Source organism: Arthrobacter rhizophilus (assembly GCF_026241105.1).
Taxonomy (GTDB): domain Bacteria; phylum Actinomycetota; class Actinomycetes; order Actinomycetales; family Micrococcaceae; genus Arthrobacter.
In genome coordinates, this window is sequence record NZ_JAPFFT010000002.1 from 57,672 (window position 1) to 114,033 (window position 56,362).

The following is a 56,362-nucleotide window of genomic DNA, read 5'->3' on the forward strand; positions in this document are numbered from 1 at the left end:
TAACGGTCCCGGCGGTTACGTTAGAAGTTATAGCTATGCGCCGGCTCGACGTAGCATGTAGCTATAACCCGCACGTATTTGGGTAAGGGCAGGCAGCGCGAAGGCGCAGCCGCCAAGAGCGTCATAAGAAGGTAGGCCAATGAGCACTGCAACCAACGAAAACAGCACCGGAGCGCAGCTCGCAGGCGGCGAGCTTCCCGAGCACGAGGTCAAGTTGACCGACGTCGCCGCAGGCAAGGTTCGGAGCCTTCTTGAACAAGAAGGTCGCACGGACTTGCGGCTCCGCGTCGCTGTTCAGCCGGGCGGCTGCTCGGGCCTGATCTACCAGCTCTACTTCGACGAGCGCCTGCTCGACGGCGATGCCGTCCGCGACTACGACGGCGTTGAAGTGGTTGTTGACAAGATGAGCGTGCCGTACCTGAGCGGTGCCAGCATCGACTTCGAGGACACGATCTCGAAGCAGGGCTTCACTATCGACAACCCCAACGCCGGCGGGTCTTGCGCCTGCGGCGATTCGTTCCACTAAGCCGGGCATTCGCAGACTGTTGGCCCAGTTCAGGAACGGGTTTCAACCCGACCCGACGCACTGGGCCAGCATGTCGGCGAAATCCGCTCGGTAGCGGTAAGCTCTACATCGGGTAGTAAAACTTTAGTGTGCCCGGTGGGCCTCTGGTCTGCCGGGCTGCAGCAACAAGAGGAAGGGCCGTCTGTGAGTTCGCAGAACCGAACCGGCAGCCGACGCATAAAGATCACCTCGATCACTGGCTTGGCACTAGCCGGCGCGTTGGTTTTGACCGGATGTTCACCAGAGGTAGAGAAGGGCTGGTTGCCCACCGAGCGTGGCACCACCAACCACACCGATCGGATCATGGACCTCTGGGTCAACTCATGGATCGCGGCCCTGGTCGTCGGCATTATTACTTGGGGCCTGCTGGTCTGGTGCATCATCGCCTACCGCCGCCGCAAGGGCACCACGGGTTTTCCGAAGCAGCTTAGCTACAACCTCCCTCTGGAGGTCTTTTATTTGACCATTCCGCTGTTCATGGTCTTGGTGTTCTTCTACTTCACCGACCAGGACCAGCGTGCAATTGATGACCGCTCCCAGCCGGCCGACGTCGTCGTAGACGTCCGCGGCAAGCAGTGGGCTTGGGACTTCAACTACGTGAAGGGCTCGGTCGTCGCCGAGGATCTCCACGAGGCAGGCGTCCAGGCACACCTCACGGGCAACGATGTGGACAAGGAGAAGCTCCCCACGTTGTACCTTCCGGTCAACAAGTCGGTCGACCTGCAGCTGAACTCCCGCGACGTCATTCACTCTTTCTGGGTCCCCGCCTTCCTGCAGAAGCGCGACATGATTCCCGGCAAGACCAACTACATCAGGTTGACCCCAACCAAGGTGGGAACCTATGACGGCAAGTGCGCCGAACTTTGCGGTGAATACCACTCGGAGATGCTGTTCCGCGTGAAGGTTGTTTCCGAGGCTGAGTTCCAGGCTCACATGGACCAGCTTCGCCAGAGCGGCAATACCGGTCTCCTCGATTCGAAGTACGACCGCAACCCGAACCTGAACGAGAAGAATTAAGGGAAGCGACGTGGCTACTTACACTCAATCCGCCGGAGTCCTTGAGTCTCCGGTAGTACCCAAATCCAAGGGACGCATCGTCGTCAACTGGATCACCTCCACTGACCACAAGACCATCGGGTACATGTACCTGATCGCGTCCTTTGTGTTCTTCTGCCTGGGCGGCGTCATGGCGTTGCTCATCCGTGCAGAGCTGTTCGAACCCGGCATGCAGATCCTGCAGACCAAGGAACAGTACAACCAGCTCTTCACGATGCACGGAACCGTCATGCTCCTGATGTTCGCGACGCCGCTCTTCGCCGGCTTCGCCAACGTCATCATGCCGCTGCAGATCGGTGCTCCGGACGTCGCCTTCCCGCGACTGAACGCATTGGCCTTCTGGTTCTTCCTTTTCGGTTCCACCATCGCCGTGTCCGGCTTCATCACCCCGCAGGGTGCGGCATCCTTCGGCTGGTTCGCCTATGCACCCTTGTCGAACACGACATTCACGCCGGGCGTCGGCGGCGATCTCTGGGTCTTCGGGCTCGCCCTGTCCGGTTTCGGAACCATTTTGGGTGCTGTCAACTTCATCACCACCATCATCTGCATGCGCGCTCCAGGCATGACGATGTGGCGCATGCCGATCTTCACCTGGAACACCCTGGTGACGGCCATCCTGGTCCTCATGGCGTTCCCGCCCCTCGCCGCTGCCCTCTTCGCACTGGGTGCGGACCGCCGCTTCGGCGCCCATATCTTCGATCCTGAGAACGGCGGAGCTGTCCTCTGGCAACACCTGTTCTGGTTCTTCGGCCACCCCGAGGTGTACATCATTGCCTTGCCGTTCTTCGGCATCGTTTCTGAGATCTTCCCGGTGTTCAGCCGCAAACCGATCTTCGGCTACAAGGGCCTTGTCTACGCGACCATCGCCATTGCGGCATTGTCGGTGACCGTGTGGGCCCACCACATGTATGTCACTGGATCCGTGCTGCTTCCGTTCTTCTCCTTCATGACGATGCTGATCGCGGTACCCACCGGTGTGAAGTTCTTCAACTGGATCGGAACGCTGTGGCAGGGCTCGATTACCTTTGAAACGCCCATGCTTTGGAGCATCGGCTTCTTGGTCACCTTCCTCTTCGGTGGCCTGACCGGCATCATCCTGGCCTCTCCGCCACTTGACTTCCACGTTTCGGACTCGTATTTTGTGGTGGCACATTTCCACTACGTGGTCTTCGGTACTGTCGTATTCGCCATGTTCGCAGGCTTCTATTTCTGGTGGCCTAAGTGGACCGGCAAGATGCTCAACGAACGCCTGGGCAAGATCCACTTCTGGCTTCTGTTCCTGGGGTTCCACGGCACCTTCCTCATCCAGCACTGGCTCGGCGTCGAGGGCATGCCCCGTCGCTACGCGGACTACATGCCGCAGGACAATTTCACCTGGATGAACCAGTTCTCCACGATTTCATCCTTCGTCCTCGGTGCGTCGCTCCTGCCCTTCTTCTGGAACGTCTACATCACTTGGCGCAGCAACAAGAGGGTTGAAGTTGACGATCCCTGGGGCTTCGGAGCCTCGCTCGAGTGGGCTACGTCCTGCCCGCCGCCGCGGCACAACTTCACTTCGCTTCCCCGTATCCGTTCCGAGCGTCCGGCCCTGGACCTGCACCACCCGGAGCTCGCACAGCACCACACAGCACAGTCGCCTGAGCCGGGAGCAACACTGCTCGGCAATGCTGATCAGAAGGACGCCAAGTGAAGATCGAGTCATGGATTTTTGGAGCCGGGTCGTTTTTCTTCGTCCCCGTTGCGCTGGCCTACGGTTTCCTGACCCACTGGTCTGAGTGGGTTGGCACGCTGGGTATTCTTCTGGTCGGCGGCCTGGCTGGGATGATCGGCGGTTACCTTGGTTTCACAGGCAAGCGTGTCGGTATGCGACCGGAAGACCGTCCGGACGCCGAGATTCACGAAGGCGCCGGCGAGCAGGGACACTTCAGCCCCTGGAGCTGGTGGCCGCTGGTCCTCGGACTGGCTTGTGCCGGTGGCTTCCTTGGTCTCGCCATAGGTTTCTGGATTACGTTCGTCGCCGCTGGTTTGGCCCTCGTAGCCCTGGTCGGTTGGGTCTTCGAATACAGCCGTGGAGACCACGCGCACTAGAAGCACCTTGAACAACGACGGCGGGCCCCACCAATTGGTGGGGCCCGCCGTCGTTGTCGTACACGGATGATGTCCGCCTGCACGCCCTCCCGGCCGTACCTGTGCGTTTGCCCCGCTCAGCGCCCCTCTAGGGCCTCCAAGACGGCCGAAAGGGCGGCTAGGGCGTCAGCAACCTCTTCAAGCGTCCGACCGGCCGGTAGCGGTTCTCCAGGGACCGATAAAACCACTTCGCAACCATGGCCGAAGTCCTCGGTCATGACCTCAAGAAGGGACCTGGCATCGACCGCTTGCTGGCCGGGTTTCCGGATGGTCACCGGGAGCCCGGTGGCCGTCACCGCACGGACAAACACGGCGGCTGCCCGTGCATGGAGGCCGATTTCTGCCGCGACGATGGCTTTGTGCTCGGGCAAGCCGGCTCCTTTTGACTCGGACGGCCAGATGCCGACTGCGATTTTGATCCTTACAAGCGTAGCGCCGCCACCCGAGGGCACCGTTCACAGCGTTCAGCTGGTCTAGACCTGTAAGGAGAATGGCCTACGCTTGTTTCATGGAAGATTTCGGGGCCGGAAACTGTCATGCCTGCTGAAGCAGCAAGTATCACGGGGGAGATCGACCGCAAGAGCGGCACTCCTATCTACGTTCAACTGCGCGAGATCCTGCGAACCTACATCTCGGAGTCGTGCAAGCCCGGCGCTGCCTTGCCATCGGAGCGGGACCTCTCTGAACGTTTCGGACTAGCCAGGATGACGGTGCGGCAGGCCATTGATGCCCTCGTTGGCGAAGAGGTCATTGAACGAGTGGTTGGCCTGGGAACGTTCGTCCGCAAACCGAAGCTGGACCTCCAAGTAAAGCTCACGTCCTACAGCGAGGAAATGCAACGTCGCGGCATGGTTCCGGCGGCGAAGGTTTTGAGCTTCGAGCAGATCGCCGCGAGTGCGTTCCTGGCGCGGGAACTCCAACTGGAGGAGGGGACTGCCTTGGTTCGCTTCCGACGGCTCCTGCTCGCGGACAACGAGCCTATGAGCGTGGACGAGAACTTCATCCCCGCCCATCGCGTGCCGGGCCTTTTGGACGGAGCGCCTCCCACTTCGCTGTACAACGTGTTGAGCGAAAAGTACGGACTCGTCATGGAATGGGGCGAGGATATGATCGAGGCAACAGCAGCTTCGCCGTCGACTGCGCGGCTCTTGAACGTGGATGTCGGCACTCCGCTGCTCAAGATTCAACGTCACGCGTTCGTCGCACGCGCCATGGTGGACTATTCCGTCTCCTACTACAGGGCTGACCGGTATAAGTTGTGGGTCCCGTTGCAGCGCCCGGGCGTTCGGTCCACCCGAAGCCAGTCGACGGGGTATCGTACCCACTAGCTTCAAAGCTTCAAGGAGAGGCCCAGCAGCCGGTACACACAGACAATGACAGAGGGCCCCGTCCAATCCGGACGGGGCCCTCTCTCATTTGTTATCGCCGAGAACTAATGACTCAGGCTCTTGTGCTCTTCGCCGGACTCGATGGCCTCGTGGTGGCCATGCCCGTGCGCGGCTTCAAGCTCGGCTGGCGTTGCCGGAGCAACACGGTCTTCGAAGAACCATTTCGAAAGTGCCGCGCGGCGCTTTTCCTTCGGAGTGACCACACCGTGCTCGTTCGGCTCGGCCGCCAGCGGGACGGGCGACTCGAAGCCGACGAGCTTGTAGTGCTTATAGTCGTCCAGCGGTGCGTGTACCTCGATGAACTCACCATGCGGCAAGCGCACGATGCGACCGGTCTCGCGGCCGTGCAAGGCGATCTCGCGGTCCTTGCGCTGGAGCGCAAGGGCCACGCGCTTGGTCACCATGAATGCGAAGATCGGGCCGAGGAAGAAGAGCGTCCGCAGCCAGTACGTGACGTCGTTCAGGGCAACGTGGAAGTGCGTTGCAATGAGGTCCGAACCTGCAGCGGCCCACATGACGCAGTACCAAGTGAACCCTGCGACGCCGATGGCGGTGCGGGTTGGAGCGTTGCGAGGACGGTCGAGGACGTGGTGCTCGCGGTTGTCCTTGGTGATCCACCGCTCGATCCACGGGTACATGAAAAGCACGGTGAAAATGATGCCCGCGGGAACCAGGGCCGGGAGGAGAACATTCAGCGTCAGCACGTGGCCGAAAATGACGTACTCAAGGTGGAAGTCATTGACGACACCCGGCATAAGACGCAGTGCACCATCGACGAATCCGATGTACCAGTCAGGCTGGGTACCGGCAGACACAGGGGAGGGGTCGTACGGACCGTAGTTCCAGATCGGGTTGATAGTGAACATCGCGGCCATTAGCGCGACGACACCGAACACGATGAAGAAGAAGCCTCCGGCCTTTGCGGCGTAGACCGGGCCCAGCGGGTAGCCAACGACGTTACCGTCGTTGCGGCCGGGGCCAGGGTACTGCGTGTGCTTGTGGACAACAACCATGAAGAGGTGGATGACGATCATCAGAAGGATCATGGCCGGCACCAGCAAAATGTGCAGCACGTACAGGCGGCCGATGATGGCCGTTCCCGGGAACTCGCCCCCGAAGAGGAAGAACGAGATGTATGTTCCGATCACCGGGATGGACTTGATGACGCCGTCGATGATGCGCAGGCCGTTACCGGAGAGCAGGTCGTCGGGGAGGGAGTATCCCGTGAAGCCTTCAGCCATGGCCAGGATCAATAGGACACCACCAACGACCCAGTTCATTTCACGTGGCTTGCGGAAGGCGCCCGTGAAGAACACGCGCAGCATATGCACACCAAGCGAGGCCACGAACAGCAGGGCCGCCCAGTGGTGCACCTGGCGGAAGAACAGGCCACCGCGAATGTCGAAGGAAATGTTCAGCGACGAGCTATACGCCACGGACATTTCGACATTGGTCAGCGGAGTGTATGAACCCGAGTAGTGGGTCTCCGCCATGGACGGGTCAAAGAAGAACGTCAGGAACGTACCCGACATGAGCAGGATGACGAAGGAGTACAGCGCCACTTCACCGAACATGAAGGACCAGTGGTCGGGGAAGACCTTCCGGCCGAACTCACGCAGGATTCCGGATCCGCCGACGCGCTCGTCAACGAAGTCGGTGATACGGCCGACTTTGCTCGTGGGTACGAAGGGGACTTCAGCTGTTGATGAGGCGCTCATGCTCGTCACGCTCCCAGTAACTCGGTCCTACAGGTTCTTTGAAATCGCTCGTGGCTACGAGGTAGCCCTCAGCGTCGACCGCGATGGGCAGCTGGGGGAGCGGACGGCTGGCGGGTCCGAAGACAACCTTGCATTCCTTGGTGAGGTCGAAGGTTGACTGGTGGCACGGGCACAGCAGGTGGTGCGTCTGCTGCTCGTAAAGAGCAACCGGGCAACCAACGTGGGTGCAGATCTTGGAGTAGGCAACAATTCCGTTGTAGCTCCAGGTTTCCCGGCCCTTGGAAATCGTCAAGTCGTCCGGGTTCAGGCGCATGAGCAGGACGACGGCTTTGGCCTTCGCGTTCAGCTTGCCTTCCTGGAGCTCATTAAGTCCTTCGGGGATCACGTGGAACGCAGAACCGATGGTCACATCCGATGCCTTGATCGGAGTTCCGTCGGGGTCGCGGGTGAGGCGCTTGAGCTTGCCACCCTGGGGTGCCCACATGGTGTGTGCGAGCTTGTCGTCCGGGCGGGGTCCAAGGTCACCGAAAACGGCCAGGGCCGGGAGGGGTGCCAGTGCCACAGCACCCAGAAGGGTGTTGCGGATCAGGGGGCGACGCTTGATGCCGGTTTCCTCGACGATGTCCTCGACGATCCGTACGGCGGCCTGGCGGTCTTCCTCGGTGCGGATGGCGTGGCGCTCTTCCGATACCTCGTGGTCCGGCATGAGGGCCTTGGCCCAGTGCACGATGCCGGTGCCGATCCCGAGCATCGCGAATGCGGTGCCAAGGCCGAGCAACAGGTTTTGTGTGCGGATCGTTGCGATCGTGGAGTCTTGCCCAAGATCGATGGCAAAGTACGACACCAGGAAGATCACCGTGCCGATGACGGAGATGCCAAACAGAATGGCTACCTGTCGCTCGGCTCGCTTAGCGGCTCTCGGGTCCGTGTCAGCCAGGCGCAAACGGTGCGGAGGAAGTCCAGGATCCTGGAACTTCTCCACAACATTCTGACCAGCCGTAGCTACGGTGCCCGAGTGGTTCGGACTGCCGTCACTATGGTTGCCCATAATTCGCCTCATCCTTCTCTCGTTGTCCCGGCCGGAACCGGGTTAATGTTCAATTCAAAACTGCTGTGGGGACAGCAGAAGCTTTTAGTGCGCCTGGACTAAGACGTACGCGATGTCAGCCAGATGGTGAAGGCAATGATGACGCCGAGGCCTGCAACCCAGACGAAGAGGCCTTCGGAAACCGGACCCAGCGCACCGAGGTCGGCGCCACCCGGCGAACCGTTGGCTTCGATCTTCTTCAAGAAGGTGATGATGTCGCGCTTGCCCTCAGGAGAAATGTTGGCGTCGTTGAAGACGGGCATGTTCTGCGGACCGGTTGCCATGGCTTCATAGATGTGTTGGCCCGAGACACCAGCCAATGCCGGAGCGAACTTCCCGCGGGTCAATGCACCGCCGGCAGCTGCTGCGTTATGGCACATAGCGCAGTTCACTCGGAAGAGTTCGCCACCCTTGGCGGCATCTCCGTTTTCGTCAAGCAGTGCTGCATCGGGAATGGCCGGGCCGGCGCCGAGAGAAGCGACGTAAGCCGCCAGCTGCTGCGTCTGCTGGTCATTGAACTGCCTCGGCTTTTCTTGTGCCTGGGGTCCGTTCATCTGCATGGGCATACGGCCGGTGCCAACCTGGAAGTCAACCGCAGCCGCACCCACACCGACCAGCGAGGGGCCGTCCTTGGATCCGCTGGCGCCCATGCCGTGGCAGGTGGCGCAGTTGGCGGCAAACAGCTTGCCACCTTCCTGGGCGTCGCTTGCGCTGAAGGCAGTGGTGTCTGCCTTCGCCTGGTTGACCGTTGTGGCAACGGCGTAAAGCCCACCAGTGACGAGGAGTCCCATCAGCAGCAGCGCAATGGCTGCCAGTGGATGACGTCGCTTCTGCGAGAGTGCCTTCACGTGGTGGTTCCTTTATTCGATCCTGCGTCGGCTCCGTGAGCCGCTTTTTGAAAATTCATCCTCTTGCGGAACAAGAGTCAGTGCTTGGCTACTTCAGGACGTAGATGACCAGGAAGAGCCCGATCCACACAACATCCACGAAGTGCCAGTAGTACGAGGTGACGATTGCCGAGGTCGCTTCAAAGTGCCCGAACTTCTTGGCCGCGTAAGCGCGACCGATGATGAACAGGAAGGCGATGAGGCCGCCGATGACGTGGAGACCATGGAAGCCGGTGGTGATGTAGAACGAGGAACCGTAGGCGTTGGCCGAAAGGGTGACGTGCTCCGAAACGAGCATGGCGTATTCGGTGGTCTGCCCGGCAACGAAGAAGGAGCCCATGATAAACGTCAGGATGAACCACTCGGTCATGCCCCAGCGGGTGAACTGCAGCAAACCGCCTCGACGGCGTGGCTCAAGTCGCTCGGCAGCGAAGACGCCCATCTGGCAAGTAAAGGAACTGGCCACAAGGACGATCGTGTTGACAAGCGCAAACGGGAAGTTGAGCTTGCCGGTTTCTTCAGCCCACAACGCACCTGACGTCGATCGCAGCGTGAAGTACATGGCAAAGAGACCGGCGAAGAACATCAACTCACTGGAAAGCCACACAACGGTTCCTACGGAAACCAGATTGGGGCGATTCAGCGTCGGGTGCGCCGGGGTACTGGGGGCATGGGTCGCAGATGTCACAAAGACATTATGTCTGTAAAAGTCCGGACTTCCCAATGCGAACCGCCTTTTGGGGGGACTTTTTCTACAAACACGCGAATTCGCGCGGAAAAGTTCCCTGAGTGGTTCGCATTGGTCATGGAGCCGGGTGGATCGCTAGCATCAAGTGGTGACTTCACAGGCATCTGCACAGCAGGCAAGCAACTCGTGGCCCGGACTCATCTCCGCCCTGATCAAGGGGCATGACCTCACGGTCGAGAACACCGCATGGGCCATGAACACGATCATGTCCGGGGAAGCCGCTCCTTCCCAGATTGCCGGCTTCCTGGTTGCGTTGCGCGCAAAGGGGGAGACTGTGGAGGAAGTCACGGGACTGGTGGATGCGATGCTCTCCAACGCCAATCCCGTGAGTATCCCGGGCGAAAAGCTGGACATCGTGGGCACCGGTGGCGATCAACTCAACACCGTCAACATCTCCACGATGGCTGCACTCGTGGCCGCGGGCGCAGGCGCGCGCGTCGTGAAGCATGGAAACAGGGCGGCGTCGTCGTCGTCAGGCTCCGCGGACGTCCTGGAAGCCCTTGGCGTGAGGCTCGACTTGCCGATCGAGCGCGTTGCCCGCAACGCCGAAGAGGCTGGAATCACTTTTTGTTTCGCCCAGGTATTCCACCCGTCATTCCGGCATACAGGAGTTGTCCGGTCAGAACTCGGCATCCCCACGGCCTTCAACTTCCTGGGACCGATGACCAACCCGGCCCATGTCCAGGCTTCAGCCGTTGGGGTGGCCAATGCCACCATGGCGCCGCTGATCGCAGGGGTCCTGGCACGCCGGGGGAGTCGCGGACTGGTATTCCGCGGAGGAGACGGCCTCGACGAACTGACCACCACGGGTCCATCCACGGTATGGGAAATCAGGAGCGGGGAAGTCACAGAACTGCTGTTCTCGCCGGCCGACCTGGGGATCGCCTTGGCAACCGTCGCGGATCTCCGAGGCGGCAACGCCGAGGCGAACGCCGCCGTCGTGCGCGAAGTACTGGGCGGGAAGCCGGGCCCGGTCCGAGATGCCGTGTTACTCAACGCCGCTGCCGGCTTGGTTGCCTTCGACACTTCTGCCGACGGACCGTTCCTGGACCGCATGAAATCGGCCTGGCTGCGGGCCACCGAGTCCATTGACTCCGGAGCAGCTGCCCGGGTGCTGGACACTTGGGTCGGACTCACTCAAAACTGAGCCGGCCAGGCGCCAGGGGTATTGGCGTTTACTGCTCGAAGCCCAAGGAAAAAGCGGCGTCCAAATCGTGCTGGGAGTATGCACGGAATGCGATGTGCGTGGTGGTGTGAACCACTGCAGGAACCTTGGAGAGCTTGTCCGCGATGACGTCCGCCAGCTCCTCATGCTTGGCGACACGTGCCACGGCAATAAGGTCCCATTCTCCTGTGACGGAGTAGACCTCGCTGATGCCCTGGATGGCGGAAATCTCCTCGGCCGTCTCCGGGATACGTGAAGCGTCGGTCTTGATCAGGACAAAAGCGGTGATCACTGGGGGCGGCCTTTCCGAAGTGCAGCAGTGGACGATGCAAGCCTAGTGCATGGGTTGGCGCTCAGGGCTGACTTCTCCGTCGACGAACCCGGGTCACGAGGGCGATCACTGCACGGTAGCCAAGCAGCAGGATCGCCAAGCTGATCAAAGCAACGATGATGAAGGCAAGTACTACGGTCTGGCCAGTAACCGCACGCAACAGCATGCCGCCGGCCACGGTTCCGATCCATACAGCGACGCCGGACGACCAGATCGCGAAGGGTGCCCGCCAAGTCCTCGTGAAGAGCCACGCTATTGCGGCACCCGCAAGAAACGGCCAGGCCGTCGAGAAGACCCCCGTCAAGACATCGGCTCGCTGGTGTGCGTCCCGGCCAATGGCCGCGAAAACCAGGATGAAAACGGCATCAAAGAGTGCGGCGATGAAGGCAGTCCGGACCGGGGTGGCTTTTGCAGCAGGCATGGAAACGACCCTATCCCGCACGGATGCCGAACTCTAACCGATTGGTTCGAGTCCTGGAACGAACGCCAGCGAACAACGCCTTGAACCAAAGCCCTGTTGCGCGGAAGATGTGGCTACCAAACCTGGAGAGAAGCCAGTCCCTGGAGGTAAACAATGAGGTTGATCCAAGTTGCCCAGAGGGCCGTTGACCTCGACCGGGCAGCTGCTTTCTACTCTCGACTCCTGGGCAGCGAGCCGACAGGAAGGTTCGATCCACCTGGGCTCGTGTTCTTCGATTTGAACGGGGTTCGGCTCCTTCTGGATAAGGGTGCTCCGACGTCGCTTATTTATCTTGATGTGGCCAATGTCAGGTCCTCGATTGAAGAGATCCGCGCCTCAGGAGCCAAGGTCATTCAGGAACCACGGCTCATCTACAGCCACGTTGACGGGAGCCTTGGACCTGCCGGAACCGACGAATGGATGGCGTTCATCGAGGACAGCGAAGGCAACACGGTGGGACTCGTTGGCCGCGAGCCAACCGGAAACTAGGGGGCGGGTCAACCGCGGTCTGTTGCGATTTTGGCCGCGAACCCGACGAGCACGACGCCGGCGATGCGGTCCGTGACTTTGCCCACCACAGGTGATTGGAGCCATCTGCGGGCAAAGTGGGTTGCTGCGATGATGCCCGCGAACCACAAGATGCCTTCAATGCTGTGGACGGTCGGCAGAAGTATGCCCATCAGCAACGGCGACGCGTCCGGCGGCAAAAACTGCGGGATCATCGCCATGTAGAACACTCCTACTTTGGGATTCAGCAGACTGCACGTGATGCCGGTGAGCCATGACGAACGTCTGCTTGCCGGCCGGGGTTGCGCCATGGATTCGGCCGTGGCCGGGGCAAGGTCCGGAGCTGAGGCGAGAGGCACTCGCCCGAAACTCTTGATCAGCATGGACAAGCCCAGCCACGCCATATAGGCGGCACCAGCCAACTTGAGGACCAGAAATGCGGCTTCCGAAGCAGCGAGCAAAGCAGACGCCCCGACGGCGGCAGCAACACCCCACACCATCGTGCCTGTGCAGATCCCTCCGGCTGCGGCGAACGCCGGAACCCGGCCCCGGCTGATGGCAGTGCGCAGCACGAGGACCGTATCCATTCCTGGAATGATCGTGAGCAGCGCGGCAACGAAGGCGAAGGAAGCCAAAGCGGCAGGGATGGTCATGCTCTATGGTAGCCAGCCGCAAGCCCTTGCTCAGCGGTCGGGCAGGTACGGGCCCGGCAACCCTCCAGAGCGCCTACGACTGCGCCTGGGAGCGGCGTCCGGCGCGGGCCAAATCCCTGTAGATGCTTCAGGCCGGCGCTGTTAGCATGACGAAAAGGCAGCTGAATCCGCTGCCACAACAACTGAGGAGCCATGTAATGACCACGAACCTCAATCCTTACATCAGCTTTCGGGACAGTGCCAAGGAGGCCATGGCCTTCTACAAGTCGGTCTTCGGCGGAGAGCTGACCCAGAGCACTTTCGCGGAATTCCACGCCAGCGAAGACCCGGCCGAAAGCGACAAAATCATGCACTCGGCGCTTAAGACCGACAACGGACTGCTATTGATGGCTGCAGACACTCCCAACAGCATGGAGTACAACCCGGGCAACAACATTTCGGTGTCCCTCAGCGGAGACGATGAAGCCGAGCTTCGCGGCTATTGGGATGGACTGGCCGACGGCGGGACGGTTACCGTACCGATGGAGAAGGCGCCGTGGGGCGATATTTTCGGAATGCTGACCGATAAATTCGGAATTGCGTGGCTGGTCAACGTCACCGGGGAGCAGCCCCAGTGAAGGGAACCTCAAGGTAGTAACCGCTTTTGCACGGCGCCGCCGTCCCAACCCCCGGCGGCAAAAACAGGTCCAGCATCTGGTCGCTTTGCCACCAGAGGCTGGACCTGTGCCCGGTGGGTGATGCGCCGCAGGACCCATGGTGCCAGGTACTCCCTCGCCAAAACGATGTCGTCTGTTCTGGTTGACATTGAGGGAGATCGCAAGGTGGCCAGTTCGGCCGCTGGTGCTCGCAGTGGCGTTGTGCTCCGGCTATCCCGCGGGGTTGGTTGCCTGACACGTCTGGTCTTGGGCGGTTTGGGCAACCACATCGTTCGGCTTGGGCGCCGGAAGCGTCGGTTTACTCCCTGTGGCGAAGTCTTGCCCCGCGTAAAGCTGGACTCCCTGGACACTGGGAACCTGCTGCACGCTCGCCGCTGGCAACCCGAACATGGCGGCAACGTCCGCGGCGACATCGGCAAACCCGGCACCGTAGTAGACCATGGTTTGCGGCCTCGCATCGCCCTGAATCCGAGCCACCTTCGTGAAGCCACCGGAGGAGAGCAGCGCTGCGATTTCCTGGCTCCTGCCGCTCACGCCTGTTCCATTGGCGATAGTGATCGGCTGTAGCGCCTTGTTGTAGGCCGCTTTCGGAGTTTCGGTGGTCGGAGCAGGGGAGGGAGCAGCACTAGCGGCAGGCTGACTAAGATCAGCGCTTTGTTTCAAGGCCGCAAAAAAGTTGCCGGCAGCAGGTTGATCGAGGTCGAGCCTGTTTGGATCTGACGCCGCTGGGACGTTCGGTAACGTGATGAAGTTGACCTTTGCCGGGTCTATATTCTTCAGTCTGTCGGCGATGGTCAGCAAAGCAGGAACGGAAGAAAGGCCGTCGTCGACGGTCAGGTTTTTGGTGACTGTGTCCGCGATGCCCAGCATCTTCTGCGGGTTGCCGAGTGTTCCGTCGGCTTTGAGTTTGCGGGTCAGCGAGCCAAGAAACGCCTGTTGGGCCTTGATTCGGCCGAGGTCGCCGCCATCGGCAAATGCGTGGCGAGTGCGTAGGAAGGCGAGGGCCTGATCCCCTTGGACCTGCGAGGTGCCTTTGGGCAGATGAAGTCCAGAGTCCGGGTCGTTCACGGCCGAGCTCACGCAGACGTCCACCCCACCGACCGCATTGGAGAGTTCTTTGACGGCGTTGAAGTCGGCCATCATGAAGTGGTCCATCTCCAGGCCCGTCAGCTTGTTCACGGTATCCACGGCGCAGCCAATGCCGGCTTCGGCCATCGCACTGTTGATCATGGCGTTCTGGCGTTCTGCGTAATGCTGTCCAGTCTTGCTGTCAGTGCAGGCAGGGACGTCGACCAGCAGGTCCCGAGGAAGGCTGATGACGTTGACGTGATTGTTGTCTGCAGAAATATCCAGCAACATCATCACATCGGATTGCCCATAGCCGGATGACTGGTCCGTCGTCCCGAATTGTCCGTTTTTGCCGGTTCTGGTGTCGGTACCGAGAATGAGGATCTGCAAGCGGTCCTTCCGGTCATCTGCCGGGCCTTCCGATCTGTGGCCACCGGCACCCAGGGCCGACGTCGAAATGTTGGATTGAAGCCTCCACACCCAATATCCGCCGAAGGCGACGACGGCGAGCAGCAGGACGGCCACCACGGCGCTCGTGATCTTAAACCAGCGCGGCGCCCGACGATAGCTGAAACGCCGGCTGCGGGTAGCCAATTTGCCCTGCCCCGGATAGGCGACAGGTGCGGACTGACCCGATTCCGGGTTGGGTGCATCGTGGCGAGTTACCAAAAGGGGGACTACCTCTCCGGGGGAATGACGGACGGCCCCCATTGTAGCTGGGACGTCTGGGAAGGTTCCGTGCGCCCCGCTACGCGCAGCACAAATCACTAGCGGCGTTTGCCGGGTTGTGCGCTTTTTGGCCCTTACGCCTGGCCCAGACTCCTTCCACGTGCTCAGGTGCAGCCTGCCAAACGTCAAAGCCGGCCTCTCAGGAGGTGCGGGGGATCGCAGAAGGGGTAAGGAGAGAACTACTTTACATAATGTAGATTATCGGCGTTGTTGAGCATCTCAGCAGCATCTCGGCGACGCCGCAGAACCAAACCCTCAAAACATCCACATTTCCCCCCTTCTGCCATTGTCAACGGCATGTTCGTCGCCAACAATGAAGCATGCCGGTCTACGTGAGGTCTCTGGAAACTGCCGTACCGCCCACAGTGCTTGTACAGCCACAAGCACGCGACGTCTTTGCATCCCAACCCGGCCTGACGCGACTCGGATCCCGACTCGTGCGAACGTGCTTCGATTCAGCTGCCATCGACACCCGGTTCACTGCCGTTGCTGAACTAAGTCTTGATAACCAGGCCGAGAACCCGTCATTCTTCGACCCTGACTCGGGCCGGGTTCTGAGCCCCAGCACCAAGGTCCGCAACGAGATTTTTGCTGTCGAGGCTACCAAGCTGTTCATAGAGGCCGCCAAAGCCGCCGTCGGGAAATGTCCTGATATTGATTTACTTGACATAACTCATGTCATCACTGTCTCCTGTACCGGATTCTTCAACCCCGGGCCCGACTATAAGGTGGTCCGGGCCCTGGGTCTCAGCCCGGCCGTGCAGCGTTACCACCTCGGCTTCATGGGTTGCTACGCCGCGTTTCCGGCCCTCCGGGCGGCCCGGCAATTCTGTCAGGCCGATCCCTCTGCCGTCGTTCTGGTTATCTGCGTGGAGCTGTGCTCTCTCCACGTCCGGACCTCGAATGACCCGGACACCATCATGGGATCGGCGATCTTTGCCGACGGTGCGGCCGCCGCCGTCGTGACTTCCCGTGAACCTGAGGGGCCGGACCCGGTGATTCGGCTGGACCATTTCGAGACTGTCCTGACGCCGGTGGGCGAAGAAGCCATGGCCTGGAACATTGGCGACGAAGGTTTCGAAATGGTTCTCGGAACGTACGTGCCGCACATCATCGAGGAGCACATCACCGGGGCGCTCGAACCGCTGCTTGCTCGCGATCCCTCCTTGGCCGGACTCCCCTATCGGGACATCACGCATTGGGCCATCCATCCCGGCGGCCGCAGTATTCTCGACAAGGTCGAGTCGAAGCTCGAGCTCACCGAGGAACAGATGATTCCGGCACGCGAAGTCCTTCGCAACTACGGCAACATGAGCAGCGCCACCGTGCTCTTCGTCTTGAAACACATCCTGGGACAAACTCCGGCACAGCGGGAGGAGCGTATCTGTTCCATGGCATTCGGGCCCGGCCTAACTGTGGAAACGGGGCTGTTCACCCGGGTTTCCCCAGCATTGTGATGCCTGCCCTCCCCCGCCCAGGCGGTTTTCTCGGCGAACGTGATGTGACCGCTATTGAGGACATGGACCGCCCCGATTGCGAGCTCGACCGGCTCAACCGCAGTTACGCGCGGTTTCCGCTCGTCAACGCCGTGGTGTCTGGCTGGCGGGATACGTACAAGTCCCTGATCAGACCATTACTCACGACGGCGGCGCCCACCACGGTCCTCGACATCGGCTGCGGCGGTGGCGACGTCGCCCGAAGCCTCGCGCGCCGGGCCGCTGCGGAGGGATACCAGCTCAAGGTCACCGGAATCGATCCGGACGAGCGTGCCTTCCATTTCGCGAACTCCGCGCCGCCAGTCGAGGGCGTGACATATCGGAAGGCCTTCAGCTCGGAGCTTGTGTCAGAGGGGCTCGAATTCGACGTCGTTATCTCCAACCACGTCCTGCACCACTTGACGCCCCCCGAATTCGCCTCGTTCCTTCGCGACTCTGAACAGCTGTGCCGCCGCATTGCCCTCCACAACGACCTCAGGCGCAGCCGCCTCGCCTACTCGCTCTTCTGGGCCGGCGCCTGGCCACTCGGGCTCGGCTCCTATATCCACGGCGATGGACTCACGTCCATCAGGCGCAGTTACACAATGGCGGAACTGCGTGCCGCCACTCCCCCTACTTGGACGGTGGAAGGCAACGGCCTGTGGCACAACCTCCTGGTTTTCCGACCCGGTGAAGCTCCACATGTTTGACGTGGTTGTGGTTGGAGCTGGGCCGGTCGGGCTGTACATGGCCGCTCTCCTGTTGCAACACGGGCACCGCGTTGCCATTCTGGAGCGACGGGCGACGTCGAGCCGCCAAACCCGGGCCGTTGGAATCCATCCGCCGGCGTTGGCGGCACTCGACACTGTGGGTGCCGCTCATTCCCTGGTCGATTCAGGCGTCCGGATCACCCACGGGGCCGCGTACAGCGGCGGCCGCAAAGTTGCCGACATGGACTTTGCCCGGCCTTCTGCTGAATACCCCTTTATCCTTTCCGTTCCGCAATATCTCACCACCCAAGCCCTCGAGTCCAAGGTTATCGAACTCGATCCAAGCGCCCTTCTCCGCGGCGTGCACATCGAGGAAGTGGTCGACGACGGCGGGTACTTACGTTTGCGCGGACAGGAGGGCGGGTCGGCGGTGGAGTTCCTGGGCCGCTTCGTGGTGGCGGCCGACGGCGTCCATTCCGCCGTCCGTGGGGGCCTCGGTTTGGAGCCGCGCTTGCGTACTTACCCCGACTACTACGTCATGGGCGATTTCCAGGATGAGTCGATGTTCGGCAACAAGGCAGTCCTCTTCCTTGAGCCGGGAGGAATCGTCGAGTCTTTTCCACTGCCCGGCGGTATCCGAAGGTGGGTAGTCCGGCTTGGCGCCCCTTGCCAAGAGCCAACTCCCCGTGCGCTCGCTGCCCTGATCCGAAAGCGGACCGGAACGGCGGTGGACTCAACGAGCAATACGATGGTCAGTGCTTTCGGCGTGACCTCACGGCAAGTCTCCCGGATGGTTCATGGACGGGTTGCCTTGCTCGGCGACGCCGCACACGAAATCAGCCCGATCGGCGGTCAAGGGATGAACTTGGGCTGGCTGGATGCTGTTGCCCTGGCACCGATTATCAGCGAAGCGTTGCGAACGTCGGGAAGAATGCCTGCCAGCAAGGAACTCGCGGCATTCGAGCGCAGCCGTCAGCGTGCAGCGAAGAAGGCCATATGGCAGGCCAGTGTGAACATGGCCCTGGGCCGCCCGTTGCCTCCGAAAGTCCTGAGCGCACGGAACGCCTTGATTGGCCGGGCGATAACCTTGCCGATGTTCTCGGAGTTCGTGGCCCGCCGATTCACGATGCACTAGGCGCCGTTTCGGTGCTTCCTGCGAGGCCGGCAGCACCGTGACCGGTGCGTGATTGCGTTTTAGACTGCAACCATGACCGCCAGGGACGAAAAGTGAGTGTTCGACGACGGTGGGCAGCCGCCGTCGTACTCATCGGCCTGTTGGGCATCACGGTAGCTTCTACGGCGGGATGTTCGGCTACGCCTGAACCGAGGGCGACGACGCCGGCCAGCGCACTCACCGTCCAACTGAACCAGTTCCGGGATAACTACAGCACGCACATCATCGAGATCCAATTCAGCAACCTCGGCCCGGACACCATCACTGTGGTAGGCGCCGCCCTGCGCACGGCGGGCTTTGATGGAACGATCGGATGGACTTCGGGCGCCGATGGCACAGCCATTCCGCCGGGCCAGACCAAGAGCCTGCCCGTGCAGCTTCCGTCTGCGACCTGTCCCCCAGGCTCCTCGGAATCCACGGTTGACTATGTGCTGGCGGGCTCGGACCACGTGTACAGCGAAACCGTGACGGACCCCTTCGGCGTGCTGGCTCGGAACAACAGCGAACTATGCCTGGAACGCGGCGCCTCGGAAATAGCGAGCCTGGAGCTCCTGCCGGCGTTGGACCCAGGACCCGGGAAAGGCTCGGCAACAATGACCATCACGGTCAAACCCCATGGCGGAACAGGGTCCATGACCATTGAATCAATCGGCGAAACCACCCTCCTTGCAGCAGACCCGGGTAGCCCGTGGCCCCATAGTGTCGTGATTCATGGCACCGACAAGGACTCGACCCTGAGCCTGCGCATCCGCCCCGCGCGTTGCGACCCGCACGCCGTCGCGGAGGACAAAGTGGGCACGCTCATGCCACTCCAGGTGACGGTCAATGGAGTTGCCGGGACTATCAAGGTTGCTGCCGGTAATGCGCTGCGTGGAAGCATCTACGATTTCGTCACAAAGAGCTGCGGGGACGGTTGAGGTGCCATCCCACTAAGCTCAATCCATGGACTTTGAGACTCGGCCCCTGTCGGCCGGCCCGGACACGACGTTCACGGCCTCCCGGATCCGAGCCGCGGTTCAGGATCTACTCGGGCTCGAGGGGCTTCCACCCATCGTCCAGGTCGGCCACCCCGTGCTCCGGCAACTCGCCGCACCTTATGATGGCCAGCTCGAGGACACCGAGTTGGCGCAACTGATCGAGCGGATGCGGGATGTCATGCACGGCGCCCCCGGCGTTGGCCTCGCAGCACCCCAGCTCGGCATCCCCTTGCAGTTGGCCGTGCTTGAGGACCATTTCGATGTTGACCCCATCGCTTCAGAAATCCGCGAGAGGACACCGCTGGGCTTCTTCGCGATCCTGAATCCCAGGTACGAGCCCGAAGGGACTTCCACCGCGTCGTACTATGAAGGCTGCCTGTCGATGCGTGGATTCCAGGCCGTGGTGACAAGGCACCGGGATGTCCGCCTGCACTACCAACGTCCTGATGGAGGTGCAGCCTCGGAAGGATTCTCAGGATGGCAGGCACGGATAGTCCAACACGAGACCGACCATCTGCACGGCGGACTCTATTTGGACAGGGCCGAGCTACGGTCTCTTGCCGACGATCAGCAATACGGCGCCCACTGGGCGTACCCCGGAATCGACGAGGCACGCCGCGGGCTGGGCTTCCTTAACTCCTGACCGGGCCGGATTCGCGCGACGGGTTTGCCGCGGAAGGCAGGTATTTCGCCCACCAGGCGAGGATCTGTTCGAACCGCTGACGGCGGTGATGCGGCGTACCGGAGCGCGAAAGTTCGTGGTCCTCACCCGGGAAGAGAAGCAACGCAGTCTCCACGCCCTGTGCCTTCAAGGCGGCGAAGTAGCGCTGTCCCTGCTCAACAGGGCAACGGAGATCGTTTTCGCTGTGGATCACGAGCGTGGGCGTCCGGACCTCAGTCACGACGGCCATGGGGCTTTGGGCCGCCATCTGGTCCGGGGATCCGCCCGTATATTGGCCACCGAAGAACCACCCGATATCTGAAGAGCCGGCAAAACTGACGGGGTCAAGGAAACCTCGCTCCACAATGGCCGCCTTGAAACGGTGTTCATGTCCGATAACCCAGGCCGTCAGATATCCACCATAAGACCCGCCCATGATGCCGGTCGATTCCCTGTCCATCGCCGGGAAGGCCTGCAGGGCGCCATCCAGGAACGCAAGCACATCCGCCATGTCCACGGTGCCCATTTTCTCCTTGATGGCGCCACCATGTGCCTGACCATATCCGGCAGAACCACGGGGATTGCACATCAGGACGGCGTATCCGGCCTCTGCATACACCTGGGCCTCATCGAAGAAGGCAGCCGTGTATTGAGCGAACGGGCCACCGTGGATGGTCAGCAGCACCGGATGGGGACCTTGGCCCTCCGGCAGGACCGCCCAGCCATGGACCGGGTAGCCATCATTGCCAGTGGCGGTGAATTCCTGCGGACTAAGGATCTTTGCTTCCGCCCGGAGCGCCCCGGAGAAGTCAGTAAGCAAGCGCAGCTCGCCCTGCTCCAGGACGCCGAGCTCGCCGTTGCTGGAAGCGTCGCTGACACTGACGGCCACCACGTCACGTACCGCGGAAGCACCCCCTGCAACCCGCGGCCCTTTGAGGAGGACCGCGCTCCCGCCGTCGGCCGCCCATTTGATCAGCTCCACACTCCCACGGTTTGTGTTGAGACCAAGCACGCCATCCGCCCCAAAAGGTTCGAGGGGGCCGGAAATGTCCTGGCCTTCGACATCGCTCAGCATTGCGGCCTTGCCCCCGCGAGCTGGAATCACATATAGGGCCGTGTTCCTGGCAACGAAGTCCAAACCGTCTTCGCCGAGGTCCTGCGCCGTAAAGAACAGCCATTCGCCGTCGATGGATTCGCGGACCTCGTGTACTGCTTGCGGCGCGGTATCCGGCCGCACAGCTTCTGGCTCGCCACCCGCGGCCGGGACGCGATAAATCCCAGAGGCGATATCGGCGTCGTGCCCTTGATGGAGCGATGCGACAAAGTAGACGCTCCCGCCGCTGCGGCTGAAAGACGGTGACGTGTGATCGGCGTCCCCGAACGTCAACTGCACCGCTGCCGGCAGCAAGCTCGGCGCCTCAGTTCCGCGTCCCTTCGCAGCCCGCCCCACGGGAGCCACTGGCGGTTCCGCTCCGGGCTCCGGGACGTCGACGACGAACAGTTGGGCGGGTTTGTCGGCGGTGTAGCCGAGCCCGTTGAGTCGGTACTGGTTGTCCGTGATCAGCCGGGGGTCCTCGCCGCCCGCTCCGACGCCTTCAACCGTTCCATAACGGCCTTCTTCGGGAACCCGCGAGGAGAACACAATCCTGCTCGAATCGGGCGCCCAGGAAAACTCCGAGACTCCCAATTTCCGTTCCGTAATCGCTTGCGGCTCCCCGCCGTCGGCTTCCACTATGTGCAGCTGCGACTTGCCGTCCAGCGTCGCCCGGAGGAATGCCAGCACCTTGCCGTCGGGGGAAAAGGCGGGTGCGGTGTCCCGGAAGCCTCGGGTGATTCGTCGAGGCGGGAATGCACGGTCAAAGGCAACGCTCCAGAGTTGCCCTACGTACGCATCGGCGTCAAAATCGGGCCGGGTGACGGACACGACGGCGCGGGTGCCATCCGGGTGGGCGGCAGGGGAAGAGACGGACTTCAGCAGCGGGAGTTGTTCGGCTTTCACGCTGGTGAGCCTAGCGGCCGTCCCGGCACGACGATACGTGCCACTCCGGCCGCCGTAGGATTATCCCTATGCTTTCCGACGCCGTCCCTTCCCTGCGCTGCCCGGTCTGCCAGGGTTCTTTCGGCCTCAGCGGTGCGGCGCCCTTTTCGCTGAATTGCGTCGCCGGCCACAGTTTCGATGCCGCCAAACAGGGCTACTTCAACCTGCTCACCGGCAAGGGTACGGTCTTCGAGGCGGACACGGCAGAGATGGTCTCAGCCCGCAACGACTTCCTGGGCGGCGGACACTACGCTCCCTTGGCTGATGCCATCGCGGAACTGGCATCCCCGGTCCTGTCGGCGCCGGGATCCCTCGTTCTGGATTCCGGCACGGGCACCGGCCACTATCTACACACGGTGCTGGACCGAACTCCCGCGGCCGCTATTGGCATCGATATCTCGAAGTTCGCCCTCCGCCGGGCAGCACGGATGAATCCCGACGCCATCAATCTGGTGTGGGACATCTGGCGTCCACTGCCGCTCGCCGACGATAGCGTCGACGCCCTCATCGTGGTCTTTGCGCCGCGGAATCCCCCGGAGTTTGCCCGCGTGTTGCGTCCTGGCGGCCGGGTGATCGTGGTGACTCCCCGGAGCGGACACCTCGCGGAAATTGCGGAACGCACCGGAATGCTAAGCATAGAACCGGGCAAAGACGAGCGCTTGGCAGAGTCAATGCAGGAATTCTTCACTCCCGCAGATTCCGTCCAACTCGACGTGGAGCTGACACTCAACGGGCGCGATATCGCTGACGTCGCCTTCATGGGCCCGGCAGGCCACCATCTGCAGCGTTCGGCTTTGTTGGCGTCGATCGCAAGAGAATCGTCAGTCGGAGCCACCGCGAAGTTCAACCTCAGCGTTTTCACTGCGCCTGAGCGACCCTCCTAACGCGAAGCTTCGCACCGGGCTAGGATGGAAAAACAGCGACTGGATCTTGCCGACGCTGCAGCCCGGATCAGGCCGGCTGCCTCCGCAAGTCCGGGAACAGGGGGAATGATGTTTGAATGGCTTGGCAGCAACTGGTGGGCTCTCTGGCTCACGGTTTTCCTCGCGTTTGCCGTAGTGGAGATGCTGACGCTCAACTTCTTCTTCATCATGCTCGGCGGCGGCGCATTGGCTGCACTGGTCGCAGACTTTGCCGGAGCTGATCTATGGCTTCAGATCGTCGTCCTTTGCGTCGTGTCCTTGCTGATGATCGCCTTCGTCCGCCCTATCGCCCTGAAGCATCTGCACAAGGGTCCTGCCGAACAACGGACCAACGTGGACCGCCTGATCGGCCAATCGGCGCTCGTGATGGAGCCAGTCAGTGCGACGGCAGGATTGGTGAAGATCGGCGGCGACGTGTGGACCGCGCGCAGCGCCGCGGGAATCATCGACGCCGGCCAGACAGTCCAGGTCACCAGGATTGACGGCGCGACGGCGGTAGTCGCCTCAACGGCGGAAAACAGCCCGCGCTGAGCGGCGCCCCGGAGCGCGCGTCCCGCAAACTTGGCCAGAAAATGATCGGCACATTGCCGCACACAAGACCACATCAAATACGGAACTGGGGAATGAAGGAGATGTATGGATAGCTTGGGAGGAACTGCAGCCGCGATCGTGCTGCTAGTTCTCGTCATATTTGTGATCATCGTGTTGGTCCGCTCGATCAGGATCATCCCGCAAGCGCGCGCTGGCGTCGTCGAACGCCTGGGCAAGTACCAGCGCACGCTCAACCCCGGGCTCACCATCCTGATCCCCTTCGTCGACCGCCTGCTGCCACTGTTGGATCTTCGCGAACAAGTGGTCTCCTTCCCGCCGCAACCAGTGATTACCGAAGACAACCTGGTAGTCTCCATCGACACGGTGGTCTACTTCCAGGTGACGGATCCCCGGGCCGCGACCTATGAGATCGCCAACTACATCCAGGCTGTTGAGCAGCTGACCACTACGACGCTCCGTAACGTGGTGGGCGGCCTGAATCTCGAAGAGGCGCTCACCTCGCGCGACCAGATCAATGGCCAGCTTCGCGGGGTCTTGGACGAAGCGACGGGACGGTGGGGAATCCGCGTTTCACGCGTGGAACTCAAGGCAATCGACCCGCCCCACTCCATCCAGGACTCGATGGAAAAGCAGATGCGGGCCGAGCGCGACCGGCGTGCCGCAATTCTGACGGCCGAAGGTACCAAACAGTCGCAGATCCTCACGGCCGAAGGCCAGCGGCAGGCTGCAATTCTTGCCGCCGAGGGCGACGCAAAGGCGGCTATCCTGCGCGCCGACGGTGAAGCCCAAGCCATCCAGAAGGTCTTCGATGCCATCCATAAGGGCAATCCGGACCAAAAGCTGCTGGCCTACCAGTACCTTCAGATCCTGCCGAAAATCGCGGAAGGATCATCCAACAAACTGTGGATCATCCCCAGCGAGGTCGGCGAGGCCCTTAAAGGCATCGGCAGTGCACTGGGAGGCACAAACGGAGGCGCCGGAGTTGCAGACCTGTTCAGCGACTCCGGGAAGCCCGCAGCCGAGGTTTCCGCACCGGCGGCCACCACGGTAGTGAGTTCCGGACACCCCGAATCGACTCACCCGGCACAGGATCCGCCAGCGTAGCCGAAGGCAGCTTTGCAACCCAGTTCGAGACGAGGGACCATCTCATGTGGCCGGTCCCTCGTGGCGTCTGGGCTGCAACGGAATTCCGTCAGGCGGGCTTTTGTCAGGGAAGGCTCCCCCGCTTTGTCCGGCCTGCACCGATCCGCGTATAATGGTGTATTTGTCCGGCCGGTTCAGTCCGAACGGAACATTAACGCTTGGTCAGGCGTTTCATCTAGTGATGCAACGTGTGCATACAGTAGCCCGGGCGGCGTCGATTCGGCGTCCGGCTAGCGCGGAGCCTGGTTCCGTGAACAGACAGAGGGAGTAATCATGAGCGATCGCAGCCTGCGGGGCATGCGTCTTGGCGCCCAGAGCATGGAAACCGAGTCCGGCGTTGAGCCGGCACCGCGCCAGAGGGTTGAATACCGTTGCGCGGACGGGGAGCAGGTCTTCGTGACCTTCTCGTCCGAAGCGGAGATTCCCCCTGTTTGGGTTTCCAAGACGGGCAAGGAAGCGCTCCTGGTTGATGGCGAACGCCCCGTTGACACCAACGAGAAGGCCGTCCGTACCCACTGGGACATGCTGCTGGAACGCCGCAGCCTTCCCGAACTCGAGCAGATCCTTGAAGACCGGCTGAACATCCTGCGCGAACGCCGTGGGGAACGCCGCTCGGCATAAGGCACAGCCAAAGGCATAGTCCTAAAACAAGGGCCGGGTCCGTTCTCTTAACAGAGTGCGGACCCGGCCCTTGTTGTTCCGGCCTATTTTGAAGCCGGGGACTTCTTCCGGGTCAGCGCGGCCCAGCGGGAGGCCAACCCCCACTTGGTCACGTTGATCATGGCCTCAACAACGATGTTGCCGCTCATCTTGGAGGCTCCTAGCTCGCGCTCCACAAAGGTGATGGGGCGTTCTACGATCTTCAGTCCCAGCTTGGCGACCCTCCATGCAAGGTCCACCTGGAAGCCGTAGCCAACCGATTCGACCTGGTCCAGCTTGAGCGCCTCAAGGGTGCTGCGGCGGAAGGCGCGGTACCCTCCAGTAATGTCCTTGATCTTCAGGCCAAGCATGATGCGGGCGTAAGTGCTGCCCGTGCGTGAGATCGCCTGGCGGTACAGCGGCCAGTTCACGGTGCCTCCGCCGGGAACCCAGCGTGAGCCCATGGCGAGGTCGGCGCCGTCGTTGATGGCATCCAACAACAGCGGCAGTTGCTCGGGCTGATGGGAACCATCAGCGTCCATCTCTACGAGGACGTCGTAGCCAGCCGCCATACCCCATTTGAATCCGGCAATATAGGCGGCCCCGAGGCCTTCCTTGCCCTTGCGGTGGAGGACATGGACTTGGCTGTCCTCGGCCGCGATGCTGTCGGCGAGCTGCCCCGTGCCGTCAGGGCTGTTGTCGTCTACAACCAAGACGTCAGAGGCGGGGACAGCCGCGCGCAGCCGTCCGAGGGTCTTGGGCAGCGATTCCAGCTCGTTATAGGTGGGGATGATCGTCAGGACACGCAAGAAGAGGCCTTTCCTTGATGGAGCGGTCAGTGGGCCGGAGCAGCAACGAGGCTGGGATTCTGGCGCAACTCTCCATTATAGGGCGACAACTCGGCGTGCTCAGGGCCACTTATGGTGATTGACACACCCAGTGGACCTGGCCGCGGGCAGGTCCACAAGCCCAGGTCCAGTGCCGACCCGTGTTTTCAACTCGAGGCCGAACCGTTTTCTGCTGCACTGCGGACCTGCCCACTACGAGTGCCACGGTCTGAAGAACGGGCCCATTGACTGTTTTGAAACGGACCCCACCGCGGCCAGGCAACCAGGTATTCCCTGTGGAAGCCTGTTGACCCTAAATGCTACGGGCTTCACAAACACTGTCAAGCGCCCCCTGACCTGCGGCTTCACTCATAGGCGCAGGTCAGGGGGCCTTCAGTATCGGCAGGATATTTACAACTATGACCGCAATGATTCCCTTGAGAAGAGCTCCCGGCCCTCCCGTACGGTCTGCAGGCAGGCGGGGTCGCTTCCGCTGTCCAGCGCGGGCAGAAGGGGCGTGCGGGCGCGCGGATCAGTGGACCAGGATTGGACACGGTCATCTGCGACCTGAACCATCAGCTCTTCCACCTCCCACACTGCAAAACTTGCAGGTGCCCCGGGAACCAATTGACCCATGAGCGGATTGCGCTGCCTACTGGCCCGCCACCCTGCGCGGGTGTGTCCCAGGAAGGCGGCCCGCGCCGAAATACGCTGGTCCGGATTGCTGTGCTCCAAGCATGCCCGGACACTGGACCACGGGCGCAAAGGGGTGACCGGGCTGTCACTTCCAAAGCACACAGGCACGCCGGTGGAGTAGTACGAGGCGAAGGGGTTCATGGCCGCTCTCCGCGCGTCGCCCAGGCGCTGCTCATAGAGGTTTCCTGCCCCACCCCAGGCGGCATCAAACGCGGGCTGCGCGCTCACGGTGATCGAGTACTTGGCAAGACGGGCGAAATCCGCCGCATCTGCCATTTCCACGTGTTCGAGGCGATGCGCAGCTGCACGGACCCGCTGCTCCCCCACTTCTGCCGCGGCAAGGTCCAACGCATCCAGCGCGGTCTTCAGTCCGGCGTCGCCTATGACATGGAAACCTGCTTGGACTCCCAGCGCTGAACAAGCGGCCAGATGACGGGCAGCCTCGTTCACAGAGAGATAGAGGCTTCCGCGATGCCCCGGCGCGTCAGCGTAGTCGGCGTTGAGGGCCGCCGTTCGTGACCCGATGGAGCCGTCGATGTTCAAATCACCGGCCAAGCCAAGAACAGGTACGTCCAGGCCCTCCAGAATTGAAGCAGCGTGCTCGGCCGATGTAGCAAGTTCGCCCCAATAGGGCAGGATCTCGGGGACACCCTCCCGGCTTTCGTTCCACGAGGTGGACATCCGCAGGTCCTCGACACTGCACAGGTGTGGCGCCGCCATCTCTGCAAGCGCCACGTAACCGTTCGCCGCAGCCTCGCGAAGGGCACGTTCCTGGTACCGGCGGCGCTCGGCTTCGGGGAACTGCCTGGCGACCAGGCGCGAGGCCGTGTGAGCAGCCCTCAGAACGTGCGCGGAACCGTCGTAGCCGTCAAGGCCGGCGATGCCGGCAGCAGAGGCCAAGGAAGGTGATGCAAGCGCCGAGTGCGCGTCCACGCGCGCCAGATACACCTTGCGTCCACCGGCGGCGCGGTCGAGTTCCTCCGCCGCAGGCAGTGTCCTGTCCTGCCACGTCGATTCGTCCCAGCCATGACCCAGCACCGTGCCGGTGGCACCGAGCGCCTTTGCGGCGCGGGCGACGACGTCGAGCAGTTCCCGGGCCGAGCGGACCCCGGCCAATTGGAGGGCATCGGACGCAATTCCGGTCTCGGTGAGATGCATGTGGGAATCTACGAAGCCGGGAGCCACCAAGGCTCCCCGCAAATCAATAACTTCCATCGAGGAATCGGCAATCGACGTCGCGGCTTGCTCTGAACCAACCCAGGCAACGGTGTTTCCGTCAACCAGCATTGCCGTTGCAAAGGGGTCCGCAGCGGTATAGACGGAACCGTTCCGGTACATGGTGACCTTGCGGGGCGTAGTTTCAGCGGGCATGCCTGGATGGGTCATGGAAGTGCTCCTTGCTGGGAATCTGTGGTGGGTCAGGAGACGTTGGAGTAGGCCACTACACCGCGGCGGACCAGATCGATCGCTTCTCGGCATATCTTCGCCTGGCGTCGTTCGAGCCCGGGAATCTTTGCCATCTGGTCCAGCAGATCGATCACTTGCTTCGCCCAGCGCACGAAGTCCCCTGCGGCAAGGTCGGTGCCGCTTAGCACTTCCTGAAGGTGACGGCCTTTGGCCCACTTGAAAATGGGCCAGACGAGTCCAAGTTCCGGCTCGGCCGTCAACGGGAGCCTGTTCTTGTCCTCGACATCCTCCAGCGCAGACCATTCATGCACCACGATGTCCACGGAGGTTTCGAGGGAGATGGACGGCATCTTGGGCCGGAGACCCCGATCATCGCGCTTGGCTTGGTAAACCATGGTGCTGGCCAGCGCAGCCAGTTCGGCGGCGTCGAGATCCTTGATGGCCCCTTGCCGGATCGATTGGGAGATCAGCAGGTCTTTTTCGCCGTAGATGCGGCGCAGTCGCTGGCCGTCCGCGCTGATAGTGACATGACCGGCGTCGGACGTCTGAAGGTAACCGTATGTGGCGAGGACATCGCATACACGATCAAAAGTCTTCGCGATCGTGTTGGTACGGCCTTGGATCTGCCGGACGAGCCCATCGGTTTCATGGCGCAGTTTCCACCACCGCTCGGCCCAGCGGGCATGGTCTTCACGTTCGCTGCAGCCATGGCAAGGATGGGCGCGGAGTGCCCGGCGCAGGTCCAAGATTTTCTTTTCCTGGTCCGGCAAGTAGCGGGCGCGGCCAAAGTCCTCGCTCCGGTTCGTCCCCCGGGCCGGTGGACGTCCCTCGCGCACAGCGTTCCGCATTGCCGATGCCAGGTCACGGCGGGATTTGGGCAGTTTCGCGTTGAACGACTTCGGGATGCGGATCCAGGACACGGGCATCACTGGATCTTCGACTTCGTGGGCGCCGATCCTGTGCAACTGGTTGTCTTCCGTCAGGACTGCGGGCCGCGGTTCACGCGCATTGGGATCGGCATCGAGCACGACGGCGTAACCGGGCGAGCGTCCGCCGGGAACCTTGACGATGTCCCCAGGCAGGAGGCGAGTGAGGGATTCCACCGTCAGGGATTTGCGGGCCCTCGAGGTACTCCGGGATGCGTACTCCTCGGCATCGCTGAGATCCCGCCGGAGCTTCGCGTACTCGGTAAAGTCGCCAAGGTGACACTTCATCGATTCGGCATAGCCGGCGAGCGACTCTTCACGGCTCCGAACCTGCCGCGCCAGCCCCACGACGGAACGATCGGCCTGGAACTGGGCGAACGATGACTCGAGGATCTGCCGCGCCCGGGGACGTCCAAACTGGGCGATCAGGTTGATGCTCATGTTGTAGGTGGGCCTGAAACTGGAATTAAGAGGATAGGTGCGCCGCGAAGCAAGGCCGGCGACAGCCGCGGGATCCGTTCCCGGCTGCCAAAGGACCACGGCGTGACCTTCGATGTCGATTCCACGCCTCCCCGCACGGCCGGTCAGCTGGGTGTACTCTCCCGCGGTGATGTTGACGTGGGCTTCGCCGTTGAACTTGTCGAGCTTCTCCAGGACCACGCAGCGGGCCGGCATGTTCACACCCAGCGCCAAGGTCTCCGTGGCGAACACGGCCTTCACCAGGCCGTCGGCGAACAGGGTTTCGACGACTTCCTTGAAAGTCGGCAGCATACCGGCATGGTGCGCAGCGAGCCCTCTGAGCAGGCCATCACGCCAGCTCCAAAACCCCAGCACATCGAGGTCGTCCGCGGGAATTTCGCGGCTCGCCTCATCCACCCGGGCCGCGATGATCTGCTGTTCCCGCTCCGTAGTCAGCCACAACCCCGCGGCGGCACACTGCGCCACGGCTCCGTCGCAGCCAGCACGGGAGAAAATGAAGGTGATGGCCGGGAGGAGCCCCTGGCGGTCCAGGCTCGCAATGATCTGCGGCCGGCTGGCTTTGCGCACCGGGCTCCGCTGCTCCGCTGCGCTGTTGTCACGTTGGTGGTCCTGCCTGCGGCGGCTGCGTCCTCCGTGACCGAATCGGCCACGGAAGTTCATCTGGCTTTCTGCCCTGGCCATGGACAACAGCTCTGGATTGACCTCGAATTCCTTCTGCCTGGGATTCCGGTCCAACTCATGGACTGCCACCGGCAAGGGTGCTTCGCCGTCGCCCGCCCCTGGAGCGATCTGATCAAAGCTCGTGTCCCCAGCGAAGAGATCGACGATCTCACGGCCCACCATGACGTGCTGCCACAAGGGGACAGGACGGTGCTCGGAGACAATCACATCGGTGTGTCCGCGCACGGTATCCAGCCACGCACCGAACTCTTCAGCGTTGGACACCGTGGCGCTCAGGGAAACCACCTGTACCTCGCTGGGCAGGTGGATGATGACTTCTTCCCAAACAGCTCCACGGAAGCGGTCGGCAAGGTAGTGCACCTCATCCATTACCACGTAGCCAAGGTCGCCGAGGGTGTCGGAGTCCGCGTACAACATGTTCCGCAGGACTTCGGTGGTCATCACGACGATGGGAGCCTCGCCATTGATGGTGGTGTCACCGGTCAACAGGCCCACGTTTGAGGCGCCATATTTCGCCGAAAGCTCTGAGAATTTCTGGTTGCTTAGCGCCTTGATGGGCGTCGTGTAAAAGGCTTTGAGTCCGCGTTCAAGGGCGAGGTAGATCGCGAATTCTCCGACGATTGTCTTTCCGGCCCCCGTGGGCGCCGCAACCAGCACTCCCTTGCCTTCCTGCAGCGAACGGCAGGCTTCACGCTGGAAATCGTCAAGTTCGAATTCCAGCGACTGGGCAAAAGTGCCGAGATAGGTTTTCGACTCAGCACTCCTTTGCGCTGCCGCTTGAAAAGCTTCTGAGGGCGAAAGGGCCCCTGAATTGGAGGACATGCTTCAAGCCTAGTGGCCGGAGGACTACAGATTCTCCAGATCAGAGGCAGGTGTGGCGACGTCGGCAGTGGCTTCCGTCTCAGCAGTGACCTTCGCCTGATGGCGCGCACGCCGTTTGTCGTTCAGGATGCATAGCCCGATTGCAGCGAAGAACAGCGCCAGCAGGGGGCCAGCGAGCATGAACATCGACAGAGCGTCCGCACCGGGAGCTGCCACGGCGGCCAGGACGAACACAAGGAAGACGGTGATACGCCACGCCTTGAGGATGGTCCTGCCGGTCAAAACGCCCGCCATGTTGACGCCCACCAACACCACTGGGACCAGGAAGGCGATACCGAGGAACAGAAGCATGTGCGTGGCGAACGTCAGGTACTGCGACGCGTCGATATTGTTGGCCCCGTTTTGCGGCGTGAACTGCAACAAGGCGCGCACAACGTTCGGAATCACCAACCATGCGACGTACACGCCCACCAGGAACAAAGGCACCGCCGCGGTCATGTACCCGAGGGTGTAGCGCCGCTCCTTCTTGGTCAGGCCGGGAGTGATGAAGGCCCAGACCTGGTAGATCCAGATCGGGCTGGAGATGACCAAGCCGATCTGGATGGCAATACGGAGCTTGAAGTCGAACGGATCCGCCACGCTCGCGAAATTGAGGACAGCTGTCCGCTTGGTCTCCTCGGCAATCTTAACCAAGGGATCCGACAAGCTGTTGACCACGGGTTCATAGAGGAACCATCCCGCCACGGCGCCCAGAAGCACACCGATGGCAGACTTGATCAGCCGATTTTTGAGTTCCTTCAGATGGTCTAGGAGCGCCATCCGCCCTTCGGGGTTGGCTTTGCGGCCCGTCTTCGTTGCCACTTCTGCTTAGCTACGGGTTGCTGGCGGAACGTCAGTGTCGTTGCCGCTCTTGGTGGTGGCTTCGGGGTGGTTGACCACTTTGCCTTCAACGGGGTCCGTGTCGTCCTTGGCCGCCGGCTTCCCGTCGTTCTTCATTTCCTTGACTTCGGATTTGATGATGCGCATCGACTGGCCGAGGCTCCGGGCCATGGCCGGAAGCTTGGGTGCCGCAAACAGCAGCAGGGCCACGATGATAATAATGACAATTGGCCAAGGGCCATCAAATAGTCGTCCCACGGGAAGTCCTTTCGTTGGAATACATCCTACGTCTAACTGAATTCGATGTCGTGCAGGGACTGGGGTCGGCCCAGCTCTGCTTTGCGCTTAACGCGCTTTTGGCGACGCACTTCCTGGCGGGAGGCCTTGGCCGTCACGTAATCATGACGCATCTGTTCCGGTGAGGCAAAAACGGCCTCGCCGAACACTTTCTGCGAGGCACCGCCGTCGTCGTCAGGGTGTTCGGGAAGGTAAGTGCGACGCCCCAGCCGCTCCCCCGCCGCACTCAGCTCATGCACCGTAGACATGAAAGTCCGGAAAAGCCTGATGCCCAAAAGGACGTAGCAAAGCAAGGACACTGCAATCAGAGCGACCCACAGAAGGATCCAGGACCACCAAGGCATTTGAGTAGTCTATCCAGCCTTCACGTTTTGTATTGGATCCGGTTGCTTGTACTGCCCGAGGGCCGCGGCAAGCCACTCTGCCGAGGCATCCGCCAGCCCGGCAGGCTGCAGGATCCGGGCCGCACCGCCATGCTGGGCAACGAACATCGGCAACCAGTCCGCGTTTCCGAATCGGATCTCGGCGAGCAGGCCACCGTCGGGAAGCACTGCCGTCCGATCCGCATAGTAGTCATCCGCAAGCCCGGCACCTTGTCGAGTCAGCTGGAGGACAACCACGACGTCGTCGTCGTTGGGCGTGTAGAGCTTCACCGGAACGCCGTCCTCGGCGCTGCCAGCCCCGGAAACAACCCTGCCGTTCGGTGCGATCTCCTCGACGCGGTCCAAACGGAAATTCCGCAACCCGGCTTTGCTGTGACAGTACGCCTCGAAATACCAGGTGTTGTCCAGCGAATAGAGCCGGAGGGGGTCGACGTCCCGTTCGGAGACTGAATCGCGTTGCGGTGACAGATAGCGGAGGCGCAATTGGCTGCCCGCCTGGATCGCCCGGGTGATGGTGCCGAAAGTTCCGGCATCGGCTGGGGTGACGGGTGGGCCAGCGACGGCCGCCGCCAAGCGGCCGGCCTCCCCCGCCGCGCCGGTGAGCTTCAGGGTCACGGACTCCAAGGCCCCGCTCTGTTCGTCTTCCGACATGCCTGCCTGGGCGGGGAGTCCGCCCAGGGTGGCGAGGCCGGTCAGCAGGGCGCAGGCTTCGTCGACGCTGAAGCGGACGGGTCGGTTGAGTTCAAGGTGCTCCCGGATGTAGACATGCTCGTTTTCCCAATCGATATCGAACAAGTCATCCGGGTAGCCTTCAGGACGGCCGGAGCAGATCAGTATCTTCAAGTCCTCGAGCAATTCCTTGCGGGTGATACCGAAGCGGTCCGCCACCTCCTGGATGGGCAAGCCCTGGTTGTGGACGAGGAACGGCACCAACTGCAGCATCCGGTTAAGTTGGTTCTCCGAGGTTCGCTTGCGCACCCGCCGCGCGGGACCTGCCTCGGGAAAGCGGATCTCGACGGCGGGGCGCGAGGCGAACCCGGCGGCGGCCTCAAGCCGCCGAATCACCCCGAGACGGAGCTCCGGTGGCCCGGCCACGCTCACGTGCGGACCGTAGGAGGCCAATTCTTCGGCCAGTAGCTCGCTGTCCCGGAACGGCACGGACAGGCGGTCCGTGCCGTTGTGGGGGCCAGTGCTCCCGGCCGTGTCCGTGATGCTCACCGCCCGCTTGCGGAGTCCCAGCAAGCGGCCCTCCGCCACGTCGAGCTGGGCCTCCTGCGAGGGAAGTTCATTGAGGCTGTCCAGTTCGGCGCGGATATCAAAGCCCGTCGGAATCTCGCAGTGCTCCCGCGCCTCGGCCTGCACCTCGCTCGTCATCCGGGACAGGCGGAAGAAACGTTTGGCCCCTCGACCCCGGTCGAAGCCCACCAGGTACCACTGGCCGAAGCGGCTCCCCAAGCCCCAGGGCTCCACCAGACGGCGCTCTTCCTTTCCGGTGCTGGCGGCACGGTAGTGGAAGACAACGGGGTGCTGGCCGTTCATGGCGGCGATGATGTCGTCAAAAGCCTGGCCCGCGGGCTTGATGCGGGGCTGGACGCCCGCCGGAAGTTCGACGTCGGCAAGATCGCCGGAAGCCTGCAGCTTCCGCAGCGCGCTGGCTGCTGCCGAGCCCAGCGCTGCGCGTTCCCACAACTGAGCCGCCAGAAGCAGTACTGTTCCCTCCGCAGGGGTCAGACGCACGTCCGGCAGGCGGTTGGATTCCTTGCCGATGCGGTAGCGCGTGGAAGCCGGATCGTCTGAGCCGAAGCCATGGTCAAGGAGCGTTTCGATCACGAAGCCGAACTGCTTCAGGTCCGCCTTGTCCCGTTCGAACATGCGGCCAAACGCGACGTCACTGTCGCCGGCGTCGTGGTAGACCTTGTCCCTGAGAACGGCCCGGGACAGCCCGTATTTCGTGTTCAAAAGGGCGATCAGCAGGTTCAGGAGTCGTTCGGTACGTGATGCGGACACGATTGCAACGTTACTAAATTCCCGCAGCAAAGTCGGAAGGCGCGTCTGCCGCCGGATTCCTCCGGCTGCAGACGCGCCTTCCTGAGCTGTGGAAACCTAGCGAACTGCCACGAGGTCCACGACGAAGATGAGGGCTTCGTTGGGCTTGATGGCCCCGCCCGCGCCACGGGAGCCATAGGCGAGCTCTGAGGGGATTTCCAGACGACGACGGCCGCCGACCTTCATGCCGAGCAGACCCTGGTCCCAGCCCTGGATGACCTGGCCGACGCCGACCCGGAAGTCCAGCGGCGCCCCGCGGCCCCAAGATGCGTCGAATTCCTCGCCCGTGGACCAAGCCACGCCAACGTAATGAGTGGAGACGGTGTCGCCGGGCTGAGCCTCGGCGCCGTCACCGACGATGATGTCCTTGATGACGAGTTCCGTGGGGACGTCGCCCTCCGGGAAGTCGATTTCCGGCTTAATGCGGTCGAAATCACGCTGACCAAATGACATGGGTACTCCTCAATTTGATAGGGGCAATGCGGTATGAATTTAGCTGAAGGCTAGTTGGCGCCGAGGATGTCCACGACGAAGACGAGGTCGCCCTTCGCGTCACCTTGACCGGCGTCGCCATAGGCGAGGTCCTTGGGGACAACCAGAAGAACCCGGGAGCCGACTGTCTTGCCGGCAAGGCCTTGCGTCCAGCCCTTGATGACGCCATTCAGAGCAAAACTTGCAGTCTGTCCGCGATCGTAGCTGGAGTCGAACTTCTTGCCGCCCACCAGGTTGACGCCGACATAGTTGACCGTCAGAGTGTCCGTTTCCTTGACGACGGCGCCCTTGCCCTTGATGAGGTCCTGGGCAACAAGGCTCTGTGGAGGCGTCGCGCCGTCGACGGAAATCTGCGGAATTCCCTTGTCATCGACCTTGACCGTGGGCAGGCCAGCGGGAGGCGTCACGGTATCCCCCTCGGGCTTGTCCAGGGCCTTGGTAGCGTCCTTGACGGAAGTGATCTTGAAGACCACCAGCTGCGACGAAGTTGCCGCTGTTGTTCCGCTGGCAGCGGTTCCGGGGACGGCGAAAGCGATGTCGGCGCCAACTTTCGCGCCGACCAGCGCGTTGTAGAGGACAGCGCTGCCAGTCTTGAGTTGGTCGTTCAGTTCTACCGGCATAGGTCCCGTGGTGAAGGTGTCTTCAAGGGTCTTGCCATCTTTGCCGTCGACGGCGATGTAGGCGATCTCTGCGATCTGACCGGCCTTCACTCTGTCGCCGGTGCCGTCGGTGACTAGTTTGATGGTTGGTTGCGTCACGTCAAGCGGCTTGGTGAATTCCAGGCCGGGGGCCTTCTTGTCTCCATTGTCGGAGACCTTGAGGGAATCCAGCTTGGCGACTTCGCCGGCGGACTGACTGGTGGGCTCCGGGGTTGCTGTTGTTGCCGGACTTCCGCCGCAGGCGGTAATCAGCAAGAGGCCGGGGATAAGAATTGCTAGTAGACGTCGCACAAATTGAACTTTCGTCGGGGCAAAAGGAGGGCATGGACGGGCCAGGCTCGGCCATGCGCGTAGAGGCCCGTTAAAAGGCCAACCTCCAGAATAGCTGGTGAAGCTGGGAGTCAGCTCATTGAGTCCAGGAGGGCATCCACTCTTTCGTCGACGCTGCGGAACGGATCCTTGCACAAAATCGTCTGGTGCGCGCGGTCGTTCAATTTCAAATGGACCCAATCCACGGTGTAGTCACGGCCGAGTTCCTGCGCGCGCCGGACGAAGTCGCCGCGGAGTTTTGCCCGGGTGGTCTGCGGCGGCGCATCCACGGCGTCCTTGATGTCTGTGTCCGCCACCAAGCGCCGGGCAGCACCACGGGCCTGGAGGAGGAAGAAGAGCCCGCGCCTACGCGAGATGTCGTGATAAGTGAGATCCAGTTGCGCGATCCGCGGGGAATCCAGGCCGATTCCATGGCGACGCATGTAGCCATCCATCAGCTTCTTCTTGATGGCCCAGTCCACTTCGGTGTCGATCCCACTGGTGTCGCCGCTTTCAATGGCGTTCAGCGTGCGCTCCCACAGGTCCAGGATGAGCGGTACGTGGGGATTGTGGGCTCCGTTCGATGACACGAAGGCGCTCACCTTCGCTAGGTATTCGCGCTGGATATCCAGGGCCGTCAGTTGCCGCCCGTTGGCCAGGCGAACCAAGGCCTTACCGCTGAGATCGTGGGAGATTTCGCGGATGCTGCGGATGGGGTTCTCCATGCGCATGTCCCGCATAATGACTCCGGCCTCAATCATGCGCAGGAGCAGGTCCACCGTTCCCACCTTCAACAGGGCGGTGGTCTCGGACATGTTCGAGTCACCGACGATCACGTGCAGGCGACGGAAGAACTCGGCATCGGCGTGCGGCTCATCGCGGGTGTTGATGATGGGGCGGGACCTTGTGGTTGCCGAAGATACGCCTTCCCAAATGTGGTCTGCCCGTTGCGAGAACGCGAAGGTGGCACCATGGGGCGTCTTCAGGACCTTGCCCGCGCCAGCGATCAGCTGCCGTGTGACGAGGAAGGGAATGAGGATCTCGGCGAGCCGCGAGAACTCACCCCGCCGGGGAATCAAATAGTTCTCATGGCTGCCGTAGGAGTTTCCGGCGGAATCTGTGTTGTTTTTGAACAGGTAGACCGTGCCGTTGAATCCCTCCGCCGCGAGGCGCGCCTGCGCTTCATCCACGAGGTCATCGAGAATGAGTTCTCCCGCCCGGTCGTGGGCGATCAACTGCGCGAGGTCGTCACATTCGGCGGTGGCGTATTCCGGATGCGAGCCGACGTCAAGGTAAAGGCGCGAGCCGTTGGTCAGGAAGACGTTGGATGAGCGCCCCCAGCTCACCACCTTGCGAAAAAGGTACCTGGCGACTTCCTCGGGGGCCAAAGGCCTTGAGTCGGGGCTCGAATACGAAATACCGAACTCGGTTTCTATCCCGAATATTCTCTTGTCCATCTCAGGCCTCCCCTGCCAGCAGCTGCGTGATTTCTTCCGCCTGGAGCCGCCGGAATGCCCGGCGGGACCCGCGACCGCTTTCCGGACTTCGGTCCAGCACTGCGGCCTCGACGGCGGTCCCGGGCAGGGCGTCCACGTCCTTGTCCGTGGCAAGTGCCTTGACCGCCAGGCGCAGGGCGCCGGCCAGGCTGAGATCGGCCTTCCAGCCGCCAGCCACGACCTCCGCTACTTGCTCGGCCAAGCCGCCCATGACCACAAAGCCGTTCTCGTCGGCAATGGAACCGTCAAAGGTCAACCTATACAGATGATCCTCGGCCTGTGTGTGTCCGACCTCTGCCACGGCGAGCTCCACTTCGAATGGCTTCTGTTCCGCGGTGAAGACTGCGCCGAGGCTCTGCGCATAGACGCTGGCCAGCCCGCGGGCGGTGACGTCCTCGCGATCGTACGAATAGCCGCGGACGTCGGCGTAGCGGACACCAGCCTGCCGGAGGCTCTCAAACTCGTTGTACTTGCCTACCGCGGCGAAGGCGATCTTGTCGTAGATCTCACCGATCTTATGCAGGGACGGCGAGGGATTTTCCGCCACCAGGGCAATGCCATCCTCGCAACTGATCACGACGACGGAACGGCCCCGGGCGATGCCCTTCCGCGCGAAATCGGCGCGGTCCTTCATCAGCTGCTCGGGCGAAACATAAAACTGCTGGGTCATATCAGGCCTCCCGTCCGGCAGCTGCGCGCGATTCAATGATGGATCCGGCGATCGCCGCCAACTCCCGTTCGGACACCCGACGGGCGCCGGCGCGGTTGACCGTGTACACCACCGGCCAGAGTTGGCGGACAGGATCCGGACCGCCTGTGGCGGAATCGTCGTCGGCCGCGTCATAGAGGGCTTCGACGGCGACTGCGACTGCCTCGTCTTCGGTCAGGCTCGGCCGCCACAGTTTCTTCAGGGCGCCACGGGCGAACACGGAACCGGAGCCGACAGAGTGGTGCTCCAATTCCTCGTATCGTCCGCCAGTGACATCGTAGGAAAAAAGCCGTCCAACGCCGGCGGTCTGGTCGAAGCCCGCGAAAAGCGGGATCACTGCGAGGCCCTGCATGGCCATTGGCAAGTTTCCCCTGATCATGGCCCCAAGCCGGTTGGCCTTGCCGTCCAGGCTCAACAGGGTGCCTTCGATCTTTTCGTAATGTTCCAATTCCACCTGGAACAACCGGGTGATGTCGATGGCCAATCCCGCAGTGCCGGCAATGCCCAGGACGGAGTAATCGTCAGCCGGGAAGACTTTCTCAATATGCCTGCTGGCGATGACATTGCCCATGGTGGCGCGCCGATCGCCCGCCATCAGGACGCCACCGGGATAGCTAAGGGCAACGATTGTCGTGGCATGCGGGACCGGCGGAATCTGTCCCGCGGGCAGCACTTGATTGAAGGGAAGGAGTTCAGGCCTGGAGCGTTGCAGATGCTCTGTGAACGAAGACGTTGCTTGGGTGGCCAGATGGCCGGCTGCTGGATCCTGCATTGCTGCGCTCCTTCGACTCTGACATCCGATGCCCGGCGGCCTCGCGCCGGCCGGGCCCTGAGATTAGCTGGCGGCTGCTTACTGGCCGCCCTTTTGCACAAATGCCCGCACGAACTCTTCGGCGTTCGATTCAAGTACGCCATCAATTTCGTCGAGGAGATCGTCCACGCCCTGCGTGGCCACCGAGGCCTGTGCCTCCGGTGCTACGGGCGGGGCCCCCGGGACGTCAGCCTCTGTCTCGACGTCGCGGGACTGGGGTTGCTGCTGCTCCTGAGCTGCCATTTCCTTCTCCATTCTGTCCATCCCCGGCAACGGGGACTTCCTGTAATGCCATACTGCCACGGGGCGGGCCGCGACGCTGCGGTTTTAAGAGCCCGTTTGGCGGCCTTTCACCGGCTGCCGGTTCAGGCTGGCGGGGCCGGGTCAAGGCCGAGCAATTCACGGAGGAATGCACCCGCTGTGGCGTGCTTCTGAAAGAGCTGGCCGGTGAGTGCTTCCGTGCCGCGGAGGGGTTCCCGCGTGGGCACCCGCTGGAGTTTGCCGATGCCGGGAACGTCGAAAATGACCGAATCCCAACTGGCGCCGACAACGTCCTTGCCGAAGCTGGAAACGCACTTCCCCCGAAAATAGGCCCGTGTGTCCGAGGGCGGTTCGACGACAGCGCGGCTGATGACGGCGTCGTCGACGATCCTCTGCATCCGGTCGCGCGAAAGCATGCGGTAGTAGAGGCCTTTCTCAGGCCTCACGTCGGACCATTGCAAATCGATCAGCCCCAAGCGGGCGTCGTTCCATTCCAGTCCGTCACGGTTCCGGTAGCCCTCCAGCAGGGACATCTTGGCGAGCCACTCGACGGAAGACGCGGCACCGGCTGGGTTGCTCCCCAGAAGCCCCAACGTCGACTCCCACCGGTCCAGGACATCCCGGGTATGGCCGTCTCCGCTGAAGGAATCGGAGACCCCGCTTTCCTGGGCAAGTTTGGCGGCGGCCTCGTAATATATCCATTGGATGTCCAACGCGGTTACACGCCGACCGTCGAGAAGCCTGACCGTAGCAGTCAGGGAGGTGTCGTGGCTGATTGCCTGCAACCCGGCCACAGGCTCGTGCACTTCGATCTTCGGAGCTTGGCCGGCTTCGATGAGGCTCAGGACCAAAGCCGTGGTGCCGAACTTCAGGTAGTTGGACACTTGGCTCAAGTTGGCGTCGCCGATGATGACGTGCAAGCGCCGATACTTGTCCGCAGTAGCGTGCGGCTCATCCCGGGTGTTGATGATCGGACGCCTGATGGTGGTTTCCAGTCCCACCTCAGCTTCGAAGAAGTCCGCGCGCTGGCTGATCTGGAATCCGGCAGTCGAACCGTCCTGCCCTTTACCGAGTCGCCCGGCTCCGCAAATGACCTGGCGCGTGACGAAGAACGGCGTCAAGCCACGGACGATCTCCCCGAAGGGCACAGCGCGCGGCATGAGGTAGTTCTCGTGGGAACCGTAGGACACCGACTTGTTGTCGGTGTTGTTTTTGTACAGGTTTATGGCTGGCAGATCGGGATCGCCTGCGACCTTCCGGACAGTGGCCAAGGCGACGAGATCGCCGGCTGCGTCCCACGCAACGATGTCGCGGGGATTCGTGACTTCGGGACTCGAGTATTCCGGATGGGCATGGTCCACGTACAGGCGTGCCCCGTTGCCGAGGACCATATTCATCAGCAGCGAACCCGACTCGTCGCTGCCATCGGCTTCGAGTTCCTGCCGGCCGTACGCCAGCGCGACGGCCTCGGCGTCAAGCACCGGAGGCCTGTCGGTCAGCTGGCTGGGATCTGCGGCACTGCGCTCAACCGTCCAGCCACGTGCATCATGCAGGGGTTCCTCGTCCGTGTAGTCCCACCGCGTTTCAGCGCCCCCGGCCGCCCGCTGCCGCGTCAGGTTCGCGTAGGCCTGGATGACTCGCGCGGACATCATCGTGGCGTTCGCTCCCGGTGCAGAGGGCGCGTGGATACCGTATTCAGTTTCCGAACCCATGACCCGCATGGCCCCGCCCACGGGAAGTTTCTCAGAGGGCAGGCCTTCCGGCCGGGCCGTCACAGGTACTGGCCGGTGTTGGGAGTCGTCTCGATCGACTTCCCGGGCTCCTGGCCGGCCTTGCCCTGGACGATGGTGCGGATGTACGTGATGCGTTCGCCCTTCTTGCCTGAGATACGTGCCCAGTCATCCGGATTGGTGGTGTTGGGCATGTCCTCGTGTTCGCGGAATTCGTCGACTACGGCGCGCAGGAAGTGGTCGATCCGCAGGCCCTTCTGCTGGGTCAGCAGGAGATCCTTGATAGCGTATTTCTTGGCCCGGTCCACGACGTTTTGGACCACTGCACCCGAGTTGAAATCCTTGAAGTAGAGCATCTCGGTGTCGCCGTTGGCATAGGTGACTTCGAGGTACTCATTGGATTTCTCGGTGGAGTACATGGCCTCGACGGTGCGCTGGATCATCGCGTCGACGGTGGCCTGCACATCGCCACCGTGTTCGGCCAGATCCGTCGCATGGAAGGGTAGGTCCGTGGTGATGTACTTGGCGAAAATGTCGGCAGCTGCCTCGGCGTCAGGTCGGTGGATTTTGACTTTCACGTCCAACCGGCCAGGGCGAAGAATGGCGGGGTCGATCATGTCTTCGCGGTTCGAGGCGCCAATGACGATCACGTTATCCAGCCGCTCCACGCCGTCGATCTCGCTGAGGAGCTGAGGGACGATGGTTGTCTCGACGTCGGAGGAGACACCCGTGCCGCGGGTGCGGAACAGCGAGTCCATTTCATCGAAGAACACCACCACGGGGCTGCCGTCCGAGGCCTTTTCGCGCGCGCGGGCAAAGATCAGCCGGATGTGGCGTTCGGTTTCGCCAACGTATTTGTCAAGGAGTTCAGGACCTTTGATGTTCAGGAAGTAGCTCTTGAGATCCACGTTGCCGGCCCGTTCGGACGCGCGGGCCGCGAGCGAGTTGGCCACGGCTTTGGCGATCAGCGTCTTGCCGCAACCTGGGGGGCCGTATAGCAGGATGCCCTTGGGCGCCTTGAGTCCGTGTTCCCGGTACAGGTCAGGGTGCAGGAATGGCAGTTCGACGGCGTCCCGGATCTGCTCGATTTGCGGGCCCAGGCCGCCGATATCCTCGTAGGTAATGTCGGGGACTTCCTCGAGGACAAGGTTTTCGACTTCCGCCCTGGGAACCTTCTCGAGGGCGTAGCCGGTGCGTGAATCGAGTGACAGAGCATCACCGACTCGCAGGTGCACTTTCTGCAGGGCACCTGAAAGCCTGACAACCCGCTCCTCGTCGGCGCGGCCCACCACGAGGGCACGGTCCGAGCCGAGCAGTTCCTTGAGCGTGACGAGTTCACCCGCCCTCTCATAGCCCAGGCCGGCAACCACAAGCAGGGCCTCGTTGAGGAGGACCTCTTGTCCAACAGCCAGCTGGTTGAGGTTCACGAGGGGGCTGACGCCCACGCGCATCTTGCGGCCAGCATTAAAGATGTCGACCGATTCCTCAGTGGAAGCCTGACCAGTGCTGCCGGCCGTTGGCTGGCGCCTGGGGTTGATTTGCAGGACGGTCCCGAAGCTGTAAGGCGGTTGGCCGTCTTGTTCGAGGGCGCCTTTGAGCCGAAGGATTTCGGCCTTGGCCGTTTCCAGCATGGTCACGAGCTTGGTGTTGTTCTGGGTGGCGGCGGCCAGCTGACGGTCGATGTGGCGCAGCTTGTCGCGAAGGATGTTTATCTGGCGTTCCGCAACAGTGAGCTCACCGGCGTCGTCCACCGGTTGAATTGCCCCGCCATGTCCCGCTTTTCCCTCAGCCACGGCCTTGTTCGATGGCTCCTCAGGTGTTGTCCGCCCGAAGTCATTGTTCGACGTATCCACGAAGCATCAGCTCCTTCCCGCTTTCTATAAATAGACCTTAGCCCTCAAAAGCGTCGGGAAACCTGTGACATCCGGAATGCGGACCAGTTTGTGATGTTTGCCTAGTGCGAGGCCGAGGGGTCTTCCTTGACGTTGGTTCCGGCAATCGCATCGCGTGCCGCACGGCGCAGTTTCTTATCGGAAACGGCCCGCTCCCCCACGGCTCCAGGCGTCCAGGCATTCAAGTCCTCTTCGCTGAACTCAGTCTTGGAAGGACGGCGCTTGACGGAGATTCCGGTGACACCGTCCGCAAGGCGGCGCGTCACCAACAGGAAGCCGGTGTGGGCAACCATGCGGTGGTCGGGACGGACGGCAAGGCCTTCGAGGTGCCAGCCCCGGACCATGGACTCCCATGCGTCCGGTTCCGTGAACCGACCGTCGGCACGGATGGCTTCGGCAGTACGGGAAAGCTGGGTGACGGTGGCCACATAGTTGATCCATACACCTCCGGGGGCCAGGACCGTCGCTACGGCGTCCAGGCATTCCCAAGGAGCCAGCATGTCGAGAACCACGCGGTCAACGGAGCCCGGTTCTTCACTGCGGACAACTTCCTCCTGGAAGTCGCCCAGCGAGATCTTCCACGCCGGGTGCGGCCCGCCGAAAATGGTTTCAACGTTGCCGCGGGCGATGTCCGCGAATTCTTCGCGGCGCTCGAAAGAGTGGAGGTAACCGGCGTCGCCCACTGCGCGGAGCAAGGAGATCGAAAGTGCACCGGAACCCACACCGGCTTCCACCACGCGCGCGCCCGGGAAGATGTCCGCCATGGTCACGATCTGGCCGGCATCTTTGGGGTAGACCACGGCGGCACCCCGGGGCATGGACAACACGAAATCGGAGAGCAAGGGCCGGAGCGTCTGGTACTGCTGGCCTACGTTGTTTGCCACGACCGAGCCGTCAACCTTGCCGATGATTTCGTCGTGGTTGAGGAAGCCGCGGTGCGTGTGGAAGGCGCCGCCTTCTTCCAACGTGATGGTGTTCATCCGGCCGCGTTCGTCCGTGAGCTGGACCCGCTCCCCTACACGGAACGGTCCGCGGCGCCTTGCCGCACCAGTCGGCTGGGTGGCAGGGTTGGCGGCGGTGGCCGTGTAGTCGGCGGCGGTTTCGCTGCTCATGGGTGTTTCCTCGATCCTGTACGGCTGGGCCGTCAATTGTTGCCGCCTGGCGGCGTGCAGTGCTGTCCGGGTTATTTCGCGGCCGGCAGGTAACTCTACCGGGAAAGGTCTTACGGGCGCCCGCTCCGGCGGGCTACTTTACCCGTAATGGCTGTCACTACGGCCTGCTGCCGCAGCAGGCCGGTGACGGTGCCGACGTCGTCCACCACGGCGTATTCGCCTCCGTCAAGCTGGGCCAAATACTGGATCAGCTCCTGGCCGCTGGATGTCCGGGGCACGTAAGCACCCTCGGCGAGCGGGGTTGAAACTGCTGTGACCAGTGTCGTGGATATTTCCGAGGCAGGCACGGCCGCAGTCGCCGCCGGATCGACGAGACCTTGCGGCCGTCCGTCCGGTCCGCAGATCACGACGGCGGGAGTACCGTAGGGTGCCACGCGCAGGACATCCGCGACGGTAGCCGAGTTGGGAATCCCGACGGCGGGTTCGGCCAGCGCAGCGGCACTCACCAAGTGGAGGCGGCCGCGGAGGGTGGCGTGCTTGATGGCGCCCGATGCGCCCATCCAGAGGAAGCTGCAGACCAGGATGGTAATGAGCATCAGGGTGAGATCGGGCGTGTTACCGCTCAGTAAGGGCAACGCGATGAACCAAATAACCAGGACGATCACGATGACCCGTCCTGCCCAACCGGCTGCCACCGTTCCCTTTTCCTGGCTGCCGGTTGCTTTCCACACCGCGGACTCCACCAAACGTCCTCCGTCAAGGGGAAGACCCGGGAGCACGTTGAAAATACCGATCAGCAGGTTGGCCCACATGAAGATATTCGTCAAGGTGTCCCCCACTCCGGTGAAGACACCTGCCGTCAGCATCAGCCAGGCTGCGCCCGCGAGGACGAAATTCGCAGCCGGTCCCGCCAAGGCAACAACCACCGAGCGGCCCGGGGAGGCGATGAAGGTCTCAAATTGCGTGTGGCCGCCCCAGAGATTCAACACGATTTTCTCGGTGGGCCATTTGAAAGCCTTGGCGCTCAACGCGTGGGCCAGCTCGTGCACCAGCACGGAGAGCGCGAGCAGGACCGCGTAGGCAAAGGCAACAAAGTAGGCGCCAATTCCCAAAGAGTGGTTGCGCACGAGCAAAGCGGGTCCATAGGCGATGACCGTGAACGCGGCAATGATGAACCAGGAGTAGGCAAGGTATACGGGAATTCCACCAATACGGCCGAGTGGAATCCCGTCCTTCCTGCCGCGGGTGCTGTGGCCGCCATTCCGGGGAGTACTCACCTAGTTCGCCTGTCCAAGGAGGGCGCCGTCAAGTGCATCGGCGGCCGCCCGGGCCATAACGAGTGCTTCGAGATCGGCTACCTTCCGGCCCTCAAGGGTGTCCCAGGTTGCCCTGCGGGGGTCCTCGGGAAGTGCCATCTGGTGCGGAATTCCGACCGTGACCACGCCGGACGCGATCGCGGCCGCAACTCCTGGGACCGAATCCTCGAGTGCGACGCAATGATCCGCGGTCAGCCCAGGGTCTGCGCCTTGGAGGCGCCCGACGGCGGTGAGGTAAGCCTCCGGGTGGGGTTTTCCTTGCCTGACGGTGTCCCCCGTGATGAGGAATTCAAAGTACGGCTTGGGGAGATTCGCCACGACTTCCCGCGCCATCGGGCCTTCGGACATCGTCACGAGGGCGCAGCGAACACCCGTTTGGTAGAGCTCGTCAAGCAATTCCTTCGCTCCGGGACGCCACGGCACCTCAATGCGGAGACGGTCGAGGACATGGCCGCTCAAGATGTCCACGATCTCCCGCTTTGCCAGGTTCACACCGCCCGCCTGGAGAATACCTGCCGAGTGCATCAGCGACTGTCCTACGAGCTGCATGGCTTGTTCGTGGCTCCAGACGCCACCGTGGGACTCTACGAGGGCGCATTCTGCGGCAATCCAGTACGGCTCGGTGTCCACCAGGGTGCCGTCCATGTCCCATAGCGCGGCTTTGAGGAGGGGCTGGGTGGCTGAGGCATGCATGCCATCAAGTCTACGTGGAAGCGAGGGAGGCAATTGTCGTTCTACGCCCGGCGCGAAGTGTGGCCACGCCGACCCCTTAGGGCCATGCGTGGGTGGCGGTCTTGGACGTAGGGTGAGTGGATGAACAGTTTGGACGGAGCCCCTGACGGACAGGCCACTTCACCGGAGCCTGAGCGCCTTCTCCAGCCTGTACCCGAGGGCAAGCGCATCACTGTGATGCTGGCGGCTTTCGAAGGCTGGAACGACGCCGGCGAGGCGGCCAGTGATTCCCTGCACTACTTGAACAAGTTGTGGCAGGGAAAGAAAGTGGCATCCGTAGATGCCGACGATTACTACGACTTCCAGTTCACCAGACCGACGGTACGACGCACCGCGGCCGGAACCCGCAAAGTGAAATGGCCTTCGACGCGCCTCTACAAGGCCAGCGTCCCGGACAGCAATGTGGACGCGGTGTTCGTGCTCGGCACCGAGCCTTCCTATCGGTGGCGTGCCTACACCGCCGAGCTTCTGGTTCATGCCGAAACGCTCAAGGTTGACTACGTCGTGCTGATTGGCGCTCTCTTGGCCGACGTCCCGCACAGCCGCCCGATCCCCGTCAGCACCACTTCGGATGACAGTGGATTGAGGCAGCGCCTGAACCTGGAGGCCTCACAATATGAGGGACCGGTAGGCATTGTCGGTGTCCTGGCCGAATTTGCCCTGCTGGCGGGCCTCCCTACGGTATCGCTGTGGGCGGCCGTACCGCACTACGTCGCACAGGCACCCTCCCCCAAGGCACAACTGGCCATTTTGAACAAGATCGAAGATCTTCTTCAGGTGCCCCTGGAAACGCATGCATTGAGCGAGGAAGCCGAGGCATGGGAGCGCGGCGTGGACGAGCTGGCCACCGAGGATCCGGAGATCGCCGCCTACGTGCGGCAACTCGAAGAAGCCAAGGACACTGCCGACCTTCCCGAAGCAAGCGGTGAATCCATTGCCCGCGAATTCGAGCGCTACCTCAAGCGCCGGGGCAAGGATAAGCCCTGACGGCTCTGCCGCCACGGCTAATCCCGCCGGTGCCCGGTTCGACTTTCGTTCAGGAAGCCTAGAGTTCGACGCCGAGCAATCCGTTGACGGCGTCGCCCACCAGCGCTGTGTCCAGCGCGCAGGGCTTTGCGTTGGACTGTTCGCTGAGGGCGGCTGCCGCCCAGGCATCGACGGCGGCGATCGCGCCGGGAGCGTTGAGATCGTTGGCAAGCTCGGCACGCATGCGTGTGAGCAGTTCCGCGGCAGTCCCCTCGGGAGCAGCGTCCAGGGCTGCGCGCCACGTTTTGAGCCGCTCCTTGGCTTGCGCAAATCCTTCGTCGGTCCAGGACCAATCCGAACGGTAGTGGTTGGCCAGAATCGCCAAGCGGATTGCAGCCGGTTCTTCGCCCTCGGCGCGGAGCTTCGACACAAGCACGAGGTTGCCCTTGGACTTGCTCATCTTTTCGCCGTCCAGGCCCACCATTCCAGCGTGGGCATAGTGGTGCGCCAGGGGTACACCGCTGAGCGAGTATGCATGGCCGGCGCCCATTTCGTGGTGCGGGAAGACCAGGTCCGAGCCCCCGCCCTGCACTGTGAAGGGAGCGGGCAGGTACTTCTGGGCAATGACAGTGCACTCAATGTGCCAACCGGGCCGTCCGTCGCCCAGGCTTGCACCGGGCCAACTCGGTTCGCCGTCGCGGGCAACGCGCCACAGCAAAGGATCGAGCGCATTGCGTTTCCCGGATCGGCCGGGATCTCCGCCGCGTTCCGCGAAGAGTTCCAGCATTTCCACTTCACCGAGACCTGAGATGTCGCCCAAGGTCCAGGCATCCGGACTGTCCGAGCGCTTGCCCGCGGCCTCGACGTCGTAATAGACGTCGCCGTCAGGCTCACCGTCGGTGCCGTGCACCCGGTAGGCAAGTTCGTCCGCGATCAGTCGTTCAATCGCCGGGACAATCATCGGGATGGCCTCGACGGCCCCGATGTAATGGTTGGGCGCCAAGACATTCAGGGCGTCCATGTCGGTGTGGAAGAGTTCGATCTGGCTCGCGGCCAGCTCGCGCCAGTCCACGCCGGTGGCTGTGGCGCGCTCCAGGAGGGGATCGTCGACGTCGGTGACATTCTGAACGTAGGCAACCCGCTGACCGCTGTCCCGCCATGCCCGGTTGAGGAGGTCGAAGGCGACGTAGCTGGCCGCGTGCCCCATGTGGGTGGCGTCGTAGGGGGTGATGCCGCAGACGTACATTGATTGCTCGCCGCGCGGCTCGATGTCCACCAAGGCCTTGAGGGTGGTATCAAACAGCCGCAATTGGGGCATGCTGCCGGGCAGTTCAGGCACAGGGCGGGAGGTCCACGATTTCACAGCCTCAACCATAGTGCTAGGCGCTGATGACATTGAAACCGAGCAATACATAAAGGGCAAGACCAACGAGGATCCGGTACCAGACGAAGACCCGGTAACTGTGGGTGGAAATGAACTTGAGGAACCATCCGATGATGATGAAGCCCACGACGAAGGCGATGGCCGTGGCGAGGGCTGTCTCCGGCAGGCCGAAGGGTCCGGTGATTCCTTCCTTCGACACCACCTTGTACAACTGGTACAGGCCACTGCCGAACACGGCCGGGATGGCCAGCAGGAACGAATACCGCGCCGCGGCTTCACGTGTGTAGCCCATCAGCAGGCCGGCGGTAATGGTTCCGCCGGAGCGGGAGACGCCCGGGATAAGTGCCATGGCTTGGGCCAGCCCGTAGAGGATGCCGTGCTTGTACGTCAGATGGCTCAACTCCCGTTCCTGCCGGCCAACGGCGTCGGCTACCGCAAGGATCATGCCGAAGACGATGAGCATGGTGGCCACGATCCACAGGCTGCGGAGGACGGATTCGATCTGGTCCTGGAAGAGCAGGCCAAGCACGATGATGGGCAGGCTGCCGAGGATGACCAACCAACCCATTCGGGCGTCGGGATCGTCCTTTGCCACCTTGCCGCGCAGCGATCCGGACCAGGCCCGCACAATCCTGACGATGTCCCGCCAGAAGAAGACGATGACGGCCGTCTCGGTGCCCAGCTGCGTGATGGCCGTGAAAGCGGCACCGGGATCCGCCGCATTGGGCAGGAACGAGCCGACAATACGCAGGTGTGCGCTTGAAGAAATCGGAAGGAATTCCGTAAGGCCTTGCACAAGGCCGAGGAAGGCCGCTTCTATCCAGTTCACGTGAATAGACCCTACGTCATGAACTACCCGAACTCCCCGTAAGCTATCAGCTATGCAGCAGCGTTACGTCGGCAATAGCGGGTTTCGGGTGTCCACCCTTTCCCTGGGCACCATGTCCTGGGCGGAAGAAACGGACGAACAGGATGCACGGGAACTGCTCCACACCTTCGTTGCGGCAGGCGGCACCATGATTGACACCGCGGCCTCCTACGCAGGCGGTCAGGCCGAGGCCCTTCTGGGGTCCATGCTGGGCGACGTCGTGGCGCGTTCCGAGGTTGTCCTCTCCACGAAAGCAGGAGTCTCGACGTCGGACGTCCGCCGCACTGTCGATGCCTCCCGTGGCTCTCTGTTGTCCGCTCTCGACGCCAGCCTTGCCCGCTTGGGAACCGACTACGTCGACATCTGGTTCGCCCAGGCATGGGACGGCAATGTTCCGCTCGACGAAACGCTTTCGGCGCTTGACCTTGCGCTGCGGTCGGGACGCGCGCGGTACGTCGGCATTTCCAACTACAACGGCTGGCAGACCGCGAAGGCGTCCGCCGTGGCGGAATTCACTGTCGTGGCCAACCAATCCGAATACTCCCTCCTGCACCGGAAGCCGGAAGAGGAACTGGTACCGGCCGTTGAGGACGCCGGCCTGGGCCTCATGGCGTGGGGGCCGCTCGGGCGCGGCGTGCTCAGTGGCAAATACAGGGGACAGATCCCTTCCGACTCACGCGCGGCCGAGGGGCGCTTGAGTAGTTACGTCGAAAAGTATCTCGACGCGCGTGGAGCGCGAATCGTCGAAGCGGTGGCCATGGCGGGGCGTGGATTGGGACGCTCCGCGGTGGACGTATCACTGAGCTGGCTGCTTTCCCGCCCAGGCGTATCTACGGCGGTAGTGGGCGCGCGCAATGCGATCCAGCTCAAGGAGTTGCTCGATGCGCAACTAGCGCCTCTTCCCGCCGAAATTTCGCGGGCACTGGAAGACGTTTCAGGGATCTGACTCCGCTGAAACTGCGGCACTACTGATCGGGCATTACTGGCCCGGCACTACCGATGGCACTACTGATCAAGGATTTCCAGCTCGTCTTCATCGAGGAGTTCATTGTTGTCCTCATCGCCATCTTCTTCATCGTCGTCAAACACCTGAAGGGGTGTGACTTCCGAGTAGGCCTCGTATAGTGAGTCCTCATATACCTCAAAGGCATCTGCAACGGCGAAAAACGCAGCCTCCACAGCGGGATCTCCTTCGCCCCGGCGGGCGGAAGCGGCAATCAGGTGCTCTTCCAAGGCGGCTGTCAATGACTGAAGCGCGACACGCGGATCGATGCTCATGACTTCACGTTAGCCCGAAAAAGACGAAAATGGAGAGGGATGAGAGAACAATTTCTGAGCAGTTCAGTGGAGCGTCAGCGGGACTACGCAAGGCAGTACGAGTATCTCGTACTGACCGTCAGCCCTGACGATTCCTTGCCCGAGGCGCGGCGTCGGCTCGTGGAGCACTCCGAATATGGCAAGTGGGAACTGGAGCGGAGCATCCTCTATATCGGCGGCGGTCGCCGCTTCTGGCTCCGCCGTAGAGTGCTCAACGTGCAGCGCACCGTCTAGCCGCGAGGCCTCGTTTCGGGGTCCCCGATTCAGCTTTCGAGCGGTTCAGCCTTCGAGCGGGCCGAGCCACGCGTTGGCGACAGTGGTGTGCGCTGACTCATCGTTGGAGGGATGGAAAATCCCCGCCAGCACATCGCGATACAACCGTTCAAGTTCGGAGCCATGGAAGTAGCTGGAGCCTCCGGAAACCCGGATTGCCACGTCCACCATGCTCCGGGCGTTCTCGGTTGCCCGCACCTTGAGTCCGACAAACTTCGGAAACCACTGGGAGCCGTGGTCGACCAGTGCGTCCACGTCATGGGCAACTGATTCTAGATGCGGCTGGATGGAATCCATGGCCATTGCGGCGTCGGCAATCCTCCAGCGGATGTCCGGATCTTGCGAAAAGCTCCGGCCGCCGTACTTCGCCGAGGTCCTGCGCTTGGCGGCCTCAACGGCCAAAGTGAATGCCCGTTCCCCGATGCCCGTGTACACCGCCGCGAGCAGCGTTTCGAAGCACGCGAAAATCGCGAAGATCAACGGATCCTGGCTGGGTCCGACGGGCAGTTTCCGGAAGATGCGCCCGGACGGAACCACCGCACCCTGCAGGAGCGTGGTGTTCGATTGGCTTGCGCGCATGCCCAAGGTATCCCAGTCAGCGAGGGTCTCGTGACCCGGGCCATCACGTTGGATAAAGCCGAAGACCAGCTCGCCATCCCCGTTCCGCGCACCACCGTCCTTGCCGAAGATTCCGAGGCGCGTCCAGGCCGGCGACAGGCTCGTGAAGATTTTCCGTCCCGTGAAGCTGTACCCACCGTCGTCCTGCGGCTCGGCCGTGGTCCCAGAGTCAAACAGCATGGAGTCGTTGCCTGCCTCGGAAATCCCGAAGGCAAAGACCTCGCCGTTACCGGCTTCCTTGAGGACAAAGCCGAGGGAGTCGTCTCCGCGGGCGGCGAGGACATGGGCGACGCCGGTCCAGACGAGGTGCATGTTGACGGCCAACGCGGTGGCCGGGGCAGCCGTTGCAAGACGGCGCTGAAGTGCCGCCGCCGCTTCGAGCCCGAGCCCGAGTCCGCCGTCGGACTCCGGGACGAAGATCTTCAGGTAACCCGCCGCAGCGAGCTCTCCCAGGTCTTCGCGGAAAAACGAGTTGTCCCGGTCATAGCCTGCGGCGCGGCTCCGGATGCGCTCCAGCAGTTCGTCCGGCAGGATCTCCTCGGGAGTCACCACGTTCTCCTTAGTAGTTGCTCAGCAGGGTGTTGAGCACCCTGGACCCGAACTTGAGCGAATCGGCGGGAACGCGTTCGTCAACTCCATGGAACATTCCAGTGAAGTCAAGTTCCTCCGGCAGCATCAGGGGCGCAAACCCGTAGCCGGTGATGCCGATCTTGCTGAGCGACTTGTTGTCGGTGCCGCCTGACAGTGTGTACGGCAAGACCTTGGCGCCGGGGTCCTCGGAATGGAGCGCATCGATCATGGCGTCTACCAGGTTGCCGGCAAACGGCACCTCCAAGGACACGTCCTTGTTGACGTAGCTGACGTCCACACCTTCTCCGGCAAGTTGCTTGATGGTTTCGAACACGAGCTCCTGCTGGCCGGGCAGGGTGCGGCAATCCACCAGTGCTTCCGCGGATTCCGGGATCACATTGTGCTTATATCCCGAGCTCAGCAGTGTGGGGTTCGAGGTGTTCTGCAGAGTGGCTCCGACGAAACGCGCCACGGTGCCGAGTTCTTTCAGCAGGATCTCGGGGTTGTCCGGGTCGAATTCGACGCCGGTCAGTTCGGTGACGCCGTCGAGGAATTGGCGGGTGGTGGGTGTCAGTTCGATGGGCCACCGGTATTCCCCGATGCGCGTGACTGCGCCCGCAAGACGGGTGATGGCGTTGTCGGTGTTGATTTGCGAACCGTGCCCGGCCCGGCCGTGGGCTACGAGGCGCAGCCAGGAAAGGCCCTTCTCGGCAGTCTGGAGCAGGTAGGTGCGCTGGCCTCCGATAGTCGCGGAGAAGCCGCCTACTTCGGAGATCGCTTCCGTCGCGCCGGCGAACAGTTCACGGCGGTGCTCGACGGCGTACCGCGCACCGTGGTTGCCGCCCGCTTCCTCGTCGGCGAAGAAGGCAAAGATGATGTCGCGCTTCGGCTTGCGTCCCGTCCGGGCGAAGTCACGCATGACGGAGAGAATCATGGCATCCATGTCCTTCATGTCCACGGCACCCCGACCCCAAATGAGGCCGTCTTTGAGTTCACCGCTGAAGGGATCCACGGACCACTGGTCCTTGAGCGCGGGAACGACGTCAAGGTGGCCATGCACCACCAGGGCGTCGGCTGAGGGGTCCTCCCCCGCCATGCGCGTCACGACGTTGGCGCGCCCCGGAGCGGATTCAAAGATTTCAGCGTCCAATCCCACTTCGCTAATCAGCGCCGCGGTGTATTCGGCGGCAGCACGTTCCCCGGGACCGGAATCGTCACCGAAGTTCGAGGTGTCTATCCGGATCAGTTCCTGGCAAATCCGGACTACTTCGTCCTCGGGTCGGATATCAGTCATGGAACTCTCCTCGCTGGCTGGGATTCGTGTACTCCGGCGGGCAGGCGTCAAGGTGCGGACGCTCCCGCGGGCTTTCCCAGCCTACCCACCGGCCGCCCGTTTGGACGCGTGTTTTCCGGTGTTTTGACGCGGACTGGGAGGAACTAATTGCCGGTCCCGGCACCTTCGCCAGCCCCGATTTTTTTATTTCCCAGAAACCGTGTTAGAGTTTTTCTCGCTGCTTCGGAGGAAAGAGAAGCGCCGGGAGGCGCAGAACGAAGGCTCCGAACACCACCTGCGCGGGTGGCGGAATGGCAGACGCGCTAGCTTGAGGTGCTAGTCCTCGAAAGGGGGTGGGGGTTCAAGTCCCCCTCCGCGCACAATTATAAGGCCCGGAATCGTAAAGATTCCGGGCCTTATTTGTTTAATATGAATTTGCTTTTTCAGCAATTGATGGGGCGTTCATCACATTCATTAAATTCCTGCAGAGTCGATTGGATTCGTGGGCGTTAGCGCCAGAATTCGGTGAGCTGCTTGGCAAGGGCCCTGCCTTGCTCGTCACCGGCTCGAGCGGCGGGCGGACGCAGCGACAGATCCATCGCGTTGGCACCGAACATATGCTCGGAGCTGCTGTCCGGGAAGATCGTTTCGACTCTGCTACCGCGTGCCCGTAGTTCATCGACCTGTGTTGCAAGATGCATGCCCCAGTCCACCGGAGTCCGGGATCTGCCGCTGAACGGTGACAGCACCAACACCCGCGCGTACCCGGCTGCCAGATCGGCATTCTCGGCGTTGGATCGGTAGCCGCCGTCGATATATCGGCTGCCGCCGATACGGTAGGCGAAGGCACTGGCACAGCTGGCGGCCACGGCGTCCACCAAGTCGACCCCGCTGTGGCGGTCGAACACGACCGGTTCGCCGGTATGCGCATTGACCGCCGTGATGAGCATCCTTTGTTCCGGCCAGTGCTGGCTAGGCAGACGGGCGGCGACGGTATCTCGCCACCGCGTTTGCGCAGAACCGGCTCCTACAGTGCCGTACGACGCCGCCTCCATTTCGAGGGCCGCCGCGCCGATTCTGCGGCGCATGTCGGCTGCATCCTCGGCGGCGGCGATGATTCGACTCGTTCTCTCCATATGGTTCGCCGCCGTGCCAACGCGAACGCGTCCGGCGTCGGGTCCCACTGAAGCGGTCCGCGGCTGGGGTGCAGCGGAGAAGATGTCGGCAAACAGTTGGGCCGGGCTCGCGCCGGTAATCTGGGCCGCGGCCGTTGATCCAGCTGACGTGCCGATGATGAGATCAGCCTCGGTCACATCCAACCCGGCATCGAAGAGGCCGGCGATGACGCCGATCAGCCAGGCGTTGCCTGATGATCCGCCACCACCGAGGACCAGCGCTCGCTCACCCGCGGCGCGGACCCGTCTTGTGGCGTCCAACTGCGGCTGACCCTGGCCGGACCTCGGCAGGTCGGAGGCTGTCGTCGAAATGGAGTGCAGAGGTGAAGAAGGTGTCGTGTTCATGGGAGTCGCCTTTCGCGAATTGCCTGTGGGGCGCTCCCGGTCGCGACTATTTCAGTCGCGCGATCGTGGACTGCGAGGGAGCACCCATTGCGGATACTGCGTTCATGGGACTCACCTCCTGTCGATAGATCACGATCACTGAAAAGCTAGCACGCCGCGACGCGGTGCGCTACCGGGCGGTTTCCAACCTCGCTCCGGCACCCTAAAGCGCGGTCACGGATCCGCTGAAGTTCCTCCTGCCGCTGCGGGGGTTCCAGGCGACATAGTCAGAAGCCTCCCAAGCCCCCGAGTCGGAGTGTAGCGTACTGATTTCCAAAGCCACCCACGCCGGGAGGAACACGGGTGCCTCGAAATTCACGTCCCAACGGAACGCCTCCGATTTCACCGAGCCAACGTCCGCCAAGGCCCGGGAGGCAAGGTACATGCCGTGCGCTATGGCTCGCCGAAGCCCCAGTGCCTTGGCGGAGAGGACGCTGAGGTGGATCGGATTGAAGTCCCCGGACACCGCAGCATAGAGACGGCCGGTATCCACGCCGAGCTGCCAGACGGCCGTCGGCACAGGAGGAGTGAACTCCCTCGGCGCGGCGGCTGCAGCCGCCTTGTCGACTCCCGGCAGGAACACTCCTTTGGCCAAGTACGTGGAGACACCCCGCCAGAGCAAGGCCCCGTCACTGCTTGAACGGACCTCGGCGACGACGTCCAGCTGCGTTCCAGCCCTATGGCCCCGCATGTCCTCGGCCCAGGACCGGATGTCGAGCCGTTCGCTGAATTGGACCGCCCGCAAATGATCCACCTGGTTCCGCAGGTGGATCATTCCGAGCAGCGGAAGCGGGAAGTCGTCGCGGTTGAGAACACTCATGGCTACCGGAAAAGCGAGGGCGTGGATGAAACCTGCAGGCAGAACGTCGCTGGCGCTCTCTCCAACCAGATGCTGGTAGGCGGTGAGGTTCCCGACGTCGGCCTGCACCCCACGGACCTCATGACTGCCTTGTGGCAGCTCATTGGCGGCCTGGAATCCCAGCATCCTTCTCCGCGCCGCCGTAGCCGCCGCATTCACATACAGCTTTGAGAGCGACGGCAAGTCCCCCAGGATGAGCGGCTGTTCTGTACTCATGCACCCACCAGGTTCTGCCCGCATACCCTCAGCACTTCGCCCGAGATCCCGGCGGCCGC

At 62.2% G+C, this 56,362-nt stretch carries 56 protein-coding genes and 1 tRNA gene (1 of these 57 running past the window's edge); 21 read left to right on the forward strand and 36 right to left on the reverse strand.

Translation table 11 applies throughout. The annotated features are described in order from the left end of the window. Nucleotides 1–139: 139 nt before the first annotated feature. The 4 genes from OOZ51_RS02755 to OOZ51_RS02770 all read left to right on the forward strand — a co-directional run bounded on the left by OOZ51_RS02755 (nt 140) and on the right by OOZ51_RS02770 (nt 3,709). Nucleotides 140–526 carry a HesB/IscA family protein gene (locus OOZ51_RS02755; protein WP_059390004.1) on the forward strand — a complete coding sequence of 129 codons (387 nt, stop codon included), beginning with the start codon at nt 140–142 and terminating at the stop codon, nt 524–526. 183 nt (nt 527–709) lie between these two features. Continuing rightward, nucleotides 710–1,582, forward strand: coding sequence for an aa3-type cytochrome oxidase subunit II (gene ctaC, locus OOZ51_RS02760; RefSeq protein WP_265977367.1), 873 nt, complete (start codon nt 710–712; stop codon nt 1,580–1,582). A 10-nt stretch (nt 1,583–1,592) separates the two neighbouring features. Then, nucleotides 1,593–3,311, forward strand: coding sequence for an aa3-type cytochrome oxidase subunit I (ctaD, locus tag OOZ51_RS02765; protein ID WP_265977368.1), 1,719 nt, complete (start codon nt 1,593–1,595; stop codon nt 3,309–3,311). Continuing rightward, on the forward strand, nt 3,308–3,709 hold the full coding sequence (locus OOZ51_RS02770; RefSeq protein WP_265977369.1) for a cytochrome c oxidase subunit 4: 402 nt from the start codon (nt 3,308–3,310) through the stop codon (nt 3,707–3,709). Before ctaD ends, OOZ51_RS02770 begins: the two co-directional genes overlap by 4 nt. A gap of 116 nt (nt 3,710–3,825) precedes the next feature. On the opposite strand, the gene OOZ51_RS02775 is transcribed toward OOZ51_RS02770, so the two are convergent. Next, nucleotides 3,826–4,119: an HPr family phosphocarrier protein gene (locus OOZ51_RS02775; RefSeq protein ID WP_265977370.1), complete on the reverse strand. Its 294-nt coding sequence runs from the start codon at nt 4,117–4,119 to the stop codon at nt 3,826–3,828. 165 nt (nt 4,120–4,284) lie between these two features. Between OOZ51_RS02775 and OOZ51_RS02780 the strand changes: the two genes are divergently transcribed. Next, nucleotides 4,285–5,076, forward strand: a complete 792-nt coding sequence (locus tag OOZ51_RS02780; protein ID WP_265977371.1) for a GntR family transcriptional regulator — start codon at nt 4,285–4,287, stop codon at nt 5,074–5,076. 104 nt (nt 5,077–5,180) lie between these two features. On the opposite strand, the gene qcrB is transcribed toward OOZ51_RS02780, so the two are convergent. From qcrB to ctaE, 4 genes are all read right to left on the reverse strand, one after another. After that, entirely contained in the window at nt 5,181–6,854 is a 1,674-nt protein-coding gene (qcrB, locus tag OOZ51_RS02785) for a cytochrome bc1 complex cytochrome b subunit (protein WP_265977372.1), read from the reverse strand. After that, the gene (gene qcrA, locus OOZ51_RS02790; protein WP_265977373.1) at nt 6,832–7,902 is read right to left on the reverse strand and encodes a cytochrome bc1 complex Rieske iron-sulfur subunit; all 1,071 of its coding nucleotides are present in this window, start codon (nt 7,900–7,902) and stop codon (nt 6,832–6,834) included. The genes qcrB and qcrA overlap by 23 nt, the downstream gene beginning before the upstream one ends. Before the next feature lie 98 nt (nt 7,903–8,000). Then, on the reverse strand, nt 8,001–8,789 hold the full coding sequence (gene qcrC / locus OOZ51_RS02795; RefSeq protein WP_265977374.1) for a cytochrome bc1 complex diheme cytochrome c subunit: 789 nt from the start codon (nt 8,787–8,789) through the stop codon (nt 8,001–8,003). Between the two features lie 88 nt (nt 8,790–8,877). Next, complete coding sequence (ctaE, locus tag OOZ51_RS02800) at nt 8,878–9,516, reverse strand: aa3-type cytochrome oxidase subunit III (RefSeq protein ID WP_265977375.1); 639 nt, start codon at nt 9,514–9,516, stop codon at nt 8,878–8,880. A gap of 148 nt (nt 9,517–9,664) precedes the next feature. Between ctaE and trpD the strand changes: the two genes are divergently transcribed. Beyond that, on the forward strand, nt 9,665–10,723 hold the full coding sequence (gene trpD, locus OOZ51_RS02805; RefSeq protein WP_265977376.1) for an anthranilate phosphoribosyltransferase: 1,059 nt from the start codon (nt 9,665–9,667) through the stop codon (nt 10,721–10,723). A gap of 28 nt (nt 10,724–10,751) precedes the next feature. Here trpD and OOZ51_RS02810 read toward each other — a convergent pair whose 3' ends face one another. Continuing rightward, nucleotides 10,752–11,033, reverse strand: a complete 282-nt coding sequence (locus OOZ51_RS02810) for an Lrp/AsnC family transcriptional regulator (protein ID WP_078108932.1) — start codon at nt 11,031–11,033, stop codon at nt 10,752–10,754. Nucleotides 11,034–11,094: 61 nt separating this feature from the next. Further along, the gene (locus OOZ51_RS02815) at nt 11,095–11,493 is read right to left on the reverse strand and encodes a DUF3054 domain-containing protein (RefSeq protein ID WP_265977377.1); all 399 of its coding nucleotides are present in this window, start codon (nt 11,491–11,493) and stop codon (nt 11,095–11,097) included. A gap of 153 nt (nt 11,494–11,646) precedes the next feature. Here OOZ51_RS02815 and OOZ51_RS02820 point away from each other — a divergent pair, with 153 nt between their 5' ends. Next, entirely contained in the window at nt 11,647–12,021 is a 375-nt protein-coding gene (locus OOZ51_RS02820) for a VOC family protein (RefSeq protein ID WP_265977378.1), read from the forward strand. Between the two features lie 8 nt (nt 12,022–12,029). Here the strand turns inward: OOZ51_RS02820 and OOZ51_RS02825 are convergent, their stop codons facing one another. After that, on the reverse strand, nt 12,030–12,692 hold the full coding sequence (locus tag OOZ51_RS02825; RefSeq protein WP_265977379.1) for a LysE family translocator: 663 nt from the start codon (nt 12,690–12,692) through the stop codon (nt 12,030–12,032). A gap of 197 nt (nt 12,693–12,889) precedes the next feature. On the opposite strand from OOZ51_RS02825, the gene OOZ51_RS02830 reads away from it, so the two are divergent. Beyond that, nucleotides 12,890–13,309 (forward strand): VOC family protein, encoded by a 420-nt coding sequence (locus OOZ51_RS02830; RefSeq protein ID WP_265977380.1) that lies wholly within the window; start codon nt 12,890–12,892, stop codon nt 13,307–13,309. 249 nt (nt 13,310–13,558) lie between these two features. Here the strand turns inward: OOZ51_RS02830 and OOZ51_RS02835 are convergent, their stop codons facing one another. Beyond that, entirely contained in the window at nt 13,559–15,127 is a 1,569-nt protein-coding gene (locus OOZ51_RS02835; RefSeq protein WP_265977381.1) for an LCP family protein, read from the reverse strand. A gap of 338 nt (nt 15,128–15,465) precedes the next feature. On the opposite strand from OOZ51_RS02835, the gene OOZ51_RS02840 reads away from it, so the two are divergent. The 5 genes from OOZ51_RS02840 (at nt 15,466) to OOZ51_RS02860 (ending at nt 20,124) form a co-directional block, all read left to right on the forward strand. Continuing rightward, nucleotides 15,466–16,602: a type III polyketide synthase gene (locus tag OOZ51_RS02840; protein WP_265977382.1), complete on the forward strand. Its 1,137-nt coding sequence runs from the start codon at nt 15,466–15,468 to the stop codon at nt 16,600–16,602. Then, nucleotides 16,602–17,330, forward strand: coding sequence for a class I SAM-dependent methyltransferase (locus tag OOZ51_RS02845; protein ID WP_265977383.1), 729 nt, complete (start codon nt 16,602–16,604; stop codon nt 17,328–17,330). The genes OOZ51_RS02840 and OOZ51_RS02845 overlap by 1 nt, the downstream gene beginning before the upstream one ends. After that, nucleotides 17,323–18,465 carry an FAD-dependent oxidoreductase gene (locus tag OOZ51_RS02850; RefSeq protein ID WP_265977384.1) on the forward strand — a complete coding sequence of 381 codons (1,143 nt, stop codon included), beginning with the start codon at nt 17,323–17,325 and terminating at the stop codon, nt 18,463–18,465. Before OOZ51_RS02845 ends, OOZ51_RS02850 begins: the two co-directional genes overlap by 8 nt. Before the next feature lie 92 nt (nt 18,466–18,557). Continuing rightward, nucleotides 18,558–19,421: a hypothetical protein gene (locus OOZ51_RS02855; RefSeq protein ID WP_265977385.1), complete on the forward strand. Its 864-nt coding sequence runs from the start codon at nt 18,558–18,560 to the stop codon at nt 19,419–19,421. 25 nt (nt 19,422–19,446) lie between these two features. After that, entirely contained in the window at nt 19,447–20,124 is a 678-nt protein-coding gene (locus OOZ51_RS02860) for a peptide deformylase (RefSeq protein ID WP_265977386.1), read from the forward strand. On the opposite strand, the gene OOZ51_RS02865 is transcribed toward OOZ51_RS02860, so the two are convergent. Further along, a complete protein-coding gene (locus OOZ51_RS02865) occupies nt 20,114–22,141 on the reverse strand; it encodes a S9 family peptidase (RefSeq protein ID WP_265977387.1) in 2,028 nt (675 codons plus the stop codon). The two genes, OOZ51_RS02860 and OOZ51_RS02865, sit on opposite strands and share 11 nt — an antisense overlap. A gap of 68 nt (nt 22,142–22,209) precedes the next feature. On the opposite strand from OOZ51_RS02865, the gene OOZ51_RS02870 reads away from it, so the two are divergent. The 4 genes from OOZ51_RS02870 to OOZ51_RS02885 all read left to right on the forward strand — a co-directional run bounded on the left by OOZ51_RS02870 (nt 22,210) and on the right by OOZ51_RS02885 (nt 25,419). Next, nucleotides 22,210–23,064: a methyltransferase domain-containing protein gene (locus OOZ51_RS02870; RefSeq protein WP_265977388.1), complete on the forward strand. Its 855-nt coding sequence runs from the start codon at nt 22,210–22,212 to the stop codon at nt 23,062–23,064. A 108-nt stretch (nt 23,065–23,172) separates the two neighbouring features. Next, nucleotides 23,173–23,634 (forward strand): NfeD family protein, encoded by a 462-nt coding sequence (locus tag OOZ51_RS02875; protein ID WP_265977641.1) that lies wholly within the window; start codon nt 23,173–23,175, stop codon nt 23,632–23,634. A 105-nt stretch (nt 23,635–23,739) separates the two neighbouring features. Further along, nucleotides 23,740–24,759: an SPFH domain-containing protein gene (locus OOZ51_RS02880; protein ID WP_265977389.1), complete on the forward strand. Its 1,020-nt coding sequence runs from the start codon at nt 23,740–23,742 to the stop codon at nt 24,757–24,759. A gap of 312 nt (nt 24,760–25,071) precedes the next feature. Further along, complete coding sequence (locus OOZ51_RS02885; protein ID WP_059389983.1) at nt 25,072–25,419, forward strand: RNA polymerase-binding protein RbpA; 348 nt, start codon at nt 25,072–25,074, stop codon at nt 25,417–25,419. An 83-nt stretch (nt 25,420–25,502) separates the two neighbouring features. Here the strand turns inward: OOZ51_RS02885 and OOZ51_RS02890 are convergent, their stop codons facing one another. The 18 genes from OOZ51_RS02890 to OOZ51_RS02975 form a co-directional block, all read right to left on the reverse strand. Beyond that, on the reverse strand, nt 25,503–26,246 hold the full coding sequence (locus tag OOZ51_RS02890; protein ID WP_265977390.1) for a polyprenol monophosphomannose synthase: 744 nt from the start codon (nt 26,244–26,246) through the stop codon (nt 25,503–25,505). Between the two features lie 435 nt (nt 26,247–26,681). After that, on the reverse strand, nt 26,682–28,346 hold the full coding sequence (locus OOZ51_RS02895) for an amidohydrolase (protein ID WP_265977391.1): 1,665 nt from the start codon (nt 28,344–28,346) through the stop codon (nt 26,682–26,684). A 32-nt stretch (nt 28,347–28,378) separates the two neighbouring features. Beyond that, a complete protein-coding gene (locus tag OOZ51_RS02900; RefSeq protein WP_265977392.1) occupies nt 28,379–31,276 on the reverse strand; it encodes a DEAD/DEAH box helicase in 2,898 nt (965 codons plus the stop codon). A gap of 24 nt (nt 31,277–31,300) precedes the next feature. After that, complete coding sequence (tatC, locus tag OOZ51_RS02905) at nt 31,301–32,095, reverse strand: twin-arginine translocase subunit TatC (protein WP_265977643.1); 795 nt, start codon at nt 32,093–32,095, stop codon at nt 31,301–31,303. Between the two features lie 48 nt (nt 32,096–32,143). Next, on the reverse strand, nt 32,144–32,413 hold the full coding sequence (tatA, locus tag OOZ51_RS02910; protein WP_265977393.1) for a Sec-independent protein translocase subunit TatA: 270 nt from the start codon (nt 32,411–32,413) through the stop codon (nt 32,144–32,146). Between the two features lie 32 nt (nt 32,414–32,445). After that, nucleotides 32,446–32,796, reverse strand: coding sequence for a hypothetical protein (locus OOZ51_RS02915; RefSeq protein ID WP_265977394.1), 351 nt, complete (start codon nt 32,794–32,796; stop codon nt 32,446–32,448). Between the two features lie 9 nt (nt 32,797–32,805). Continuing rightward, entirely contained in the window at nt 32,806–34,842 is a 2,037-nt protein-coding gene (locus OOZ51_RS02920) for a helix-turn-helix transcriptional regulator (RefSeq protein ID WP_265977395.1), read from the reverse strand. 96 nt (nt 34,843–34,938) lie between these two features. Then, the gene (locus OOZ51_RS02925) at nt 34,939–35,334 is read right to left on the reverse strand and encodes an FKBP-type peptidyl-prolyl cis-trans isomerase (protein WP_265977396.1); all 396 of its coding nucleotides are present in this window, start codon (nt 35,332–35,334) and stop codon (nt 34,939–34,941) included. 50 nt (nt 35,335–35,384) lie between these two features. Next, entirely contained in the window at nt 35,385–36,323 is a 939-nt protein-coding gene (locus OOZ51_RS02930) for an FKBP-type peptidyl-prolyl cis-trans isomerase (RefSeq protein WP_265977397.1), read from the reverse strand. 110 nt (nt 36,324–36,433) lie between these two features. Next, entirely contained in the window at nt 36,434–37,798 is a 1,365-nt protein-coding gene (gene pafA / locus OOZ51_RS02935) for a Pup--protein ligase (RefSeq protein WP_265977398.1), read from the reverse strand. Nucleotide 37,799: 1 nt separating this feature from the next. Further along, a complete protein-coding gene (prcA, locus tag OOZ51_RS02940) occupies nt 37,800–38,507 on the reverse strand; it encodes a proteasome subunit alpha (RefSeq protein ID WP_265977399.1) in 708 nt (235 codons plus the stop codon). A gap of 1 nt (nt 38,508) precedes the next feature. Continuing rightward, on the reverse strand, nt 38,509–39,318 hold the full coding sequence (prcB, locus tag OOZ51_RS02945; protein ID WP_265977400.1) for a proteasome subunit beta: 810 nt from the start codon (nt 39,316–39,318) through the stop codon (nt 38,509–38,511). Between the two features lie 78 nt (nt 39,319–39,396). Then, on the reverse strand, nt 39,397–39,600 hold the full coding sequence (locus OOZ51_RS02950; RefSeq protein WP_265977401.1) for a ubiquitin-like protein Pup: 204 nt from the start codon (nt 39,598–39,600) through the stop codon (nt 39,397–39,399). A 122-nt stretch (nt 39,601–39,722) separates the two neighbouring features. Beyond that, complete coding sequence (gene dop, locus OOZ51_RS02955; RefSeq protein ID WP_265977644.1) at nt 39,723–41,339, reverse strand: depupylase/deamidase Dop; 1,617 nt, start codon at nt 41,337–41,339, stop codon at nt 39,723–39,725. Between the two features lie 50 nt (nt 41,340–41,389). Next, nucleotides 41,390–43,201, reverse strand: coding sequence for a proteasome ATPase (arc, locus tag OOZ51_RS02960; RefSeq protein ID WP_265977402.1), 1,812 nt, complete (start codon nt 43,199–43,201; stop codon nt 41,390–41,392). 101 nt (nt 43,202–43,302) lie between these two features. Next, complete coding sequence (locus OOZ51_RS02965; RefSeq protein WP_265977403.1) at nt 43,303–44,352, reverse strand: tRNA (adenine-N1)-methyltransferase; 1,050 nt, start codon at nt 44,350–44,352, stop codon at nt 43,303–43,305. A gap of 110 nt (nt 44,353–44,462) precedes the next feature. Further along, complete coding sequence (locus OOZ51_RS02970) at nt 44,463–45,629, reverse strand: site-2 protease family protein (protein ID WP_265977404.1); 1,167 nt, start codon at nt 45,627–45,629, stop codon at nt 44,463–44,465. Next, the gene (locus tag OOZ51_RS02975) at nt 45,630–46,361 is read right to left on the reverse strand and encodes an HAD family hydrolase (protein ID WP_265977405.1); all 732 of its coding nucleotides are present in this window, start codon (nt 46,359–46,361) and stop codon (nt 45,630–45,632) included. 120 nt (nt 46,362–46,481) lie between these two features. Between OOZ51_RS02975 and OOZ51_RS02980 the strand changes: the two genes are divergently transcribed. After that, the gene (locus OOZ51_RS02980) at nt 46,482–47,387 is read left to right on the forward strand and encodes a PAC2 family protein (RefSeq protein ID WP_265977406.1); all 906 of its coding nucleotides are present in this window, start codon (nt 46,482–46,484) and stop codon (nt 47,385–47,387) included. A 58-nt stretch (nt 47,388–47,445) separates the two neighbouring features. On the opposite strand, the gene mshC is transcribed toward OOZ51_RS02980, so the two are convergent. Both mshC and OOZ51_RS02990 read right to left on the reverse strand, forming a co-directional pair. Next, nucleotides 47,446–48,729 (reverse strand): cysteine--1-D-myo-inosityl 2-amino-2-deoxy-alpha-D-glucopyranoside ligase, encoded by a 1,284-nt coding sequence (gene mshC, locus OOZ51_RS02985; protein ID WP_265977407.1) that lies wholly within the window; start codon nt 48,727–48,729, stop codon nt 47,446–47,448. Between the two features lie 16 nt (nt 48,730–48,745). Further along, complete coding sequence (locus tag OOZ51_RS02990) at nt 48,746–49,579, reverse strand: undecaprenyl-diphosphate phosphatase (RefSeq protein ID WP_265977408.1); 834 nt, start codon at nt 49,577–49,579, stop codon at nt 48,746–48,748. Between the two features lie 52 nt (nt 49,580–49,631). On the opposite strand from OOZ51_RS02990, the gene OOZ51_RS02995 reads away from it, so the two are divergent. Then, a complete protein-coding gene (locus OOZ51_RS02995) occupies nt 49,632–50,564 on the forward strand; it encodes an aldo/keto reductase (protein WP_265977409.1) in 933 nt (310 codons plus the stop codon). Nucleotides 50,565–50,623: 59 nt separating this feature from the next. Here OOZ51_RS02995 and OOZ51_RS03000 read toward each other — a convergent pair whose 3' ends face one another. Then, a complete protein-coding gene (locus tag OOZ51_RS03000) occupies nt 50,624–50,896 on the reverse strand; it encodes a hypothetical protein (RefSeq protein WP_265977410.1) in 273 nt (90 codons plus the stop codon). 39 nt (nt 50,897–50,935) lie between these two features. On the opposite strand from OOZ51_RS03000, the gene OOZ51_RS03005 reads away from it, so the two are divergent. After that, a complete protein-coding gene (locus OOZ51_RS03005; protein ID WP_059389241.1) occupies nt 50,936–51,169 on the forward strand; it encodes a DUF5703 family protein in 234 nt (77 codons plus the stop codon). 45 nt (nt 51,170–51,214) lie between these two features. Here the strand turns inward: OOZ51_RS03005 and OOZ51_RS03010 are convergent, their stop codons facing one another. Beyond that, the gene (locus OOZ51_RS03010; protein WP_265977411.1) at nt 51,215–52,375 is read right to left on the reverse strand and encodes an acyl-CoA dehydrogenase family protein; all 1,161 of its coding nucleotides are present in this window, start codon (nt 52,373–52,375) and stop codon (nt 51,215–51,217) included. Nucleotides 52,376–52,385: 10 nt separating this feature from the next. After that, nucleotides 52,386–53,690 (reverse strand): M20/M25/M40 family metallo-hydrolase, encoded by a 1,305-nt coding sequence (locus OOZ51_RS03015; protein ID WP_265977412.1) that lies wholly within the window; start codon nt 53,688–53,690, stop codon nt 52,386–52,388. A gap of 276 nt (nt 53,691–53,966) precedes the next feature. Here OOZ51_RS03015 and OOZ51_RS03020 point away from each other — a divergent pair. Beyond that, nucleotides 53,967–54,049: transfer RNA gene (locus OOZ51_RS03020), tRNA-Leu, on the forward strand. A gap of 129 nt (nt 54,050–54,178) precedes the next feature. On the opposite strand, the gene OOZ51_RS03025 is transcribed toward OOZ51_RS03020, so the two are convergent. The 3 genes from OOZ51_RS03025 to OOZ51_RS03035 form a co-directional block, all read right to left on the reverse strand. Further along, nucleotides 54,179–55,189 carry a patatin-like phospholipase family protein gene (locus OOZ51_RS03025; RefSeq protein ID WP_265977413.1) on the reverse strand — a complete coding sequence of 337 codons (1,011 nt, stop codon included), beginning with the start codon at nt 55,187–55,189 and terminating at the stop codon, nt 54,179–54,181. Nucleotides 55,190–55,391: 202 nt separating this feature from the next. Beyond that, complete coding sequence (locus OOZ51_RS03030) at nt 55,392–56,303, reverse strand: MaoC family dehydratase (RefSeq protein WP_265977414.1); 912 nt, start codon at nt 56,301–56,303, stop codon at nt 55,392–55,394. Next, a protein-coding gene (locus tag OOZ51_RS03035) for a 3-oxoacyl-ACP reductase (RefSeq protein WP_265977415.1) crosses the window boundary here: on the reverse strand, nt 56,300–56,362 show its final stretch. The gene runs 1,284 nt beyond the window's last position; only the last 63 of its 1,347 coding nucleotides appear in the window; the start codon falls outside the window, past its right edge; it ends in the stop codon at nt 56,300–56,302. Before OOZ51_RS03035 ends, OOZ51_RS03030 begins: the two co-directional genes overlap by 4 nt.

Excerpts from the sequence above, each read along its gene's own strand:
- OOZ51_RS03025 (WP_265977413.1), bottom strand. The coding sequence starts at position 55,189 with ATGAACACGACACCTTCTTCACCTCTGCACTCCATTTCGACGACAGCC.
- tatC (WP_265977643.1), bottom strand. The coding sequence starts at position 32,095 with ATGGCGCTCCTAGACCATCTGAAGGAACTCAAAAATCGGCTGATCAAG.
- OOZ51_RS02885 (WP_059389983.1), top strand. The coding sequence starts at position 25,072 with ATGAGCGATCGCAGCCTGCGGGGCATGCGTCTTGGCGCCCAGAGCATG.
- OOZ51_RS02925 (WP_265977396.1), bottom strand. The coding sequence starts at position 35,334 with ATGTCATTTGGTCAGCGTGATTTCGACCGCATTAAGCCGGAAATCGAC.
- OOZ51_RS02845 (WP_265977383.1), top strand. The coding sequence starts at position 16,602 with ATGCCTGCCCTCCCCCGCCCAGGCGGTTTTCTCGGCGAACGTGATGTG.
- OOZ51_RS02820 (WP_265977378.1), top strand. The coding sequence starts at position 11,647 with ATGAGGTTGATCCAAGTTGCCCAGAGGGCCGTTGACCTCGACCGGGCA.
- OOZ51_RS03030 (WP_265977414.1), bottom strand. The coding sequence starts at position 56,303 with ATGAGTACAGAACAGCCGCTCATCCTGGGGGACTTGCCGTCGCTCTCA.
- OOZ51_RS02870 (WP_265977388.1), top strand. The coding sequence starts at position 22,210 with ATGCTTTCCGACGCCGTCCCTTCCCTGCGCTGCCCGGTCTGCCAGGGT.
- pafA (WP_265977398.1), bottom strand. The coding sequence starts at position 37,798 with ATGGACAAGAGAATATTCGGGATAGAAACCGAGTTCGGTATTTCGTAT.
- OOZ51_RS02815 (WP_265977377.1), bottom strand. The coding sequence starts at position 11,493 with ATGCCTGCTGCAAAAGCCACCCCGGTCCGGACTGCCTTCATCGCCGCA.
- OOZ51_RS02915 (WP_265977394.1), bottom strand. The coding sequence starts at position 32,796 with ATGCCTTGGTGGTCCTGGATCCTTCTGTGGGTCGCTCTGATTGCAGTG.
- OOZ51_RS02895 (WP_265977391.1), bottom strand. The coding sequence starts at position 28,346 with ATGACCCATCCAGGCATGCCCGCTGAAACTACGCCCCGCAAGGTCACC.
- OOZ51_RS02830 (WP_265977380.1), top strand. The coding sequence starts at position 12,890 with ATGACCACGAACCTCAATCCTTACATCAGCTTTCGGGACAGTGCCAAG.
- qcrB (WP_265977372.1), bottom strand. The coding sequence starts at position 6,854 with ATGAGCGCCTCATCAACAGCTGAAGTCCCCTTCGTACCCACGAGCAAA.
- OOZ51_RS02980 (WP_265977406.1), top strand. The coding sequence starts at position 46,482 with ATGAACAGTTTGGACGGAGCCCCTGACGGACAGGCCACTTCACCGGAG.
- qcrA (WP_265977373.1), bottom strand. The coding sequence starts at position 7,902 with ATGGGCAACCATAGTGACGGCAGTCCGAACCACTCGGGCACCGTAGCT.
- OOZ51_RS02755 (WP_059390004.1), top strand. The coding sequence starts at position 140 with ATGAGCACTGCAACCAACGAAAACAGCACCGGAGCGCAGCTCGCAGGC.
- prcB (WP_265977400.1), bottom strand. The coding sequence starts at position 39,318 with ATGCAGGATCCAGCAGCCGGCCATCTGGCCACCCAAGCAACGTCTTCG.
- OOZ51_RS02900 (WP_265977392.1), bottom strand. The coding sequence starts at position 31,276 with ATGTCCTCCAATTCAGGGGCCCTTTCGCCCTCAGAAGCTTTTCAAGCG.
- OOZ51_RS03005 (WP_059389241.1), top strand. The coding sequence starts at position 50,936 with ATGAGAGAACAATTTCTGAGCAGTTCAGTGGAGCGTCAGCGGGACTAC.
- OOZ51_RS02860 (WP_265977386.1), top strand. The coding sequence starts at position 19,447 with ATGGACTTTGAGACTCGGCCCCTGTCGGCCGGCCCGGACACGACGTTC.
- OOZ51_RS02825 (WP_265977379.1), bottom strand. The coding sequence starts at position 12,692 with ATGACCATCCCTGCCGCTTTGGCTTCCTTCGCCTTCGTTGCCGCGCTG.
- OOZ51_RS02835 (WP_265977381.1), bottom strand. The coding sequence starts at position 15,127 with ATGGGGGCCGTCCGTCATTCCCCCGGAGAGGTAGTCCCCCTTTTGGTA.
- OOZ51_RS02950 (WP_265977401.1), bottom strand. The coding sequence starts at position 39,600 with ATGGCAGCTCAGGAGCAGCAGCAACCCCAGTCCCGCGACGTCGAGACA.
- OOZ51_RS02975 (WP_265977405.1), bottom strand. The coding sequence starts at position 46,361 with ATGCATGCCTCAGCCACCCAGCCCCTCCTCAAAGCCGCGCTATGGGAC.
- OOZ51_RS02995 (WP_265977409.1), top strand. The coding sequence starts at position 49,632 with ATGCAGCAGCGTTACGTCGGCAATAGCGGGTTTCGGGTGTCCACCCTT.
- OOZ51_RS03000 (WP_265977410.1), bottom strand. The coding sequence starts at position 50,896 with ATGAGCATCGATCCGCGTGTCGCGCTTCAGTCATTGACAGCCGCCTTG.
- prcA (WP_265977399.1), bottom strand. The coding sequence starts at position 38,507 with ATGACCCAGCAGTTTTATGTTTCGCCCGAGCAGCTGATGAAGGACCGC.
- OOZ51_RS02880 (WP_265977389.1), top strand. The coding sequence starts at position 23,740 with ATGGATAGCTTGGGAGGAACTGCAGCCGCGATCGTGCTGCTAGTTCTC.
- OOZ51_RS02850 (WP_265977384.1), top strand. The coding sequence starts at position 17,323 with ATGTTTGACGTGGTTGTGGTTGGAGCTGGGCCGGTCGGGCTGTACATG.
- OOZ51_RS02965 (WP_265977403.1), bottom strand. The coding sequence starts at position 44,352 with ATGAGCAGCGAAACCGCCGCCGACTACACGGCCACCGCCGCCAACCCT.
- OOZ51_RS02875 (WP_265977641.1), top strand. The coding sequence starts at position 23,173 with ATGTTTGAATGGCTTGGCAGCAACTGGTGGGCTCTCTGGCTCACGGTT.
- dop (WP_265977644.1), bottom strand. The coding sequence starts at position 41,339 with ATGCGGGTCATGGGTTCGGAAACTGAATACGGTATCCACGCGCCCTCT.
- OOZ51_RS03015 (WP_265977412.1), bottom strand. The coding sequence starts at position 53,690 with ATGACTGATATCCGACCCGAGGACGAAGTAGTCCGGATTTGCCAGGAA.
- OOZ51_RS02780 (WP_265977371.1), top strand. The coding sequence starts at position 4,285 with ATGCCTGCTGAAGCAGCAAGTATCACGGGGGAGATCGACCGCAAGAGC.
- OOZ51_RS02840 (WP_265977382.1), top strand. The coding sequence starts at position 15,466 with ATGCCGGTCTACGTGAGGTCTCTGGAAACTGCCGTACCGCCCACAGTG.